The organism is Pedobacter sp. GR22-6 (assembly GCF_037402555.1).
In the GTDB taxonomy this organism is placed as follows: Bacteria; Bacteroidota; Bacteroidia; order Sphingobacteriales; family Sphingobacteriaceae; genus Pedobacter.
Genome location: NZ_JBBEUC010000001.1, coordinates 1,380,338 through 1,435,974, shown reverse-complemented (window position 1 = coordinate 1,435,974; position 55,637 = coordinate 1,380,338). Strand labels below are relative to the sequence as shown.

Genomic DNA, 55,637 nt, shown 5'->3' with positions numbered 1-55,637 from the left:
AATAAAGTCGAATCCACTGAAAACTCATCATAATTGAAAGGGCACAGGATCAGATCAGCAGAGAGAAAGACTGGGATCAGCCCGTCATCATCCATCTTGCCCGGAAGATCGATCAGCACCAGCTCGCCCTTTCTCCGGCGGATCGCCTCCAGCAGCACCGTAAAATGCTTCAGGTCACAAGGGATCACCTCATAAGGTTCCGGGTTTTCCAGCACCTTCGCCTTTTCGTATTTGGTGACAATGCTCTGCTGGTAGTCCATGTCCAGGACGGTGAGTTTCCGCCTGCGCACCAAGCTCAGGTAATTCGCCAGCAGAAGAGTCAGCGTACTTTTCCCGGCACCCCCTTTTTGGTTGCCAATCAGAATGACCATAGCAAAAAATAAAATTGAAAAAATAGTTAACGCGTATTGGTCCTCGCCTTGCGTTTCCGCCTGCGCGTCGGCCCGAGGACCTGCTCATCATCCACATCGTCTGAAATGTCCAGGCGAAAAGCATCCAGCCCCGAAGCAGCGGTGTAGTCCTGCTCAAAAGCCACAGTACCGGCATCAAAAGGGTTTTCAGAATAGCCAGGCAAATACCTTCCCGTCCTTTCCTCATCAGGATCACAATCAGTAAGCAAACCTGACCTTAAAAACTCACCGGGAACAGCAGCCCCGCCCTCAAACCTAACTTCAGCACCGGCTGAATCTACCCCCGAAGACAAATCCAGATCAGGAGCAGCAACAACCAAACCATCATACACACCATAAGCTGGTCTTAAAAACTCCTGCAAATCCATCAGCTCCTTCCCCTTCAGCACCAGTTTTTCTGCATGATCCAAAACCGAAAAGCCGTACGGAGCTTTACCCGGACTGCCATGGTAGAGCACCTCCAAACCCAGTTTCTGCCTGAGCAGGTCCGCCAGATCAGAACCATACCCATAAGCAGGACCCGAAATACCGCCCGGCAAAGGCCTGGACACCGGGTAGACTGCTCCTGAATGCGCAGACTGGTACCGCAAGACAATCGCACGCAACTGAGAGATCCGGCCAGAGTCTTTCTGGTAAGCCGCAATACGCTGCTCCACAGCAGCCAAAGGCACTTTACCCATCAGCTCGCCATACTTAAAAAGCAAATAATCCTCGCCTTGCAGCCGTACCTGGTAACCCCTGGCCTCCAAAACCATCTCAAACTGCGGGCGGGTAGAAAAACGATAAGCCAGCGTCTCAGCAACATCCTTTTCAAATTTCGCGGCCGGAGCCACAGCCATAATCCGGTTCAGCACCTGGTAAGCCCGGCGATGCTCAAACGAATCATTGATCTTCTTTCCCGAGCGGTCTATACGCGTAGACACAATGTGCACATGCGCATTATCCGTATCCTTGTGGTAAACCACAATATAAGGCTGCTCCCCGTAGCCCATCCCTTCCATCCAATCCGCCGCAATCGTTGTCAGCTCTTTTCCGGTATGCGAATGCCCCTTGGCAGAGATCACTACATGCAATTGCGGAAATTTGATCCGGGAGCTCCTGGAGGACATCGCCTCCAGGTAATTGATGTAATCAGAAGGCTTCATGTGATCCAGTCCCTGCAAAGCACCAAAACCGGAAACCAGCATCAGCTCACCTTTATCACTTTCGAACTTATTGGAATTGTAACGCAGGCCGCTAAAGGTTTCCGACTTGCGCAAAAACTTAACAATCATAACTCAGCCTTTCATCAAACGGATCAGGCTGCGCATCAGCTTTTGAATCTCCAGGTGATGGCGAAGGTAGACTGCAAACAAATCGTTAAACTCCAGCACCACCTCCCCGTCCAGCATGCCCCGCTTATTTAAAATGTTTGCATGCCTGGCCAGCTGGTTGATGTTGTTTCCGCTCCTGCCCAGCTCAGCACCCAAGCCATCCAATAGCGAAAGCAGCTCGACGCCGTTGATCAGCACCGGCCGCTGCTCAGCCAGCAGCCTGGACTTCACCAGATCCGAACGCGACACCCCAAGCTGCCTGGCCAAAGCGAGTACCTGTTTATGCTCCTCAGCAGTCAGCTTAGCCTTGAGCAAAAACTCCCTTTTCCCAGATTCCATCAAAGGCCTGCCCGTTTTTTTCCTCCACTTATCCATAAGCAATCTGAGGGGCTAGGCGCCCAAAAGAAAACCCAAGTTGCGCAGGGTTTTCATCCCTTTGCCCAAGCCTCTCCCCCGATCAGGGTGCGGAGGCGGGTAAAGGCAAGTGAGTTTTCGGGTACCCGAAAACACAACTTGCCGAAAACAAAACGCAGCATCGGGTAAAGCAACACTTTGCCAGCCAATTAACCAACCGGCCAACTGCTTAGCCAGCCAATTGCTTAGCAAGCCCAGCTGCCAAATAAACCCCACCAAGAATGCCAATCAGCAAACCTGTGCAACCGCCCATCACTTAGCCAGCCTATCTGCCAACCGATAGGCAAATCAGCCAGATAACCTATAAGCAAGCCAATCAGCCGCACAGCCAAGCAATTAGCCAACCGGCAATTTGGCCAGCCAAATCGCCAAATACTAACCAGAATGGCTAAAAGGCAAGCCAAGCTGCTAACAACCATTTACCGGCTCAAACTTAGATTTCGGTTGAATAGATTCTGGAGGCTCATTAGCAGCATCTGGTTTAGATTGCTGAAGGATTTTCAGCATTTGTTCCGCCAGATCTAGCCTGCCCGAAAGATAGCCATCCTTCCACATCCGACGCAAAGCCGAACAATGGGAAACATACATCAGGGCAGACAAAACAGTCATCAAAAACAGGCAAAAGAAAGAAAGCGCAAAAAGCAAGAGAAAAGGATTGTCCATAAAATTAATGATTATAAAAATGATTCGACAGTAGAATTCAAAAGAGAAAGAGGCAAAGCAAACAGCCAAAAAACCAAAACGCCTAACGCTTAAAGCCCTCAGTGGCATCCCGATAAATGTCCGGGGACTGCCAGGGCAGCTGGGGTTTGGGCTGAGCCATGTGCATCTCATTAAAATCATTGAAACCCAGATAAGCAGCAGCCCCGTCAACAGCCTCAGGATAAACCTTTAGAAACCTAGCCGTGATCTCACGACCTGTATCATCATGATCGAAAAAACAAGACTTAAACTCAAAACCGGCTGCCGCTTTGATGGCCAGCTCTATCAAACCCGCCCCGTTCAGCACCATCGCAGTCGGCTGCTGGTCAGGATGTAAAGCAGACCAGCTCAAATAATCCATGATCCCCTCAAAAACCACCAGATGCGCCGGACTCCCAGGAAAAACACTCAAGCCCTTGTTCGCACCCAGAAAAGACTTCCAGCCAGCCGCCGTCCGCACCTCCCATTCTCTAAACTCATTCAGCCAGCCCACTCCAAAACAATTCCGCGCTGGCCGCTGCTCATCTGCCTTCATCCGGTAATACACCTCCGACAGCCGGCCCTGCGCAGCCTCCCAGACGCATCTTTCCTTCAGGTACTCCTCTAAAATCGGATTGTTGCCCAAAGCCTTCACCGCAATCAGCTCAAAGCTCGGCACCCGCTCCGCCTTTCTTGGCCTGGGTTCCCGCTCACGTGGTTCAGCATACTTCAGCTTGTGCATCGGCAAATCATATACCTCCCGGATCTTCTGCAAGCGCTGGTAAAAGCTCAGTAAAGGCCAGTAAGATTTCGCAAAAGTCAGCAGGTCACCCCCGCCCGGCAGCCCGAAATCATACCATTCCCCCGTTTCAGGGTTCACCAGGAAAGAAGGTGTACTGTCACCGGTCCAAACAGGGCTGTGGTACTTCAATTGCCCTTTGGATTTACCCACCGGCTGGTGGCCGAGCTTACGCAGCAGCTCCACCAGGTCTACTTCCGCCCTGAGGGCATTTGCATCAATAAAATTGTTCATAGGATAAGGTTTAAAGGTTAGCAGTTCGGTCTAGAGCGCCATGCAGCGATGTAATCCGCATAGCCCTCATTTAATACGGCATTATCCACCGAGTAATCAGTATAATGCCCGTAACGCGAATGGATCCGTTTCAGCAGGCGCTCGGAATGGTAAAAAAGTTCCGCCTCGCGGAAGAACCGGCAAAGAAAAACCCCGGCATCCAGGAAATCCGTCGAGTTCAGCACGATCACCGTATGCGTCGGCGAACGGAACAGCATCAACCATTTCAAATAATCCAGATAATGCTCAAAGACCGCCACCCGAACCGGATCCCCCGGGATGACCGTAATCGCCTTTCCACCCAGAAGTCCATACCAGCGCGGATTCTGCAACACCCAGCCACCCGCCTCATTCTGCCAGCCCAGGGCATGAAACCGGACATCCGGATCAGCAGATAAATGGTAATATACTTCCGTTAACCTACCCTTCGCCACCCCCAAAAGCTTCCGCTGTTTCAAAAACCGCGTCAAACCAAACGTGCTGCCTACGGGCAGTAACTGGTCAATTACAAAAGGCTGGACACCAGGGTCCAGCCTCGGCCTCAGCCAGCGGACCGCAAGAGGATCATCCGGATCACCGCCCAGTCGGATAAAAGAATCTAAAGTGATAACAGACATAACAAGCTTTTTTAAATACCAAAAAGCCGCAAAGCAAAAAACCAAAAAACACAAAAGGGGCTTAACGCCCCTTCGTGAACCTCCCGGAAGGCAAACGCAAAGCCCCCGGGAGTTTATAAATTATGGAACTACCTGCCTGGGGATCTACCTCCCCGCCAAAACTGGCTGCCTGCGGATCAGGGCAAAGCCCCTGCACACAATTCACCACCTTTCAGCAGCAAACGCCTCGTTCAATCATGTCAAAGATCCATTGAGTTAACAGGATCAAAAATGCACATGATTAAAAACAGCGTTTCACAAGTTTTAGAAATTGGGAACGATTTATTGTCAATTATCTATCAACGAAACTCCAGGCTATGGGAGGATCTTAGGCTTATAGGAATAGAAATTTAATCCTTATCTACCTCGTCAATAGTATTCAACATTTTAAACTTCCAATCAGAAATACCTTTAACAGTCTTAGCGGCCAGGTAAAATTCCTGTGCCTTTTCGAGATCACCTAGTTTTAGATAATGGCTGCGGAAGCAAAGGGCGGTTAAACATTGGGTAACCGGATCTACCTTTCTATCATTAGCTTGTTCATAGCGCAGCATCTGTTCATACAGCGCATGGGCTTTATCAAGATCCCAGTTTGCCAAATGGAATTCAATACCTCTCTTATAGCTCATCCAGAACAAATTTAACACCTGATCGGAAATGTGAGGTACAGTCAAAACAAGCGACATCCTTTCCAGCATCTTCTGAGCAAGTAAATCATCTCTGTGAAAGACATATTTGATCAAACGCTCACACCCCCTAACCCATTCCTCTACAGCATCTGCGGCACCCTGACCAATAGCAAAATGCCCAAACTCTTCCAGCAATTCGGAAAAAGCATGACCGTGAAACACTGAATAGCCGATTAGACCCTCCATTGCCGAGAATAAAGCGCGCCGGTTTTCCGGAGAAGAATCCTGGCTAAAAATATATCTTAACCGTTCGCAATTGAACTCCGCTTTTTGCAGGTCACTTTCTTGAAAAGCAAGTTTAATCAAGATCAAACGGATGTCTGCCTCATCTGCAAGAATGCCCGGCTGTTGCGGAGAGGTTAGTGGATTAGAAACGTCAAACAATCTGGCCTGATCAATTTGGGCGATGCCATATTCCAGAACTTTGCCACTGCTATTAAGTTTCCAAAGCAATTCAAATGTTGCATCATTGCAGTGTACATTGTCCATCACCTCGAGTTCTGCCTTGTATCTTTCGAAGCTGGCTTTATGATGTGCTTGAGCATAATGTTTGCCCAGCCTAAACAAACAATAGCAACAAGCCAGTGGAATTCTACTTTCAAAAGGTAGATCTGCTGAAAGTTCGCAAAGTTCATCCAAATAAGTGGCTACCAAGGTATCATGATCGTTCTTCGCAGCGGTCTCCAGCATGTTGATCAGTTGACGCGCCCTCAAGGTATCATATGCCGGCAAAGACAACGCGATGCTTTTAGCGCGATCATAGCAGGTTTTGACATCCGGACAATTCAGTCCCTTATCGGCAACCAAGGCCAGGGTCCGAGCTTCGAGTATATCAAATACATATTCTGTCATCTGCAAATCGGACTCGTTATCCGTTCCAGAAAGGAATGGACCTAGATCCTCCTTTGGAAAGGACTGTAAATAGTCAAGGACAAAGGCTTTCATTCGTTCCGGATTAGTTTTCCAGGCCAATGCCGAAATCTTATCGAGCCCGGGTACCCTTTCCAGGGGATTTCCAGGCGAGACAAACTCCTGACGAATAAAATGTAGACCAAGCGCTTTTGGTTGCCTCGGATAGACCTTGCTCAGATCATACATTCCGAGTAGCTGTAAAGTGCTAGAATCAAGTTGATCCGGAAACAGATCAGGGTATCTTTCGATCAGTTCCATTAGCTCCTCCGCGGCTATTGGGCCGGTCATACTCGTAAATGCAACCATTCGCTTGAACGCCTTCATCTCGCCGGGAGTTGAAGCCATGTTCGCCCAAATACGCTCCTTGTCCAGATTCACACTGGTCTGAATAACATCCGTACCACCTGCATTTGCATCCCTGGATAAGTTTACCATCCCCATCAGGGCATATAATGGCAGGCAATGATGATCAATCTGTTTAAGATTTGTCTCAATATCTGCGACGGTCATTGCAGAGGGCAGCTCTCCAGTTTGCTTGAAGTTTCGGATCAGTTCAATCAAAGATGGCTGGGACATGGGACCTAAATTCAAGGGTGCAGCTTCAAATGGGGTTATAATTTTCCCCGCAGAAACCGCATTTTCCACCGTCAAACACCAGGAGGAATGCAGCTCCCTTTCTATCAATAGTACCCTGACCCGCCTTCCATTAAAATCTGCTCTGGTACTGCATTGACGAAGCAACGGATAGATAAGTTTGGAATTTAGGTTTGCATCGTCGAGCAAGATCAAACTATCATGGGTAGGATTCCAGCTTGACCAGTCAAAAGTAGTAGGGCATTCCAGGAAACCCGCATTCCAATTACCCTTTTCGATGAGCTCAATGATCAGCTCCAGCGCCAGCCTGCTCTTTCCCGATCCTCCCGCTCCTGAGAGCGACCACCAATCAAAGTTCTTATCACTGTAAGCGAAGGCGTGCAACCGTTCAAACTCTGATACCCTACCACAGAACCGCCAAGTACGGTTACGGAATGCAAAAGGATCCGGACCGATTCGGATTCCACTATCCAAAACCGGTTGAATCCGTCCCTGTCTATTTAGATTTTGTATGATCGAACGGAGATTTTCCCTACCACCAACCTCCCGAAATCCGGGTAGGCCGCTGCGGTCCCGACGAACAGCATCGATAAATGATGCCGCGCAATCCGGCCAGCTATGCGTTTCCATAAGCAGCTTTCTCAGCTCCAATACTCCGGCCTTGTATTGGACGATATCCTCTCTCACAATATCATATGCAGTCTTTACCGTTGAAACATCTATGGGATTGAGGAGCCTGCCTCCACCACCAGCTATCGAAACGGGGAAAATACCATGTTCTTGCGAGGGCACCTTACCCAACAGGTTTTCTAAAAAAAGATACAATCCCGTGTTTTTTGACAAGATCAACGGAACACCGGCAGCAATAGCCTCGAAACCGACCAGACCAAAGCCCTCATGAACTGACAGCATCAGACAAACACTTTGACTTGCCAATAGTGAAAATAGCTTAGAACGATCAGTTTCATAGGGACGTCCGTTTATATTACTATTAGTAGCTCCAGTCCCCTCGATTGCGCTTTGCTTAAATTGTTCAATTGATTCATTTTCCGAAGTTCCAACAACAGTGAAAGTCGCATCGTCATAGCCAGGACTTGAAGCCAAACTATGTACAACAAACGACCTGGCCGCCAGCAGCATTTGTTTCAGCGCATCGTTACGTTCGTCAAATCTGCCGAAAGTCATAGCCCTGAAATTGCCCGGTAATTCAGCAGTATCCACATCTGATATTCCCGGCAAAAGTTCAAAGAGACCGTTATTATTACCCCTTTTCCTCAGGGCTGAGGCATACAGCTTGGGACCGATGGCAACAACAATATCTGCAATTTTGATACAGCTTTCCTGCTTTTCAAATTTCAAATAGTTCGATTGCTGATCGGGATCGGTCTTCAAATTGGCGTATGACTCATAATCCATGTGGTGAATGAAAATCGACCTTCCCTCGACACCTATCATTCGGTGAAAATCTAATGCATCGGGTCCGGTAAAGGTATCATGGCCGATAGAATAGCAATGTTCCATATCTTCCAGGCCCTCTATGATCTTCTTGACCGCAAGCCATTGGCTGGTCTCGTACTTTATTTCTTCAGCACCTAGGGAATACAACAAAACGTTAAGCTCCTTTGCCTCCTGGACGGCCTCTGCCGGTACTGCCAAAGAACTGATACAGACGACCTTGAATTCAGTGGTTAACGTAAAGTCACCAAGTGCGGACACAAAATCGTGGTTAAAGGAATTGATCCCTCCTTCGATATGTCCCCAAGCGGGAACCAAAAAAATAAGATACGTCATACTATTAGAATAAATGTAGGACCAAGCCTGTAAGCCAGGTCCGATAAATGCTTTTGGTAAAGGTCGTATTTTATGGAGCTACCGGCAAGTATTGTGAAAGCCAGCCGACACTCACCCCCAATCCTATCGAAGGGACTTCTTGTACATCTCAACCATTTCATCAAAGTCAAACCTTTCGTCCCTTTGTACCCGCTTAGACGGCGAAATCGGAACAAGAATGTCGATTTTCCTCGAATCATAATACAAGGCACTTCTCAGCAAATTATCCCCATCGAATCCCATATCCTCCATTTCCAACCCCCGCTCAATCAGGTAGCTAGAAAACCGTCCCAAAGCGCCAACTATAAACGTCCTGCTGGTAAAAACCAGCCTCTCGATGGACGGGAACTGATCTAACAAGCCGAGGATATCCTTAATCGCTACCGGAAAAATGTATTCATCACCAGAGAAACCTTTGTAGCGATAGCAAGTAGAGACCATATCGGTTATACCGATATGATATGTGTCCAACAGCGCCTTTCGTTCCTTCACAGCCGCCTCTCCCTTCAGCTTACGGAACTGATAGCCGAAAACTACCGACAAAAGTTCCCAGAACATGTTGCCCTCGCCCGCATAATAGAAAGCGAATCCCGCATTTTTTACATGCGAAGGAAAAGTACCGATGACCAGCACCTTGGTATCGCTGTTGATATGGTCCGGATAAGGATGGGTCTCATAAACAAAATGCCGCTCTTTAAATTCTACAGCTGTGCTCATGACGGTACCGGATCTGCCAGGTGGACATTCAACATACTCAATAGGCTCTTTGGATTTTCGGCATCGAACAGCTCAAACCCTATGCGCCCGCACAGCTCAACAGCTTCTAGTTCGCTGTGCAAACCAGCATAATTGAAGCTTAGTACCCAATGCCAGTATTCAGCCGCGTTTATGTACTGCAGGGACGCTGGTATCTGAAGGTTCTTGCTTTGGGTCAAACCTGCAAAGAGCGTCTGATACCGGTCAAAATGTACAGTAATGACGAATTCCCCCACTTTCAATTCCAGTTCGAGAACATCGCCCCAAAAATAGCTCGTCTCTGCGCAGCGGTTTTTGGTCACCAGGTTAAAGTCGCTGATCAACCTATCAATCAGAAAATTACGGTAGGTATCCAGCATCACCATATCGTACCATGCGCGGTATTTCTTAACATACAGGTGGTTATCCTTCCAGACCAGCGCCACTGCATTGGCCTTTTGCATCCAGGCATGGAGTCCGATCTGCTGGTAAAGTTGCTCATGGGTAAAACGAAAAACCTGCAAATCCGCATCCCCTTCAGCCCGGGCGATGGCAGAGGGTCTGGAAACAGTGGAGGAGATATCCGAGATAAGCACATTAACGTCCTGCGCATCACAAAATCCGCCAATGATTCTTTTACAGGTAGCATTACGCCTCAACAGCAGCGACCAGTTAGACTGGCTGTCTTCCATTTTCAGTGCCTGCAGTTCCTGAAAATTGTGAATACTCGCTATCAGCGAACGCATTAGCAAATAATTGACCCCAAATCTGCCGTGGGCACCATCAGCATCAAATAATTCAGTAGCTAGAGCAAGTCTTCGCTGGAATTCATGCATTGAAGGACCACCGTCCAGCAAAAAGCCTATACTTCCTAGAAACAGCGGATGTCGTTCACCGGATATCAAGACATCCTCCCATTGTTGGTTCTGCAGGATCAGCACAGCCTTTTCACGCTCCTCGATAAATTCGGTATTCCTATGTTGCTTTTCCAGCGCAAGGGATCTATCACTAGCCAGGAATTCATAGATCTCAGTAGCGTATGCCCCCATTTCGGAAATCAGTTTCATCGCCGAGATCATTGCCTGGATACTTCTGATATCTGGATTGATGATGATGTTCCATACCACCCTGATCCATTGTTGGAAACCCTTCAGCTCAAAAGTGTCCTTTTCCAGATAAGAACACATTCCCATGAAAAGAATGCGCTGGGTTTGACTGATCTCCTCGCCAAAAAAATGCCAGACCAAATCAGGATCCCAAGCGGGTGATAGGCCTTTGGAAATCACATCATAAGAGACTGCAATTCGGTCCAAAATCCGCTCTATCTTCTGCACGATATCAAAACTGCCGATCAGCGAACGGTAGTGTCCAAAATTGGAATACCTGCCATGCTTGCTCCTTTGCTCAGCAGCATAAAAATGGACAAACAGATCACTTCGTTCCAAAGCTTCCTGCCTGAGCGGCGCGGACTGAATGAAATTGTTTAAAGCCAACCTGTCAAAGAAACGAAGGAACAGGTGGTCAACCAGTTTATCTTCATTCCGCCGGGAATCCTTGGAATATGACCAGAAAAAATTCGTCCATTCATTGTCCAGCTTCAAACCGATCGTCATCGCATAGGGCATCATTCGCCCATTATAGCAGACCTGCTGAAGGAACAGGTCCCGCTCAGGGTTGTCCTTATCATTCATCCAATTAATCAGGTCGGCCTTAAAATTCTCAAAATCGGTCAAGGGTTTCCCGCGGGCATTCATCTTGATGTACAATTCGTCAGTAAGTCCAAAACCGTCCAGGGGAAGGATATAAAAACATAGATTGGACAATTGGTCGTAAAGAGGCAGGGATGCGTTACAATAATTATTATGGATGGCATCCAGCATGGTCAGCATCGATTTGACCGTCGGATCCTTTTCATATACCGAAAAGAACCACGTTTGTCTGCCTATAAAAGCAGCTGGTCCTCCGGAAAAATCCAAACGTTTCATCTTGCACAAAGCCCTGCAAAAATCTCTTGCAGTTGTCCTAGTATCATAGCTGAACCTGGAAAGCTCCTGTTGTCTCACCATCAGCTCATCATCCCCCAGCTCCCGTTGGCCGATATACCAGTGCAACAGGAACAAGGTCGTCAGCCGCTGCTGCCCATCCAGTGGAATGAAAAAATGCTGACCGTCACGCGATTTAATCGCGCCATAAACGAAATCAAGCTCCAGAGTTCTCCCGGCGCACATCGCCCCAAAAAGCGATCCCAAAAAGCGGTCACGAATCTCCCCCTCCTCATCCCTTCCCTGGGCATAGTCCCGCTGGATCATCGGAATTTGGATCCCATCAATACTCAATAAAAATTCCTCACTGTTGGTTCGTATCTGCAACCGTTCGGTGAGCAGTTGCCGAAAATTATATCTGTTCATCTGAATGCGGCTTAAAATTACATGGAGGTAAAAACTCCATCAAAGAATCGGCGATCATGGACCGGTATTTCTCCATATCCGACCGAGACCATTGCGTCCTTGATTTTCCCATGGGATCATAGTACTTCAAGAAGACATTTTTCGTATTCATCGGCATAAAGTCCCCCACAACATCAAACTCAATGATTTTACGTCTTTTTGTCGGGAACAAAGCATTCCCGTATGATCTGTTCAGATGGGAATTCAATAAGGTAAGATTGCCGATATTGTTTTTTATAGACTCATCGGCCAAATCATCCGGAGCCTCTCCGGAAGCCTCGGATATCTTACGGGCCAAATATTCGAAACTGTAGCGACTATTGGGATCTATCATGAAATTTACCACCTCATCCAACAATGGCTTGTCCCCCAAGATTTCATTGAGGTCATCCATAGCAAACTCGAGCCATTCCAACTGATCCTTACGACTGTTCATATTCCGGCTTCTGTAGGAATCAATATGTTCGGTATCCCAATGCTGCTGTTTGAAGGCCTGAAACGGAAACTTGTAGATCAACTTGCCCGATTCGCTCTGCCGAATGATCGGAACCAGGTTAAATAACAACAGTACACGCTTGATCAAACCGTCATTTTTGGGATAGGTCAGATCAAGGTAGGCACCTGTCCCGCTGTCCGCCCATTTAACCCCAGCAAGCTGGGCCGCAATTCTGGAAACCAGGAAACCAGTGATCTTATCCTTGAGCGGTTCCTTGCTGGTCAGCTCGTAAATCGAACGAATAGATTCACCACAATAGATCAAAAATCCAATGTAATGAAACCAGACCGGATGCTGAAACCATTCCTCAAAACACTGGAACATTTCCTTTACCCGTTGCCATTCACCCTGAAGGTCAGCAAAGCCCTTGATCTGCTCGAATTTAGCATTATAGAACCTAAAAATCTTATGTTGGTCAGCACCATCCTCCGGCACAAGAGAAGTACCTTCTACGGTGCTCATTTCAAATATCAGCTCAAATATCAGTGATATCCTGGAAGAAACCTTATTTTCAGCTTTATTGAGAAACCACCAGAATTCATTGTTCTGCAAAGCATTCTCTATCTGGTCCCAGTCCCTGGCAATCTCAAGCTGGCGGATATGACCTATCTCCTGTCCATCCCCAAAAAGACGATCCTGAAGAAAAAGTGCCTTGATCAGTTCTGCATCCGTCAACGGGATTTTCCCCATATTGATTCTGATGAAGGTATCGATCGGATTTTGTTCGTTTTCGATCTTATACCAGATCACCTGCAAAATCCCCTCACTCTTCTGATCCGAAAGATTGTGTGTCAGCGTACTTAGGATAGATTGGCGCACATCATTTTTCTTCAGTTGTTTACCGAACCAATCATCTATGGTCAGATATGCATTCCTAATGTGATGGAAGTCAATATTCAGGGACTCCCCGGATAGCGCAATATCATCCAGAAAGGCCTTGGAACCTGGCCGTGTCTCATATGCAATCGAAAACAGATCCTTTCCGAATTCTTCCTTTAAAGACGAACCCCGTAAATGTTTATCGACAAGATAGCTCAACAAAATCCTGATCGTGGTCAGTCGCTGCTGCCCATCTACCACCTCCCATCCCGCCACGGATTCCCCATCCTGCTCCCAGCAGAATGCCTTAACCACCACTGGTTGCAGACAATAGAATTCCTTCTTAGACTTGGGCTTCAATGCAAAAGCATGCACATCCTCCAGCAGCTCCAGAACCTGCTGACTCGTCCAGCGATAACCCCGCTGATAGGATGGAATGTAAAAATTTTCTTCCAGCAGCTCGCTGATAGAAACAAGTTTAATTTGGTTGGCCATGTAAGTGCGTTAAAGATTAAACGAATATAACCGCAGACAGAGCGAAGAACAAAAAAACTTACAAATAATAGGAAAGATGAAGGTACAAACACGTTAGGATTAATAAAACCCTGTCATCTTACTATGAGATCGAGGCTGTTAGAGTTTGAAGTGTCAGCTCAAACAGCTATAATTGTTGAAACCGGGTAGCCGTAAATCCGGTCCAGTAAAAGCAACAAAAGAACTATGCAGACCTGTAAACTTTGCCAAAAAAACGCCGCCGACAAAACCAATACCCACTACCTTACAGATGGGATAATCAGAAGCTGCCTGAACGAAGACGGCTCGAACAAAAGGGAAAAAGGCATGGCTTTCAACATCTCATTGGAAGAAACTTCAATAGAAGCAAGATTTCAAAGAAGTACCTCCCGGGAAGGTATCATGAGAAACTTTGGACGGGAAGCCTCTGAAGAGGAAATCGAGGCAGCAAAGAAACCGCTGTTCGCTGTTGACCATGTCTTTTGCTCGGGATGTGAGAAGAAATTTACAGACATAGAAAACCCTTTTATTCGGGAGGTCCTGCCCATTTTGAGGGGAAAAGACTTCAGCGGAGAGCAAGAAATCGCTATCGATCACCCCTCAGTCCGTCCATTCTTCCTTTTGCAGGTCTACAGAACAGCAATCTGCGACCGCTCTTATAAGCTTTCCAAGGAAAAAATTGAAACGCTCCGCAAATATTTTGACAACGCTGAGGGCAATATCGATGAGGTCAAATCCATACCCTTGCACGTGACTTATTTGAATACACTTGGAGGAGAAAATCAATTTACCACAAATTCTGTAGGTATTGGCAATAATAACAACAACCGATGCGTCTTTTTCAACGACTTCGTCATACAGACTTCCTCAGATGATTCGCCAATTGACATGTTTGATTACCATGGCTTGAACAATGAGGCATCATTAAAGATCTACACCAATCAAAACGAGGATGCGTTTAAAGTTAGACTGTTCAGTAACGATCAAAGGATCGCCATGCACAATGGCTACCATATCGAAAAGGCCAAAAAATTCAAAGAAAACTATAGAAAAAAATTCAGCGTACGTTATTTCCTGAAATACGGATCAAGAATACATCCATCGCAAGTTGAGGAATTCGTAAACGCCGTCATCCACAGTGAGGAGGTAAATGACGAATCCAAATATTCCACCGCACATTTTGAAAAAATATGCGATCTCTATCTGGATAAATTTAAACCATAGTTAAAAAAAGCAGATTGAATTAGGAGCTCGAAAGCCTGAAATATGGTAAAGCAAATAGCAGAATGGAGACAGGTGGAAAGTCGTTCCAATAGATTAAGAGCTCGATAACGCCCACTACTGAGCCAAAATTTCCCGCTCATTTACAGAACCTTAAAAAAAAACAGCTTTAGGAATTAAAGCTGCCAATCCAGTATTATATAATTTAGTCAGCAACTAATTATAAAAACTGGAATGGGCCAAAAAGCCAAAACACAAAAAGGCAAAGCAGCAGGGCAATACACCGAGCAGCAAGTCCTCAACAACAGCCTGAAAACATTTAAAGAAGTCTGCCACAAAATTGCAGGACCTGAAACCTTCAAACAACTCAGCCCGATCAGCGTATCCAGGATCATCAGCAACAGATACCCGGCCCTTCGGATGCGGGCAACCGATCAAATCCAAATCCCCCCAGCTCGCACCAAACACCTCAATGAAATATTCAAGAACATGCTCAATAACGAAACCTGTACCAGTCCAAGAGGAGAAACCATGAGCTTGAGTACATTTCACCGGGAAGGTCTCATGTTGATCCATTACCTCACACTGGTCGAAGGAGAAAACCAAACCCTAGGCAGCGCACTCCGGGAAATACAGCAAAACTACCATCAGCATAGCGAATACTACCTAAAACCAATTCAGGACCTCATCCACATCCTGTGGAAGTTCAGTATCATTATGACTGACTGGAATGAGCGACTATTCACCTACAACATCAATGAAACTTGCGGCATGAGAGGTCTTGACGGCAACAACGAAATCCTCATCAGCGCCGAGAAACCCAAAGCCAAGACCCTCAAACTCGAATCCCATCCACGGGAGCTCGTCCAAGTCGGCTGGACCAACTTCGAAGGAAAAATAACACAGCTTCGCATCAAACCCAAATGGATCGGCTTCAGGGAAGATCCAAAAAGCAACGACTACTGCGAAGTCTACATCCAGAAACATGCCCTGCTACGACTGCAGGAACGCATTGGCCTCGTACCCGGACTCATGCATGAAGCCGTCTACGAAACCCTAAGAAAAAAAGAAAAAACCTGGCACAAACGCAGTGACAAACGAATCGTCGAATACAAAATCATAGATAAAAAAGTAGGTTACCTCGTCTGCTCCTTCGATGAAGGAGTCATCATCATCCGAAGCTTCCTGTTTCTCACCAACACCGGAACCCCAGAAGGAAACAAACTCAGTGAACTCACCAGCCTGGAACCTATGGATAAAAAATACCTGAAGATCGACACCCTGTTAGGCCTTGCTGGTTACAATATTGCCCATGAACCCAGGCTCAAAGAGCTCTTTACAAACGCTGGCTGTCAGGATCTCCTGGATCTCGCAGACCTCACCAAGTTCAGCAAATCCAGCGTTCATGAGCAAGATACGGAATCATTGCTGAAATATTTGTCGCCAAATCTGCGGGACTTTTATGAAAATACTGCGGAGGAAAGGCCATTGGGATTAGCTGAAGATGTTTCAATATCAACAATTCATGCCCCAGTTAAACACATTTTATCCCCTTATAAACAATTGATATAACCTTGAAAACAATCTGTAGCAGAACTCTGCATTTAAAATGCAAGGCAATAATGGGTTATGGAGAATTGTAATACACAGCCATCGAATTGATTTTGTCCCGAATTCTCTCTGCCAGATGTTGCGGTTCAATCACCCGGATGTTGTCGCCAAAAGACAGTAATTTTGAAATCAATTCGTAATTAATGATCACTTTGAAGGATAATATCCCTTCGTTATCAGTGGTTTCAAGGTTGGTTTGAGATCCATGTAAAGGTTTCGTTTGCATATAAGGCATAAATTCCTTCTTCACAGCTATGATAACCGTATTAATTATTCCGTTATCAGGAACTGTAACACCTACGATATCCTCAAAATATTCGTCAAAATCAAACTTATGGTTGGCAACATAGGAAATCTGCGACTCCTCGACATTGATTACCCGGTCAAGTGCCAAATTCGTCAATTGTTGCATAGAGTCAATTACTCCGAAAACAAACCACCTTAAGTTATATTGCTTCAGGTAATAAGGATGAAAAGTATGTTGCCTCTCATCTTTTTCGCCAAACGGTGCATACCTTATCATCAACGCACGCTGATTATGAATTGCATTGAAAAAAGTTGTGATATGTTCAAGTCCTTTTAAATATTGATTTTGCTCAAAATCAATAATCCGCATTTTACCTTGGTGCTTATTGAACCTTAGGTTTTGTAATCTAGCGGAAATTTCCGAAACCCATTCAAACTGGGGCAGGCTGGAGGTTTCGGCAATACTGTCCACCTGATTTCGGAATCCGCTGTCCAGCCATTTCGCTGCAAAATGTCCACTAATTTCAGCCAAAGTATCCACTTGACTGATTTTAAAGGCTTTGAATCATCATTTATATGGGGTCTGCATTCCTGGTCTGCTGAGCAGTTTCAGAAAGCTCAGCGTACTGAAAATAGGGTAAAATCTGGATTCTAAACACAGAGTTATAAAGAATTGAATTGGGGAGGCTACTAACGCTTATCTAAGCGCATTTATCAGGCAGAAATACCTAGCGCCAGGTCCAGGGGATCCAGAAAGCGTTGGGTGAAAATTGACTGGACACTTTGGCCCGAAAAGAGGTGGATACTATCTCCGAAATCTCCATCTTAGTCACCCCAGTTACTTTCCCGGTATGGTCTAGCTGAAAAATTAACCTTGCGTCTAAATCCCAGGCATAGAATCGATGCTTTCCGTAAGGTACCAGCTCCTTCTGATCCTTCCCTACCCTGCCGTACAACTTTCCATTTTCAATCACGACTTCAAAGACCATGTTAGGCTCGAACAAATACTTGCCGGCGTAACTCTGCATCAACTGATCAGAAACTTGGATCTTCTCCAAAACCTCGTTATCCCTCGACCTCAGCCAATTGGAAGCCACCCCGGTACCTTCTAGCTTGTAACCTGCTATTTTTCCTGCCTGATCTCTCTGGAAACTAAGCTTGTTCAGGCTATTCTCCAGCACGAAAACATCCTTTCCGGTTGGGATCAAACAGGTCTTGCCACCACCCCGATAGTAATACATCAGTACGCCCCGTTGGTTGCTGATATACCGTTCTCCATCAAATGCATTCTGGTATACCCCATGGTATTCCTGGAGGACCGCTGACTTTAGCGCAACCGGCTCGTAATGATAAGGGGTATTTATGGCGATAGCCGCCAGCTTGGCAGCCGGAATATCCAGGTCCCCAACATTTTCATAATTGGACAGCACACATACCAAGATCTGCTGGGCTGGCAAGTAAATCACATCGGTAAAAAATCCATTAATAACCCCATTGTGCATCACTGCTCTGTTTCCCTGTATGTTCCCGATCCACCAGCCAAAGCCATAGCCCGAGTCCTTCCCATTGGCCAAGATCCAGGAACTAAACGCTTTCTCCAGACTGGCGGCACTGATGATTTTTCCCGCACTAAGCCACTGATACCATTTCAGTAGATCCCCAGTAGTAGACATCAGGGACCCAGCCGCGTAAGGCAGCGTCATACTCAAAAACTCAGCATTTTCATACCGATCACCTCTTTTCCTATAACCCGAAACCCTGCCAGTAATCACCTCAGTACCCATATCATAGCAAGAATGCGTCATATCCAGCGGCTTAAAAATATGCTCCTGAACATAGTCCCCGTACGACTTCCCGCTCAGTTTCTCAATGATATAACCAAGCAGGATGTAATTGGAATTGCTGTAACGCTGGTCGCTGCCCGGATCAAAATCCAGACCTTCCCCTTTAAATAAAGCTATAATTTCCTCTGGCCTCAGGTCCTTTCTTTTTAGCGCTTCACTAAAAGCCGGAACCCCGGTATAATTTTTAATGCCTGAAGTGTGGGAAAGCAAATTAGCAATTGTGATCTTCTTTCCTTGTGCCGGGTAATCAGGGATAAACTTGGTCAATTCATCCTCCAGAGAAAGCTTACCTTCTTCCGCAAGCTTAAGAATACAAACCGCAGTAAACTGCTTAGTAACCGAGCCCAGTCTAAATACGTGATCCTGGCTCATCGGCACCTGGTGCTCCAAATTTGCGAAACCAAAGTCCCTTTGATAAATGACTCGGCCAGCCTTCGCAACCAGGACTGTTCCGCCAGGCCCATCCTTTGGAAATATGGGCTCGATTACGGAATCGTACTCCGCGTGATTCCCCTGAGTAAAACCGGGGCTATAAGATAGGCTGATAAAAATTAGGCATAGCAATAGCCTCAGTGATGTTTTCATCGCTTTGAAAAATTAGTTTAAAAAATGTGTTGATTAAGGTTTAATCCCTTTGTTTAGCCATTAGGAATCTGATGATAAAATAGCAGATGATCAGACTGATGCCCATAAAAAGAAGTACACTGGCAGACATCAGCCAGAACGGATGAATGAAAACCAGTGTAGCAATTAGAAATACACCGAACATAACGCCAAAGGCTGTGCCGATGCAAACAATCCCAAAACTGAGCAGGAAATACAGCCACTGGTTCTTCCATTTGAAGAGATCCGGCGAGGCGCCGCTTTCCAGGATCGCCATTCGTTCTTTATGACGGGTAGTAAAATAATAATAGGCAATCCCAAAAATAACCAGGGATATAGAGATGAGCAGTGCGGCTGATGTAGTTTGCATATCAAATTTGTTTATTTGCCCATAAGACTACGGATCTTGCAAAGCGGTCACAAAATAATGATAAAATTTTTCAGAAATTTTTGTGACCGGATCATCACTATCTTAGTCTAAGCTACAAATGTTATTCGACCACAAAAAACCTGAGGACCAATACCTGGACAGCGCCATCCGCGGCGAAAGCAAGGGGCTGGAGTATTTGGTAAATAAATACCGCGATATGGCTTATTCTATCGCTATCCGGATCACAGGAAATGTGGAAGATGCAGAAGAAGTGGTACAGGATGGGTTTTTAAAAGCATTTACCAACTTGAATCGATTCCGGAGGGCCTCAAAATTCTCTACCTGGCTGTACAGAATTATTTATACCACAGCCCTCAGCAAAGTGAGCACAAAAAAACCGCGTCCGCTTGAGCTGCAGGATGACCAGCAATACGCGCACTATACCGCAGGAGATGAGGGTTCAGAACGCCTTGCTGAAGCAGACCGGAAAAAATTTCTCGGCATCGCCATGCAAAAGTTAAAGCCAGAGGATCAGCTCATCATCACCCTACATTATAATGCGGAAAAAACCATAGCTGAAATCTCCGAGATCTTGGATCTCAAATCCTCCGCCATCAAAATGCGCCTGCTCAGAAGCCGCCAGTTGCTTCAAATTGAGCTTCAACAACTATTAAAAACAGAATGGAAAGACTTATGAGAAACGACAAGCAAATTATTGACCCCCTTAAAAAACTGCTACAGGATCATGGAACGATAAGCCCTTCTGAAGGTTTCTCCAAAAGATTGCTGAATGCGGTGATCACCGGATACCGGCTGAACTACAGCCGGGCGTACAAGAAACAGGAAAGACTGGGCAAAGGGATCATTGCCATTTTAATCATAACCACCCTGGTCATTTTTGTAGAACTCAGGCCAACCCTGGAGACAATGGAAATGATTGTACCAATCGTGATACTGGCGATTGGACTTTTAAGCCTGATATTGATGTTTAGAAAGCTGTTTAGTGCTCAACAGTAACCATGTTTGCCCCGGGAATGAGTTTTGGATCTGAATGTATAAAGAAAATCGGATTGCTCCGGCTTCCTTCTCCTAGTTGCGGATCTGTATTTTTGGAGATTTCATAAGATATTTTTCAGTCGATTTCACACCAAGCTGCTCAATCAAACTTTGTCAGACAGCTCCCCTAGCGTTTGGAGGTGTGATTACCCGTATTCAGCGAGATCCGAATTGCTTCTGCCCGGCTATTGGTTTTAAGACCCCGTCCTAGCTGATAACCTGTAGCATCGAAGCCAGTCCATACAAATTATCAGGAACTATCCGTACCATTAATTGTTATAATTACCAAAACGAGAAACGATGACAGATCCAAATCAAAATCCGGCAAACGAGCAGGAAGAAAGCAAAGAAGTAAAAGAACCCACCAGAGCAGATGGCACCAACTGGGAAGAAAACCAGCGCATTGATGAAGAAGGCAATGAGCTGGATCCTGAAGACATCAAATAAAAACGCTATTGTGGATCGGAATGCAAAAATAGCAGCAAAGCTGCTGGCTGTTGCTGAGGAGCGGGGGACTGAAAAGACAACCTGCCCTTCAGAAATAGCCCGCATGTTGTTTCCTGAGGACTGGCGAATGCACATGGACGAGGTAGTCGATGTCGCTATAAAACTGCATCATCAGCATCAGGTAGTCATCACACAGAAAGGAAAAACGATAGATGTGGGCCACATCAAAGGGCCGATACGGATCAAAACGGTTTAATAAATGCTGCACGAAAAGAATATATCAGCGCTGCTGAGTATCCATCAAATTTACCATGAACCGGACATCTGGCAATACCCCCGCGCCGCAGAAATCCGCGCTAAATACCCAAATGCGGAACTCATTGAGGTTCCTGCCCACAACCAGATCCCTGAACTGTTTGGCTTTGAAGGCTCGGTGAAAGACTGGCTCTGGAACAAGAAAAATGTACTGATCCTGGGCGTCAAAAAAGCACTGAGTGCGAGACGAAATGAACGCAGCTCACATTGGGTAGCACCTTCCCATTCCAACGGCTGCACCATGTCCTGCTCGTATTGCTACGTACCCAGGCGGAAAGGTTATGCCAACCCGATCACCACCTTTGTCAACATCGAAAAGATCATGGGATACCTGAGCCGCCACGCGACCAGGCAAGGACCGAAACTAACTGAAGACCTGATCGATCCCAGCCACTGGGTTTACGAGATCGGCGAAAATGGGGATTGCAGCGTAGACGCCGCCATATGCAATAACGTCAAAGACCTGATTGGCCTCTATGCGGAGCTGCCCAATGCGAAACTGAGTTTTGCCACCAAATTCATCAACAGGGAAATGTTGGATTACAACCCAAAAGAAAAAACCAGGATCAGGTTCAGCCTGATGCCGCATGGCATTTCCAAATTGGTTGACGTGAGGACCACCCCTATCTCCGACCGGATTGCCGCCATGAACGATTTTCGCCGGGCAGGTTATGAGGTGAACGTCAGCTTTGCACCGGTCATTTACTACCCGGGCTGGCTGGACGACTGGCGTAAGTTATTTGACGAAATGAACCAGGTGCTGGATGAAGAAACTAAGGCTGGGCTTTGGACCGAGATCATCTTTTTAACCCACAATGAGCCGCTTCACGAAGTCAACCTTCTATGGCATCCTAAGGCCGAAGAAATACTCTGGACACCGGAAGTACAGCAGGTCAAATACAGTCAGACCGGACAAAGAAACGTCCGCTATAAAAATAACCTGAAGCGGGAAATCGTGAACGAACTGGTCGCCCTGTGTCATAAAATGATTCCTTATTGTAAAATCCGATACGCATTTTAAAAATAATTGATTCTCAGTAAACTAAGTAAAGATTTAATGCGTTGATTAGGATACAGATGGGGTTATGGGGAAGGAAATATTCATCCTGGAGGATGACAGGGATATCGGATTTATTTTAACAGCAATTTTAGCAGAAGAAGGATACCGGCTGCGCTTGTTTGAAACCCTTGCTGGGATCAAATCGGCATTGGTATCGGGTACACCGGATTTGCTCATTATGGATGTGCGCCTGCCGGATGGAAACGGCATGGACCTCTGCCGCGAGCTAAAGTCACGAGAGCGTTTCAGCGTGCCGATCCTGATGATGTCCGCCGACTGGCATGTACACAACCGGGACTGCCCGGCAGAAGGATACCTGGCCAAACCATTCAACCTTGATGCGCTAATCGACAAAATTGCCGGCATTTTAGAACGGGCATGCTGACCTTGGTGTAACTATCCCCTTAATCCGGGACCATCAAAGCTGCGTCTGTAAACCTTGCTTTTTCTGACTGGTACAGCGGTTGACCAGACCGATCATGTAGCTGATGTCAAAAGGCTTTTTCAGGTAAGCATCGAAGCCGATCGAGCGGTAAGTTTTGTCAATGTCATTATTGCAACTGAAAGCGACAATACAAATGCCGGCAACTACCGACCTGATGGCTTTACACCAGGCAGCGGAATCGCTCAAGTCCCGGTAACAATCCATAAGGATCAGCTCCGGCCGCGATTTAGTCAGCTCAGTGATGAATTTAGGATGGTCCGGTTTTAAAAGTGGCCTGATCTGGTAACCCTCTTCCTGCAAGGTCAGGGTTACAATGTCAAATATCGAGGCCTCAGGCTCATGTAAGAGAATGCTTTTCATGGCATAACTCCGAAAAAGGTATATTCACCAACCGGTGAAAATTTTAGGGATACCTAAAGATAAGAAATATTCTAACGCCAGTCAATAGCTGATAGACCATTGGTTAAAAGGCATTTGAACATTTTTTGAAAACCACAACCCAGCCAGGTTGTTATCCAAATACATTCACCTAAATCGAAAAATTATGCCCCGAGGATCAAAAGTGGAAAGGAATTCGGTATCGAATCAGCCACACGAAATGAACTATGAAGCGGATAAAATGAACGTGAAACCTTCCGCAGTTAAAGAAGCCAAGAAAAGCGGTGGATCAAACCAGCGCAAGGACATCGAAAAGAAAATGAAAAGTTAAGGGCTGATAAGATAAAGCCTTTTGCTCAGCGTCTCTATACATGAGCGCGTTAATTTAGATGACGGGGAAGTATCAGGGTGATGCTTCCCCGTCTTTTGTACAGGGCTCAATGTAGAAATTTAATGAGCCCATCTCCTGGTTTCCCTACTTATCCCCCGCCTCTCCGGTCGGGTGGATCGCCCCGGTCCATTCCTTATGTAAACCAGACCAGGTACGGCGAATTCAAACCTCTCAAATTAGACGAACTGAAAGTTTGGCAATTGCCAATCCCCTTGATGGCATGCGATTTTATGTCATCAAGAGACATGAGCTAACAACAACATTAAACTGCAAGGTATAGGGCAAATGCGGCATCGCTTCAGCGCTGAATTATCTACGGTGCGTTGCGTTGTTTATTACGGCCTCTTTTCCAGAGCTCGAGGGTCAGAGGCAAGTCTATACCTATTTTGTATTTCGGTTTTCATTTGCAGCATCACTGAACATTTTTTTGCGATGGTTAATTCCCCAGTCTTTCATCGCATAAATTATTGGTGTCAACGTAGCCGCATATGGCTCATGAGTGTAGGTGATTTTTACGGGATAGTCCCCCACAACAGTTCGTTTGATGAGTTGGTGCTGTTCAAGGTCTTTAAGTTCTTTAGCAAGGACCTTTGGCGTAATGCCTGGAATGCTCTCCTGGATATCAACAAACCGGTCATTCCCTACACCGATAGATACAATGATCGGAAATTTCCATTTGCCACTCATCACGTCCAGGAAGTCGCGTACCGGCTTGATGGTGCTGATACAATCGTTGTAACCTCTTTTTACCGCCATAAGTCTTTTGAATATAATAATGCACTTTCCTTTAGGAAAGGACTATACAAAGTAAAGCATTTCTTTTGGAAATTTGCTTTCTGATTTTAGATCAGATTCGATTTTATGGAAACACCAGCATTAGAACAAATACAGCCCGATACAGATGCATTTAAGGAAGTCTTACGTTTGAGGAAATCTTGTCGTGGCTTTCTGGAAAGGCCGGTGGCAGATCACCTGATTACTTCTGTTTTAGAAGATGCGCAACTGGCACCCTCAAACTGCAATACCCAGCCCTGGGAAACACATATTGTTTCGGGAGAAAAACTCAAAGAACTTTCAGCCGCGCTTTTAAAACAAAATGAAGCAGGAAGGTTTTCACCCGATTTTACTTTCGATGTCGAGGAGTATCATGGTCGTTACCAGGAACGCTACTTTAACCTGGGGAAGACTATGTATGAGGCATTTGACGTGAAACGTGAGGATAAAGCAGGGCGGAAAGAAGTATCAGATCTCAATTATAAATTCTTTAATGCCCCACATGTAGTTATTCCATTCATGCCATCGTTTGGTGACAATGTACGTGCGGGCGGCGATATCGGTATGTATGGGCAAACATTTCTTTTATCACTCACAGCCCATGGCCTTGCGGGTATCCCGCAAACGGCTTTAGGATTTTTCGCAGGCACCATAAAGGAAATATTAAACGTGCCAAATGAACTAAAAATGATGTTTGGAATTTCCTTTGGTTACGCAGATCCAAATGCGCCGGGTAATTCGTTTAAGTTGGGACGGGATCCAATTTCGCGTACAGTCACCTTCCACCCATAGTATATATTCGAAATGAAAGCTGACAACAATAGAAAAATGCTTCTTGGATTAACTTCTGGCAACGGGTACGGCTTTCAGCCGGGAGCCTGGCGCAGCCCGGGCATTGATCCCAGGGATTATATCAGTTACGATGCGCGCGTGAGACATGCGCAGGCGGCAGAACGGGGCAAATTCCAGTTTATGTTTCTGCCGGACGGCCCGTTTACTGACGACACCTCCCTTCTTGAAACCGAAGCGCCCAACTTCAACCTCGATGTGATGATGACACTGGCCGCCATTGCAAGGGAAACTGAGCACATTGGCCTGGTAGCTACGGGTTCCACTACTTTTAATGCACCTTACACACTGGCCAAACAGTTTAAGGCTTTGGATATCATGAGCCACGGTAGAGCAGGATGGAACGCCATCACCTCGACTAGTAATGATGTGGCAGCAATCTTTGGCCAAACCATTCCTTCGAGCAAGGATCGCTATGGACGTGCACACGAAGTGATTCCACTTGTCCAGGCATTTTGGGGAAGCTGGGGTAAAGAGGCCTGGGTACATAACCAGCAAAGCGGACAGTTTGCAAAACATGAGGAGATTGCTACCGTCGATTTTAAAGGTGATTATATACGTGCCAGAGGCACGCTCTATATTCCGCCATCTGAACAGGGGCAGCCCATTGTCTTTCATGCTGGAGGAAGTCCCAACGCCCATGAGCTGGCAGGCCGGTTTGCCAATGTGGTTATCGGTGCTGCTTTCACCATCGAGGACGGCATACAACAACGCAATGCCTTTCGTGAAGCTGCTAAAAAATATGGACGTGATCCCGATGAGATCAAATTTATCGCAGGAATGATGACCACCATCGTTAAGGACAGGCGTACAGCACTTGACCGCAGGCTTCAGTTAATGGGGCATCTGCTGCCACATCGGGTCGCTTACCTTCAGCAAATGCTTGGCATCAGGCTGGACCGGAATAGGCTGGACGAACCGCTTTCCAAAGCGCAATTAGACGCCGCTTATCCCTCCCCATATGACCCAAGATCTGCACACGCGCTCCAAATCGCGAAAGAAGGATGGAGCTTGCAGGACATTATAGCGCATGGCATCATTGATTACCATCCGGTCATCGTAGGGCCCGGAGTTGAAGCGGCCGATCATATGCAGGCCTGGTTTGAAGCGGGAGCCTGTGATGGGTTCTGGATCTCCCCGGATATTTTGGACGATGGTATAGATGCCTTTGTGGATGAGGTTGTACCCATTTTACAGGAGCGCGGACTTTTTCATCAGGATTATGAAGGCACGACGCTCAGGGAGCATATCGGTGCACCGGAGCAATATGGAATTGACCCTCGGGTTTAAAAAGAATTATAAATAAATAATATGAAAAACATGAAGATAGGAATTGTTGGAACAGGTGCCATAGGCAGCTTGTTAGCAGAAAAATTATCCGGTGCCGGACATCAGGTAAAAGTGACCAATACCAGGGCAATGCCTGAACTGGAAAAAATAGCGGCCAGTCTGGGCGCATCAGCAGCATCCATACAAGGCGTGGTGAAGGATGTGGATGCCATCATCTTTTCTATGCCTTTCAATGCTTATACGGACCTGCCCGCAGACTTGTTGAAAGAGGTACCTCAGGATGTGGTTGTAATGGATACTTCAAACTATTATCCGTTCAGGGATGGTGAGATTCCTGAATTGGAGCAGATAACTGAAAGCGAATATATTTCCGGAATACTAAAGCGCCCGATTGTGAAGGTGTTTAATAACATGCTTGAAGGCACCTTGAAATACAAAGGCAAAACAGCAGGAGCAGAAGCCAGGGTTGCAATTTCTATAGCCGGAGATCACCCCGAACATAAAAAGATAGTCGCTCATCTGGTTGATGTTACCGGTTTCGATGCCGTTGATGCCGGAAGCCTGGCCGAATCCTGGAGACAACAGCCCGGCACACCGGCCTATTGTACGGAATTGAATGAAGCCGAATTAATCCAGGCACTTGCTGACGCTGAAAAAGGGAAAGCACCTGCGATCCGCGATTTCATCATGGATAACCTGAGCAAGCAGGGCACCTGGCCTTCGTATGAAGAAATTTTAGCAGGTAACCGTTTACACGAGATGGGAAAGAAATAAGTGGATAACATTAAAAGCCAATAACAATGAAAATTATGTATACAGCAGCAGCGACTGCTAATGGTGGTAGAAATGGTCAGGTGAAAAGTGATAATGGAGTTTTAGACCTACAGGTAAGAGCCCCCAAAGCAATGGGCGGTGCAAATGATGATTACACGAATCCGGAACAATTATTTGCAGCTGGTTACGCTGCTTGTTTTGATAGTGCGCTGAACCATACCATTCGTTTAGAGAAAATTAAAACTGGAGAAACCTCAGTTACTGCAAAAGTATCGATCGGTCCCCTGGAGGGTGGTGCCTTCGGACTGGCAGTCGAACTTGCGGTAAACATTTCGGATGTATCAATGGAAGAAGCTCAGCGGCTCACTGAGCGTGCCCATCAGGTATGTCCCTATTCCAATGCCACTAGAAATAATATTCCGGTAAGCCTGGTGACCACAAATAATTAAGATCAAGACTGTCAGGTTATACTGAAATTGTAAGATAGAACTTTAATAAACTAAATGGAAAATAATCAAAATCCGACCGTACTGGTATTAGGTGCCAGTGGAACGATCGGAAAGCAGGTAGTGAAAGAACTCGAGGGTAAATCTGTTCATCTTAAGATTACTTCCCGAAAGCAGGACGTGGTCGAGCGACTTCGCAACGAAGGGAAAGATTGCGTGTATTTAGACCTGGATGACCCAAGAACGTTTGCGCTTGCGCTTGCAGGTGTAGATCGTGTCTTTCTATTGACTGGTTATACGGTAGGTATGCTCACCCAGAGTAAAACCCTGGTAGATGCCGCGAAAAAAGCTGGCGTCAGTCATATTGTACATGTAGGGGTATTTGCGGAATGGGATACGACCGATGCGCACTTTGCCTGGCACCAGATGATTGAAAAATACATTGAAGCCAGCGGCATTGCGTGGACACACCTTCATCCAAACATGTTCATGGAGGCACTTACAAGCGCTTACTTGCCTAAAAATCTGACCTACACCACTTATTGGGAAGACCGCAGGGTCGGGTATATTGCTTCGAGCGACATTGCTGCTGTGGCGGCAGAAGTTCTGGTCGGCGGACCGGAACGGCATGCCGGTGAACATTACTGGTTGAGCGTGGAGAGCTTTAATGGAAAAGAGATCGCTCAGTTGATGAGTGAGGTTACCGGACTTGAAATCAAGTGCGAAGAAAAAGGTGTTGAAGAATTTAAACAGCTGATTGAAGCTTGGATCGCTAAGGGTGCGGACAGCTGGTATGCAAGTGCAAACATCGACTTTGTGAAGCAGATGCTGGACGGAAGGATGTCGTATATGTCGATGGTTCAAAACGATATTCCCTATATCCTTGGTAGACAAGCAAAAACCGTTAGGGAATTTTTAGCCGAAAATAAAGATGTGCTTATAAGCGCTGCAAATTCCGAAGAATAGAAGTCTACCTGCTCTCAAACTGTTGTGAGCAGGTTCACAATTTAAAGATGGTTCGATTTGATGATTTGCTCTATCACGATTGCCTCAAGCTTAAGTGGCATTATTTTTATGAGGCAGGAACTCGCTCGCTTCCCAATTGGAGCTAGTTGATCCGTTAACTTCAAGAATTTTTCCTAGTCGTTTTTGGCTAAGATCATTCGTGAATCTATAAGCTTTTATTTTTTTCGTCAGGTATATCTCTATCAATCTAAAATCGTAAATATCCAAGAAATCTAATTATATCCGGATAATTTTGACTTGAGGGGAAGTTCTCCCATTTGCAATGCAGTCTTCAGTCTGCCCACAAATTAGTCCCACATCCTTTTGAAGAAGCTCTGATTCCGTTTGATTTCTCTGAAATGGCCTTCTATTGAAATCGGATTGACAGGATAACAATATCCCCGCTCATGCCTGTGCAAAAATACAAAGGGACCCGGGCTGAGTCCGGGTCTTTTTACAATGTGCGCAACGCTGGGCAGCGCTTATGAACATAGAAAGGCTGCCGGAGGGCAGCCTTTCTATTCAAATCCTCATCTATTTCTTTTTACCCCGCTCCGAGATATACTCCTCGATTACTTTTCGGTCATTAGAGCCAGTCGCGCGTTTTGCGCCGACGACCTGCTGTATACTCACTTTCATTTTTTCTGCAACGTGCGAAAGTTCATAGTCTTCTGAGGAATTGACTTTTTTCCGGTCACTTGGTCCTTTCTTAGCCATAGCAATTGTAGTTAATATTAATGATCGGGTTATCTATTTTAGTTGAGCCTGTATGGTATTGATCATCTCCAGGTGATGCTTTACTACCGGCGCCGTTTTAGCCGCGAAACCTTTCAGTTCAGCGTCCTGAACGTTTTTACTGCCATCCTCCATCAAGGCCAATGTTTTCTCATGCCCCTCCACCATTGCAGCGGTATAGGCTTTATCAAACTCAGCGCCCGATTTGGATTTCAGTTCCTCATATTTGGCCTGATGCATGGCATCCAGTGCAGTCGGCAATAGGATACTTTTAGCAGCAGCGATAGACTTCAATTCTTCATTCGCTTTGCTGTGGTCTTTTACCATCATCGAGGCGAATTCTTTTACCTTCGCATGGCTACCTTTTTCGAAAGCCAGTTTGCCAAATTCAACTTCCGCCATTCCGCTAACGGCTGCTTTGTTGCTGAAGGCCGTATCTGGCATCCCGGTACTCACCATGGCAGGATCATCAGAAAGCATCGTGTCAGTAGCCGTGGCGGAGGTATCAGTTGTTTCCTCAGCATTTTTTGAACTGTTGCCACAACTCTGAAAGCCGATTACGGCTCCCGAAATGGCGATTGCATAGATTAATTTTTTCATAGGTTTTTATCTTTGTTTGCTTCCATCAACCGATTACTCAGAGATTTGTTTTCAACAGCTGAAATTTCGATAAAACATTGGTACTGCGGTAAATACGCATCACACTGGTAAAATACCCGAATACCTGAAATATTGTCCTGAAGTGTACCTTGGGATAAACCCTTTCTCTCTTCAGCTGTTCTATCAGGCAGTTCATGTTGCTTTCATTAATCATCTACCTATGGAAAATTTAAAAGAATATTTACCGGAAAGTGTCAAAGGTAAAAATGCGCTCATTACTGGCGGCACCACCGGTATCGGAAGGGCGATTGCGATCTTGCTGGCTGCACAGGGGGCAAGGGTAGCTATCTTCGGTCGCCATGAAATGGAATTAGCGGATGCCATCGAAGCGATCAACGCGGTCAGTCCCGAACAGCGACCTGTGGGATTTATAGCCGATGTCGCTACGGAAGAAGGTATCAAAAGCATCTTTGAACAAATTGATGCCTACCTTGACCGGCTTGACATTCTGGTCAACAACGCCGCTCTCGCCTTCGACAGCATTACTTCAGGTTCTTATAGAGACTGGAAATACGTAACAGACACCAACCTATTGGGTTATATGGCCTGTGTGCATGAAGCAGTGAAACGCATGGAGCCCAATCACAGTGGCCACATCGTTAACATTGGCTCCATCAGCGCAGACGAACGCGGTAAGGACAGCTCAGTTTACGTGGCGACTAAAGCCGGTGTCCAGGGCTTTTCGGAGGCTTTGCGCAAGGAAGTGAATGAGCTGGGAATCAAAGTTAGCCTGATTGAGCCCGGACTGGTCGGCTCAGACATGATCGAAGTTCCGGCTGAAGAGCAACCTGCAGAAATCGAGGCCTTAAAAATGCTCAAAGCGGAAGACATTGCCATGAGCGTGCTCTATTGCCTTTGCCAGCCGAAACGGAGTGATGTGATTTACCTTCAAATCCGCCCCCATCTCCAGATACTCTAAGTCCCCGACAGTACAGACCCGTTCCGTCATTTACCTTAAATTTAATTATCATGTCACGTAAAAAATCATCCTCGAAAAAACAGCAGGCAAAAAAGGCCGATACCGGTGCCCTTGTTGCCGCACGCAGTTCCAGCGTATCCTTTCCAGCCATATCCAATAGCATCGAAAGCAGTTCTATCCAAAAGTCGGAAAGCATATGACCACTGATCGTCAGTCGAGATCCTTCCTTTATCGGAATGGCTTGAGTCTGGTTTTTTTAACTTTGTTCCTGCTGACGCTGGCCGCCCAGGCCATAACTGGCTGGAACAAACATAACCAGGATTTGAAAGAGGATCAGCAGGCGCAAATAGGAATAGGGACTTACCTGCAAAGCGGGCATTTCATATCGGCCACCTTCGAGAACTTTGAAAGTGAATTCCTGCAAATGGCCTTGTATGTCCTGCTTACGGTCTCCCTGAGACAAATAGGGTCTGCGGAATCCAAGAGTCTGGATAAACCGGAAGAGGTGGACCGTGAACCTGTACCCGGTCCGGATGCGCCCTGGGCAGTACGCAAGGGAGGCTGGATTCTGAAGGTGTATCAACATTCCCTCTCCATCGCCTTCGGCATCCTGTTCTTGACGAGCTGGGGACTGCACCTTTATGGCAGCTGGCAGAACCATAATGTAGCCCAGAGTGCGAAAGATTTGCCGAAAGATACAGTACTTCAATACCTGGGACAATCAGAATTCTGGTTTGAGACTTTCCAAAACTGGCAGAGTGAATTTCTCTCGGTTTTTGCCATCGTATTTCTCACGATCTACCTTCGGCAGAAAGGTTCGCCGGAGTCCAAACCGGTCGATGCTCCGGATATGGAAACAGGTAAATGATAGCCGGAGCTGCGGCTTTTACTGAAAACTTAAATTTTTAAAACCTGCAGACTTTGCTACTGTTAATTTTTCAATCAAAAAATAAAATCATACCTATGAAAAAACTAATGATGATCATGCTGGTTGCAGGCTTTAGCCTGACAGTTGCCGCGAGTCCTTTCCAGGAAAGGCAAGACACCACAAAAACACGTCAGGACACAACAAAAAAGCAGTCCAAACAGAAGTCCGATAAGAAAAAAGACAAAAACAAGGACAGTAAAAGGGACACCACCAGACGGGATGCCACAACTCGTCCTCCAATGAAGTAAAACTTATTCATTGTAAAGCATCCAGTCGGGTGCTTTAGTTTTATTACCTAAACATAGCTTATGGCCCTAACAAAAATTGTCATCGTAGGTGGCGGCTTCGCCGGACTGAATCTCGCTAAAACGCTGGAAGATAAACCCGGACACGAAATTACGCTGGTGGATCAGAATAATTACCATTTCTTCCCGCCCCTGCTCTACCAGGTTTCCACGGCCTTCATTGAAGCTTCCAACATCAGCTATCCTTTTCGCCGTATGTTCCAGTCCAAATCCCATTTTAATTTCCATATGGGTACGCTCAAACAGATCCATCCGGAAAAGAATACCATAGAAACGGATAAAGCGGAACTATATTACGACTTCCTCGTATTGGCCATGGGCACCGAGACGAATTACTTCGGAATGGAAAATGTGAAACGCGCTGCCTTACCCATGAAATCCATTGACGATGCACTGGAACTGCGCAACCATGTTTTGTTGAGGCTGGAAGAGGCTGCTGAAAGCAGTGATCCAGCTGAGCGCGAGCGGCTCGGAAATATCGTAATCGCCGGCGGCGGACCTACAGGTGTTGAAATTGCAGGCATGCTGGCCGAGATGGGCGGCAATATTGTAAAAAAGGACTATCCTACCGCGGCAAGTAGAGGCCTGGGTAAGATTTATCTCGTCGATGCACTGGACCGTCTGCTGGCTCCAATGAGCGCGAAATCCCAGCAGGAGGCCGCGAAAGTGTTAAAGGGGCTAGGGGTAAATATCCTGCTGAATACAGCAGTCAAGGATTATGTAGACCAACGGGTGATTTTCAGCAATGGCGAAAGCATCCCGAGTGCCACACTGATCTGGACCTCCGGCGTGATCGCCAGGGAAGCGCCAGGATTGCCTGAAGGGAGTACAGCGAGGGGTCGGCGGATCAAAGTTGATGAATTTAACAGGGTCTCCGGTTTGGCCAATGTATTTGCTATCGGAGATCTTTGTATTCAGGAAAGCGATCCTAAATTCCCCCAGGGCCATCCACAATTGGCACAGGTGGCCATTCAGCAAGGCACACTCCTGGCGAAAAACCTGATGCGGATCGGGGATGGTACAGCGATGAAGCCGTTCTTGTACAATGATAAAGGGTCCATGGCAATCATTGCCAAATACAAAGCAGTCGTGGATTTGCCTAAAGGGTTCTTTAAAGGTTTTTTTGCCTGGCTGGTCTGGCTGTTCATCCACATCATACCGATCGCCGGTTTTAGAAATAAATTAAAACTCGCCTTCAACTGGTTTTGGAGTTTCGCAACCAATGACCCGACGCTAAGGCTCATCATCCGGCCGGAAAAAAAACAGGAGCATTTATAGCTGGTTTTTGATCTGGCGTAGCTTAGGCAACACCCGCATTCCAAAGTCCTGGATGAATTTCTCCTGTGTGCGGTTTACGTTGTGCAGAATGATCCGCTCAAAGCCCAGTTCCATATCCGCTCTAAGCCAGCTGACGTGTTCCTCCAAATCCGCCGAGATCCGCACCATTGCCCTTAGGTCTTCCGGTTTTACAAACTCAGCGGCGGCATCAAAATGTGCGGTAGTGGGCAAATCCCCCAGAACTGTGCCCTGGAAAATGTTGGTCCGCCACTGGTCATGAGCACCTTGCAAAGCAGCCTCATCATCTGTGTCGTACGATAGCTGCACTTTCAGATGGACAGGTCTACCTGCACCACCGGAATCGCGGAAAGCCTGCACCACTGCCTTTAGCTCCTCATGCGGCCGATGTACCGTGACCAGTCCCTCTGCCCATCCGCCTGCCCAAGCTGCTGTCTCTTTGCTTACTGCCGCGCAGAACAACCTCGGCCGCTGTTCAGGCAAGGTATAGAGTTTGGCATTTTCTATGTTGATCAGTCCTTTGTGGGTAACGGTCTTCCCATCCAGCAGGTTCCGGATGATGTCGGCCGATTCCAGTAGTCGTTGGTTGCGGCTGGCTTTATCGGGCCATTTCTCTCCGGTGATGTTTTCATTTAAAGCTTCGCCACTGCCCAGAGCAACGTCAAATCTGCGCGGAAACATTTCCGCCAGGGTAGCCAGTGCCTGGGCAACGATCGCCGGATGATAGCGTTGACCCGGGGCGCAAACCATACTATAGGGAATGGTGGTCGCCTGCATGGCTGCACCCAGCCAGGCAAATGAAAAGCCACTTTGCCCCTGCCGCTCGCTCCAGGGATGAAAGTGATCTGAAGAACCGATGGCATCGAAACCTGAAGCTTCGGCAAGTTTGGCAAATCTGATCAGGTCGCTCGGTCTGAACTGCTCATGGGATACCTGGTAAGCAAACTGGGTCATCATATAATTTTTATAGTTTTGTTTTTAGATTTTACTGATGCGGATGCTGGTGATCAGGATGTCATCCTGCCGGAATTGTTTCAGGAGTGAGGCCTTTAGGTTTTTCCAGTAGGCTTCATCGATTGTTCCCACCAACACTTCGTGAACCAGCATGGCTTCTTTTACTGTCTCCGACCTGCCCTCTTTCCAAAAGCCTTCAGCCGGATTACGCTGGTATACGGTTAAGCCACCAAATTTCTCAGTCAGTTGATGCTGGAACTTTTCGTAGAAAGCGTCGGGAAAGCCCTTACCGTCTCTGTCCTGAAGCGGGAGCAATAACTGGACCAGCAAACTCGGTTCATCCAGTACTTTAGCCTTTTCAATCAAGGCTAACGCAGCATTTATCCCCAGCCTGCCCAGCACTTCAAATTTCTTACCTGCCTGTTGGTTATAGGCAATAAAGAAACTTTCAATCTGTGACAGTAATTCTTTAGGCAATGCTTTGATGCTGTCTATTTCTGCATATTGACTTGAGACCAGCGGGACAGCGATCAGGCGATCATTTCGCATCCGCTCCCCGTTACGCTCCTGCTGTGATACTTTCAGCGCGCCAATGATCCGGCAATCGATCGCGCAGCCACTGAAGGTCTCCATTTCAGAGATCACCAGCACGTCCAGGGGATCTCCGTCACCTCCCCTGGTTCCGGGAATAAATCCGAAGTCGAAGGGAAACACCAGTCCTGCCGGCATGACCTTTTTCAATTTGAATAAGCCTAAGGCGGCGTCAAAGTCAAACTTCGCCCCTTTGCCTTTTGGCGTTTCGATGATAACAGTGTAGTGCCTAATTGCAGCCATTAATGATTGCCCTCCTGACGGGTTGCATTTTGTCGCTTGGTATCTGTCGTATCCGTACCGGTTCCATTACTGCCAGACATGCTGCCCGTATTGGTCAGGGTGTCTGTTCCAGCAGCCTCTGCGGTACTGCTGGTTGTCGTATCTATGGTCTTTTCGGCCCGCGATTCGGGAGAAGCACAACCTGCGACCAGTAGTAGGGCTAGCAAAGCCTGGCCGATTAGGATCGTAAAAGCATTTCTTGTTTTATAGACTCGGATATACATAATTTAGGTTTTAATGAAGTTGAATAATGTTACCTTTTACGCGCTGTTTGCTATAGCAACCGAAGTAAATAATTGGGTCTTTTGACAGGTTTGGGCCGCTGTGGAGTCTTGCTGTCATCTTGTTTTTTTTCCTGGCCAGCTTGGTTTGTTTCCTCAGGTAGCGGGTTGGTTTTTTCTTGTTGAGTTTTCATAGGAATGATTTTTAAGGATAACATGTGCAGGCTTAACTGGTTTAGCCGAAAGATAAAAGGGGTAGAAAACCATGGATATAGGTATTTAACGTATTGATTTCCGTTACGGGTAATGTTTCCGGTGCTCATCGGCTTCTCTGCCCGGCTAATGTGCCAGTTTGAAATTTAAGATATCATGTTTTTCCCCGACCCTGCTGATGACCCCTTCTGCCCAAATATCAATGTGTGATTTGAATTTCCTGCCATGAGTTCGGGTACTTGATCCCAAATTACCAGCTAGCCTTGTCCGGACCAGAATCAGGCCGGTTGCTGATTTGAAGTTTTTCATGACCGGACATGCAGCAGTTTGTGGTTGACCCTTTCACCGCACTGATGAAAGCAGATCTCGCGGTGCTTTGGAGTTCCTAGGGGCAAATTCTCACAGCCAGCTTCAAAGCGTCACACCCAGCCTCTTAAATAATAAGTCAGCGGTCCAGCAGACGGACTGAAGAATGATTTGCGTATGCTCGCCCTGGAAAAGCCGACGCTCAGCAAAAAGCTGGCTTTCACCTTTCATGGCACATACGAACATCGTACCCACTGGCTTTTCCTCACTTTCACTTCCACCCGGGCAAGGCAGTCCGGTGATACCCACATGAATGTCTGCTGAGATCAGCCGTGTTAATCCCCGGGCAATGGCTTCCGTCACTTCCATCGATTCTGGCGTGTACTTTTCAATCAGCGACTCAGGAACCCCCAGCAAGGTTGTTTTCAGACGCGCATCATAGCAAACCAGGCCTCCAGTTAAAAATTTACCTGCATTGCAGGGCAAAGAGAACTCCGCTGCCACGCGACCAGCTGTAGCACTCTCCGCGAAAGCGATGCTTAGGCCCTGCGCTAGCAGCAGTCCTGCGGCCCGGTCGATAGCTACTCGTAAATCTTTTTCAGTCATAAGTCATCAATCATTTAATGTCAGGAACTCATTGATCAGGTAACAATTGAAAAGCGGAATGGTTATGGATGATCACCTCGCAGCAAAGACAGGTATTAATCCTCCAAACACGTGTTAATATCGATCCAAAGGTACCGACAATGTATTTACCTAGGATTCACCCACTGGAGGAGCGGCAGCAAATAACACCTTCAAAGCGGCAGTTGAGGCCGACCACGCCGCTCTCGGGGCCCGTACACGCATTATCCAGCGATCGTCCGAAAAGCTCAAGTCAATGTTTTTGTATTTTACTTTCATTTCTATTTATTTGGTTTTCAAGACCATCACCGTTCTTCCTTCTACCACCATTTCCGCTTCAGGCTGATAGCTTTCCTGCAATTCATTCAGGCCTGTGTCCAGCACGAGCTCCCAGTCAGCACCGAACTGCGCTGGCGGCATCCGGAACATCACGCCCTCATGATGGGCATTGAAAAGGATGTAGAAGGCAGTACCCTCAGCCTGCAGGAAAACAGCCAGCGATTTAGCGAAGTCCTCCTCCCAGTTGTGTGCTTCCATTTCGGAACCCTCTGGCAAAAACCAGGCGATATCAGGTACACCCTTATCTTTCAGCGGCTCCCCCTTAAACCATTTGCGGCGGCGTAACACGGGATGATCTGCCCTTAGTTTGATGAGACGGCGGGTGAATGTCAGCAACTCCTGGTCCGCCTGGTCCCAGTGCAGCCAGGAGAGTTCATTGTCCTGGCAATAAGCATTGTTATTTCCTTTCTGTGTCCTGCCTAGTTCATCTCCCGCAACCAGCATCGGTACGCCCTGAGAAAGAAATAATGTTGTCAGGAAGTTCCGTTTCTGACGGCTCCTTAGCGCATTGATCCCGGCATCCTCGGTATCTCCTTCCGCTCCGTAATTGCTGGAACGGTTATGTTCTTCCCCATCCTGGTTGTCTTCCCCGTTGGCCTCATTGTTCTTCTGGTTATAGCTCACCAGGTCATGCATGGTAAAGCCATCGTGGGCAGTAATGAAATTGATACTTGCCGTAGGGCTGCGGTCATTGTCCTGGTACAGGTCCGGACTGCCTGTGAGCCTGGAAGCAAATTCACCGAGCATGCGCTCCTCCCCGCGCCAGTAATCCCGGATGCAATCACGGTACTTGCCGTTCCATTCTGCCCAGCCCGAGGGAAAGTTGCCCACCTGGTAACCGCCTTCCCCGATATCCCAGGGCTCGGCAATCAGCTTCACCTGTGAGATCACCGGGTCCTGGTGGATGATGCTGAAAAAAGCACCCAGCATATTGACTTCATTAAGTCCGCGGGCCAAGGTAGAGGCCAGGTCGAAGCGGAATCCGTCTACATGCATCTCTAATATCCAATAACGCAAACTGTCCATGATCATCCGCAACACATTCGGCGAATTGGCATTAAGGGTATTCCCGGTTCCCGTATAATCCATATAAAAACGCTTATCCTCGGTAAGGCGGTAATAGCTTTCATTGTCCACTCCTTTGAATGATAGTGTCGGTCCCTGATGATTGCCTTCCGCGGTATGGTTGTAGACCACATCGAGAATGACTTCTATTCCCTCACGGTGCAGCGCTTTGACCATATCCTTAAATTCACGCACCTGCTGGCCATGTATCCCGGATGAGCTGTACCGGCTGTTAGGCGCGAAAAAACCGATGGTATTGTATCCCCAATAATTGCTCAGACCACGCTCTTCAAGGTGACGATCGTTGATAAACTGGTGCACTGGCATTAATTCAATGGCAGTCACGCCCAATTGCTTTAAATGCCCAGTGATTGCAGGATGAGCAATAGCGGCATAAGTTCCCCTGATCTGCTCCGGAATTTCAGGATGCAGCTTGGTCAGACCTTTAACATGGGCCTCGTAAATCACTGATTCGTTATAATGAGACCGCGGCGGCTGTACGCCCTCCCAGTCATAGCTGGAATCTATCACCACGGATTTGGGCATAAAAGGGGCACTGTCAACCTCGCTCATGACCAGATCATCTTTAGTCAGCTCATAGCCGAATAGACTGTCATGCCAGTTAACCTTTCCAGATATCGCTTTAGCATACGGATCTATCAGCAATTTATTGGAATTGTAGCGCTGACCTTCTCCCGGCTTGTAAGCACCATAAATACGGTACCCATAACATTGCCCCGGCCCGATCTCTGAAACGTACGCATGCCATACATGCCGTGTTCTTTCCGTCAAGCGTATGCGTGCGGTTTCGGCATCGTCATCCTGACTAAAAAAACAGAGTTCTACTGCTTCTGCGTTGGCTGCATAGATGGCAAAATTTACACCTTTTCCGTCCCAGCTTGCACCCAGAGGAAAGGGATTCCCTGAAGAATGTTCCATTTTTGTAGGTGATTCGTTAACTTATAGAATGAATTTGAGTGTAACCTATCGCTACAGCAGCCTTAATAAAATAACTCCGGCGAATGTATTTTGGCTTATCCGCAAGGACGTTAAGTTGAATGCGATGCTGCTGAGATCTGTTCTCTAAATTGGACGCAGCTTTACTCCTTAATAGTTTTGCCTGAGCAGGCTGCTGAAGCAACTGCTTTTGATCAATTTGTGCCATGTTCATAGGAATTTTAAGCTAAAACCACCATACCTGTATCCTTGTTTTTGCAGACTTAAATCCCCGTATTTATTGCGGATCGCCAGTACTTACCGAATAGCTTTAAGCAAAATACGTCAGCAGTTAAAATCAATCATCGGGGGAGTTTGCTTTTTCCTGAGGATGCTGGTCGAAATATTCGCGGGCTTTACGAAGTCCTGTAGCAATTGCCAGGCCTTCATCACCGCTCTCTTTCAAAATTTCATTAGCGATCTCTACTGCCTTTTCCCGGATCTGTTTGGGCTGGTTTTTATAAGATGGTGGGTAGTCTCCTTTAGTCCATGGCATAATCCTCCTTTTTTATAATCTCAACACCCAACGTAAAAGAATGTTTTGTACGGGCCATTCGTCGTTTCATTCCCCGGAAATATTCCTTCTCAAAGCCTTGAAAAACCAAATCCTATTTAAAGTGGTTATGGATCCTAAGAAATGTCAACTACAAACTTCGAGCGATGGATAACACTGATATACACGGACTGGACCGCTTCGTCCTAGCCAGCAAAGAGATTTCGAAACAGCTTTGACAGAGATTAGTTATGGCAAAAAGCAAACACACTGGATGTGGTACATCTTTCCGCAAATCCAGGGCCTGGGTTTCTCTGAGTCCGCTAAATATTATGCCGTCCGGGATATAAGGGAGGCCGCCGCTTACCTCGCTCATCCGATCCTGGGTGCACGCCTTGAGACCATAGCGCGGGAGTTACTCAAACACAAAGACAAAACTGCGCAGCAAATCTTTGGCAGTCCAGATGACCTCAAACTGCGTTCCAGCATGACCCTTTTTGCCGCCCTGCCAGCTGCAGACCCGGTATTTAGTCAGGTCATAGATCAGTTCTTCAAAGGAGAAAGCGACCTGAAAACGCAGCATATTTTAGGCATGCAAGCTTAGGGCAACTGAACTCATTTCAGGTAGAAATCGTCGGGCTGACGCGGCTGTGGCACCTGCTCTAAGTCCAGCAATTGCTTGATATTGATCTCGATATTTGTAGCGATCGCGCTCATGGCGGTATCGGTTGGCCTGTCGCTGAAAGGATCCTGCAAATGGGTAGCGGTCCTTTCCAACAGAAAGAAAAATGCAGCAACAACCATCAGTAAGGGAATTTCAATATAGCTTTCCAGGTCCCTCAGCGAAATGGACAAGGTCACAATGAACACATAAATGATCAGGTGTAAAAAAAGCCTATAAGTAGCCGGAAACACGGTTGATTTGATACGCTCAGCCATGCCCATCCAGTTGGTCAGCGCAGTCACCGTCCGGTTCAGTTGAACATGTTCATACTGACCCATTGACCCTTGATGGTGCAATGTTTTCAGATCTTCAGTATGGTGACGCAGTAATGCGAGCGGCTTATTCACATGCGGTGCCACTCTGCTGATTTCCTCATCGGTCATAAATTGCCAGCTCGCAGAGAGCGGGTCGTGTCCCCGAAGACTCTCTGCGAGACTATAACACCAGGCAATTTGCCGGAGCGCAATTCTTTTGATCGTTTCCTGATTTCCGAGAGCTACAAAGGCAATCAGTTGAAGCACCAAATTCCTGGAATCATTCACAATGCTGCCCCATATTTTTCTGGCCTCCCACCAGCGGTCGTAGGACTGGCTGAGCTTAAAGGAGAGTACAACTGAAATCGCAGTACCCAGGAAGGTTGGGATTACAATCGGGATAGCGGGGATTACATGCACAAATAGCCGGGTAACGGTGTTGACCATAACGCCAATCACTAAGATGTAAAACAGTTCAACTTTAATTTTTCCAACAATGTATCTAAAAGGAATTTTCTTATCTAATAACATAACGTTCGGACATTTTTTCAACCAATTTATTAAAAGCACTGCGACTGTGTCGTGTCTATGGCATTCCCTGTATACGCACAAGTTAAATGCCATCGCAAGACGAGCGCTTCTGGGCTGAAAATTTTGCAGAACATCTTAAGATTCCCTCAGCGCTAGATGTCAAAATTTCCTAAAACGTACAATACTTAATGCTGGCAGACCGCTTGAGAAGGGTCAATCACCTCATCGCCAATCTAATAATATCGAGGAACTTTCCGAAAACCATATCCGCGGCTACTTGTTCTCCTGACGATCATTAACCTTAAATACTTGACATATGGCAAATTCAAAAAACAGTCCTGCTGCAATGCCGAACGGACACCTACACGAATTATTTGTTGATGAGCTGAGAGATATCCTCGGCGCAGAAAGACAGTTACTGAAAGGGTTGAAAAAACTGGCTGCAGCTACTGAAAGTGAAACACTTAAAAAAGCCTTCGAAACGCATTACACGCAAACTGAAGGACAGATTGAACGCTTAAAACAAGCTTTTGCCTCCATCGGTCTTTCAGCCAGAGGTAAAAAATGTAAAGCCATGGAGGGCTTGCTGGAAGAAGCAGATGAGATCACTGAGAGCTTCCAGGACCAGCCAGAAGTCATTGATGCAGCATTGATTTCTGCGGCCCAAAAAGTGGAGCATTATGAAATTGCAAGCTATGGCTGCCTGGTAACCTATGCTAAATTGATGGGACACACTGAAGCGGAAGAATTACTCGCTGCTACGCTGGCGGAAGAAAAAGAAACGGACACCCTTTTAACGGAAATCGCCCTTTCAGAAGCAAATGTGCCATCTTAAATGCTAGCAAAAACAGGCTGAGCTTTACGTGTCAGCCTGTTTTAAATTCATACATCGCGACGTTTCTCGGACTGTTCCCTAGTCATTTTGAGGAACATTTCTGCATTTACAGTAGCAAATCCCTGTACGTCATTATTAAAATAGATATAAGCCCGCTTCAGTCCAGCTACGCGTTCTACCTTACTTACCAGGTCAGAAAGTTCCTGCTCAGCATATCCCGAAGAGTACAGCGCTTCTCTTCCATGCATGCGGTAATACAATCGCCTAGTATTACCTACCACATTTGTAGGGAAATCAGGGTGCGACATTCCACAGAACGCTACCTGGTGTGCGCCCAATCTGGAGATGACCTGCGCATCCCACCAACTGGGATGCCGGAACTCCGCAACATTCTCAAAACAGGGATTTACCGCACTGATGATCCGCTCCACATGGGCATCTGAAGCCGAAAAGTTGGGTGGAAATTGGAACAATACGTTACCCAGCTTATCTTGCAGTCCTTCCTGCACCAAGCCGTAAAAATCGGCCATCATATTAGAAGTATCATTCAGTTTCTTAAAATGCGTAATAGATCTCGGCACCTTGACAGAAAAAAGGAAATCATCAGGCGCACGTTCATACCATTGCCGGAGCGTAGCCAATTTAGGGAAGCGGTAGAAGGTCACATTGAGTTCCAGTGTAGAGAAACGCTGGCAGTAAAAATCAAACCAGTTTTTAACCGCCAGCTTTTCAGGATAGAATTTGCCCCGCCAATGCCTATAGTGAAATCCGGAACAGCCAATTAGGTATTGTATCATGAGATAGTTTCTAGACTCCCGGTTCTGTTGTCAGATTGATTTGCTTCAGGTCTTTTTGTGGTGGCCCGCAAATGACTTTGCCCGAGGTATCAAACCTGCCGCCATGACAGGGACAGTCCCAGCTCTGCTCAGCCGCATTAAAATTCACAATACAGCCTGCATGCGTACAAACCGGGCTAACTGCAGTCACTTTGCCCTGAACATCTTTGTAGATGGCCAGTTTTTCACCCTGAAACTCAGCAATCTTACCTTCTCCCCTTTTGAGTTCAGAAAGCTTTTCAATGTCCTCCGCACCAAATCTATCTGCTAAAAAATACCAGGCAACATCCGCATTCTCCTTCACAAACTCGGAAAATCCGGCTACTGGTTTCAATCTCGAGGGCGAATATAAACTACTGTAGGGGTTTTCAATGCCGAGAATCTGGTCAGAAATGATCTTGCCAGACAACGTGCCGAACATCATGCCATTTCCGTTGAAACCGGTCGCGATATAGGTGTTATTGCCAGTTGCTGACAAAGGTCCTATGTATGGCAATCCATCCACAGGAATATAGTATTGTGAAGACCAGCGGTAAGCCACGGAGTCAACCTCGTAATGCTCCCTGGCATATTGCTCCAGGTTCGCAAAGGCCTGCTCGGGATCGGCATGACCAGTTTTATGGTCTTCTCCCCCTACAATCAGGTAAGGTTGCCCATCGATATGGTGTGTACGGAAATAATGATATGGCTCCTGCATGTCGTAAGACAAGCCTGTTGGGTACTGATTATTTTTGAGTATGATTCCCAACACATAACTCCGATAGGGCGCACAGCGAAGACTATAGGCAGTAATACCTGGTGGCATATGGGTCGCATAGACCAGGTTTAGGCCTTTCAATTTTTTTTCACCTGCAACAATGGTGATCATGCCTTCGGATTTTTCTCTATCGCTCACAAAACTGTCCTCCAATATCACTCCACCCAAATCCAAAAAGGCAGCTGTCAGACCCTTAAGGTATTTTAAAGGATGAAATTGTCCCTGACGGGCAAACCGGATCGCTTTATCGAAAGTAACGGGGACATCATTGCCATCTGATTCAGTCACTGCAATTCCCGCACGACGGGAGGCCTCCAAAATTTCCTGCAGTTGCTTACTCTCCTTTTCATTTTCGGAAAAAAGGTACCCTTCTTTATATTCCAGGTCACACTCAATCTGATACTCTTCCGCTAATGTGGCAATAATTGACATCGCTTCTTTACCCGAGTCGGCTACCTGTTTGGCCTGCGCTTGTCCGAAATCACTTTCGATCTCCGGATTGGTCGCATCAAAGAATGTGTTCAGATGCGCACTGGTTCCCCCGGTCGTTCCAAATCCAACTTTGCCGGCTTCAACGATGAGGCATCTTTTTCCAGCCTTTTGTAACAGCAATCCAGTAGTAAGGCCAGTGATACCGGCACCAACAATGAGCACATCATAAATGATTTCAGCAACATCAGATTTCTGCTGTGTAATTTCTCCTGGAGAAGTATTTTGCCAGGGGCTCAAGCTTTGAGCATCTCTGGGATTTAGGGTAAGATTATTTTCCATAGCTTCGATTATTAACTTCATTTGAGCTGGTCCTCAAGTGCGGCATTAGGGTCGCACCATTGCAGGAACACGACCGTGTAACACCTTCGACAGAAAAAAGTTTAACTGATCGATTGAGGGAATTAATTGAAATCGCAATTGATAACATAAAATTTCCAATCCGCTTAAGTCCATGCCATCCTGGTGACCTAATAGACATCACAGGAATGAATAGCGAACGATGAATGATGCAGCCGGACTATACTAAAGTACTCCTGCCGCGCTTTGACCGGGCCGGCGGTGATCTTGCAAGTAACGAGCGATGTGCAAAATACGATTGCTGCAACAGGCGCGGACCGCTGTTTTCAGTGCCATCGGACTTACCCGAAATTTACTCGCCCAATAACAGATCTCATGCTGTTGAGCGCAGTCCAGAATAAGCTCCGGATCGAATTGTTGATTATTTTGCCCTTCCATGAATAGGTAAATTTGGTTAGATCAGGACAACATTTACCAGCGAAAAAGGTTTTGAACAGCCATTAAAAAGCCGCAAAATTTCGGCTTCAGCACAACCTTAGGATTGATTATTTCCAATCTTTCTTTGTCCATTGCGTAAGCATTACTGTGGCCAGTCCGGCGACCACCATTGACAGGTTAAAGCTGATTGCTCTGGGTTTTCGCCGAATGCCGGGATAAGCTGTAAGTAAACTCAAACCAGACAAATTTGCGATGTCAACCACTTTATGCAACTTCATCGGGATTCTCGGGAAAATCGCCACAGGGTGACGGCTAAGAGCGGAATATAAAAAAATTTCCAGGGCCAGCCCCCGATACAGCTGAACCGTCTTCTTGTTGCAACCGATCAGACGAGGCACCGCAAACAAGGCGATTGCAAAGGCGTAATCTACCAAGCCATGCGCAGCTGGTGTAATGGGTTTTAGTTTCATAATTAATGGTTAAAGTCCAGGGTTATAGATCAGGCAAACACTTTCCTCCAAGACCTATTTTTTGAGATAACAGCGACTGAAATCAAAGGTTTTGATAGATTTATATTCAAGTAGCTTTCGTCGCCCAGCCACCGGACAGGTAGGACAAATCCAGCCGTAGCGAGCGGGCAGTTTCCCGGGGGGCCGATCGGCCTTCGGAACATCCTTAAGAGGATCTGGACAGTGATTGAAGAAAAAAAGCCGGCTCCTCTACCTGCAAGAATCGCTTAGACATTCGGCTCCGGACTGGAAAAATTTGACGGTAGATAGGTATGAAATGAATTACAGCCCTTGATAATGCGGCAAATACGCTGCCAACCTGATTATTACGTGTTCTAATTAAATCAAAAACAAATATTCCTGAAAGGAGTAATACTACCAAATCCCTACGTTATGAAAAACGGTGAAAAATCAAGTTCAAATTCCAATCCTGGTTTAGAGGAAAACGACGAGCTGAGGTCAAAGACGAGTTCATCATCCACTCCGCGAGATGAGGTTACAAAAAATGAGGAACATCCAGACTCCAGCTCGGAGAATAATGAGACCCGGGAGTCAGGCAAGGTTTCCGGGGAATGGCCAACAGTCTCCTGGCCTTAGCTAAATAACTGGACAAAAAATTGATATCCTCTCTAATTTCTGAATTATTACCTAGATACCTATTGTCATGAATGGAATGTCACCATGGGCGGCAGCGGCCGCCAGCGAACTGGCTGGGACGGAAGACGCTTTATTTTCAGCATCCCTCGCCTCCTATAATTTTAAAATTATCAATACCAGCGATGCGATTTGGATCTGCGCAACACCACCGGGCGGCGGGCAAATGGCCTTTCGCTGCGTTTTCGCCGCTGGTTCAGCCCTGGTAGTTACTCGCATTAAAAAGCACGATAAAGGCCTTGATCTTTCGCTCAGCAGCGGGGCTGGAATATTCGAGACCAGGATTACTTTTGAAGATGCTGAAGTTCCTGTGCTCAGGTATACCACCTCCCTTAAACCGGAACGGGACCTTTACATACCCTTTTGGCCCCGGGACATCCTGCTCACCACAAAAAAAGGAAATGCTGAAAATACAGCAGGGCAGATCCATGCCAGCCAGTGGGGCACCCGCTCGGGTTTTATCTACATGAGCATGACCCGCCCGAAGTCATCATCAATATTCTACTTGCAGAACCTGACTGCCCTCAATGACTATTGCCAACAGACGGAAACTTCGCTAGGGGACAGTGTCGGCGGCAACTGGCCGGAGCTTGGATTTGCCCTGCCCGTGGCAAACAAGAAACCGCTACGCGCAGGTAAAAAGGTAGTCATCAGTGACGCCTTTGTAGCCTTTGAAAACAATGTACCGGAATCAGAACCAGAAATGATCAGGGGCTACCTCAATCTGCTGGAGAGAGTGTACATGTGTTTACCGCTACCTGCAACAAACTATCAGCACTGGCCCGAAGTATTAGATAAGGGTTTGAAAGACCTTATCGACAGTCCTGGTTGCTGGACACAAGTGGCAGGACACCAATATTTCAACGCGTATGTGAGCGACTACAACACGCCGCCGGAAATCATGGTACAGCTTGCTGTACTCCTACCACTGCTCGACTACGTGGAATGGAGTAAAACTGATCTGGAAGTGATGAAAACCATCAAGGAGGGTCTGCCAGCGTTCTTTGATGAAAAGCTCGGCACCATCACCCGCTGGCTGCCTGCCTCTGAAGATAAACTGGAAGGGGAAGAAGAACAGAAACAGGCCGGCGTGATGGACAGCTGGTACCTGCACCATCCGCTGCTGAATTTATCAAGACTAGCCCTAAAGGGAGATAAGGTCTGCGAAAAGCTATTTCTGGACTCTTTGCCTTATGCCATGAAAGTAGCCCGGCACTTCAAATACCAGTGGCCGGTATTTTACAAAATGGATACGCTGGAAATACTCAAGGCGGAAACCGCCGAAGGAATGGGCGGAGAGAAGGATGTTGCAGGTATTTACGCGCACGTGATGCTCCAGGCCTGGGAACTCACCAATGACAAACGCTACCTGAATGAAGCTGAAAAAGCTGCCCAATCCCTTCAGGGTATGGGCTTCCAAATCTTTTATCAAGCCAACAGCACCGCTTTTTCTTCCGGCGCGCTGCTTAGGCTTTATAAGATCACTAAAAAAGAAGTATACCTGGACCTGAGCTACATGTGCTTGGCAGGTATTTTCCGCAATACTCAGCTTTGGGACTGCAATTATGGTTATGGCAAGAACTTCCCGACTTTCTTTGCCTTGTTCCCCTTAAACGATGCCACCTATACAGCCGTATACGAAGAGCAGGAAGTATTTTGTGCTCTACATGACTACCTCAGGCATGCTGAAGGCCTGAACATCCTCCCTTCCGTGAGATTATTGATCGCGGAGTACATCCGCTACCTGGTAGACCGTGCCGTATACTATTACCCAACTATGCTGCCTAAAGATATGCTGGAGGAGAAGCCCAAAATAGGTGAAGTTGACACCAAGCTCTGGATAGCCCTCGAAGACCTGCAGGACGGCTGGCTTAAATCCGGGACGGTGGGCCAGGAAGTATATGGTGCGGGGAACGCCTTCGGCATCCTTCCCAGACATTACCTTCAGGTGCCCGGAGAAGAATTCCTGATTTATGTAGATTACCCGACAGCTGGATTCAACGCGAGAAAGGGACAAGATATACATTTTTCCATACTGGGAGATCAAAGGATGCACTGTAGGATGATGATCGTCAGGACGGGAACTGCCAAGCTTCCGGAATTCGAAGTGATTGGGAGTGGTTTGAGTCAACGGCTGGAAGGAAACGAAGTCAACGATGGAAATCTCGAATACCTGGTCAATGGAAATCAACAGATTTCCATCAGCTGGGGGAAATCCTAAAGCCAATCAGTTCGGGTGATGTTTAGCAAGGCTATTAGCTCGGATTCCTGAGGAAGTTCTATCCTTGTAAATCACAAAATTTAAGCGGTCAGCTGGGCGGTATTTATTCGCTTATAATTATATTTGAGTCCAATTATTAATTTTTGATCCAGGATATGAGCCTTATTTAGTTATTCATTATGAGCCAACCACTACGCATAACTTATGAAGGTAAAGACTACAGTTATATCATTCTTAACCGACCACTCAGCAAAAAGACATTCCACTTGCGAGTTCTGCTAGAGGGGGAGGAATTTGAACTGCAGCTGGATGAGCACAATCAATGGAAGTATTCCGGCACCGGCAACACCGATAATCCTGGTCTGCTGAACGCGATCGCCCGAACCATTTCCCTCCGTTGGAGACTTTAGCTTCTATTCGCTGATCAGCCCGGCCTGAGCCGCCAGTTTGAACAGAGTTCAGTGATCCCCCCAATTGCAAAAGCCCAAAATGTTAAAGCTTTGGACAGGAGGCAGTTTTGTGAATCTTCAGCGCTTTAACCTGAATTCCAGCAGACACCCACGAAAGTTAGTCGCCTTTGGGTTATCCTCGGTAGGACCCGAAGTAATCGCAGAGCTGTCTGTAACCAGATAAATCCTGCTGCCATCCCTGGAAACCGCAACATCCCTGTACCTTGCCCTTGATGCGAAGTATTCAGATACCCGATGATCGACAGAGCCATCGGCATTGAGTTTCAGCCGAAGTAATTTACCTTGCTTGAGGGAGGTGATCAATATGGATTGGTTCCAGGCGGGTATCGTTGTTGACCGGTAAACCGTGATTCCAGATGGTGCGTACGCATTCCAGTCTGCTTTTTCCTCCCGCTGGATGGTGCCAAATAGCTTGCTCAGCGATGATTGAGCAGTCGGGTAAAAACTATATACCGGTTCCCGGAAACTTTTTCCGATGGAATCTGCATTACTGCGCTCTGACCGAATCACCGGATAGCTGGTATGCCATTTTCCCGGATAGCTTTTCTCGGTTGAAACGGAGGCGGCAAGTCCGTCATAATTTCCCTCTGCGTAGCCGATCACCAGGGGATGCCCATAATTCCCCTCCTTAATCACTTCATTCATTTCATCATCAGAATAAGGCCCATGTTCGGATGAATAAAGCTTATCCTTGCCAGAAAGTTCGGTATAAGCCAGGCCCTGCGGGTTTCTGTGACCTAATGACCAGACCGCACTCTGTTGATTTATCGGGTTATCAACGGGTATCCAGCTTTCTTTTGACGAGGGCTTGAGGTTAAAACGCAGTATTTTCCCTTCATAGCTGAGTGGATCCTGAGCTTTATTCGGACGTCCGCCATTTGAAAATTGCCCAGCGCCCTGATCTCCTACGGCATAAAAAAGATAGGGTGTTCCCTTTATCGGTGCAATAACCATTCTCCCACCGTTATGGTCATTACTTGCTGGCACCGTATCGCAGATGACCTGCGCTGAGCTAAGCTCCCTCCTGGCGGTATCGTATCGATACCGCGCCAGCCTCAATAGGAAGCGATTGGCATCTAAATGCCGGTACACATAGGCGAGATAAACGTAGGGCTGCCCCTTACTGAATTCCGGATGCAATGCCAGGCCCATTAATCCACCCTGCGGCGTAGCCTGTTTTGCCTCTTTCAGTAAATCAAATGCGAGAAACTCCCTTTCGGCATTTAAATCCAGCACAATGATCTTCCGACCGGTCCTGGGATCAATTTTCAGTACGCGGTACCCCTTGGATTCGTTGATCCAAAGATCACCATCAGGGCCAACCGCGACAGACCAGGGATCACTCAGGCCGGAGGCGATGATCCGGCTTTCGAACTGGGGCCCGGGCGCTATAGCAGATGGAAAGAAGACGCAAATAACGGAGCTTAACAAAACTGGAAAAAAATAACCTTTCATCGATGTTTCGGTTCTGAATTAATTAGTTTCCTATGGTATCCACTGTCGCCGCGGGTGTGCCGGTATTTGCTCCCCTGCCGATGGCTGTATCGATGGGCGTAGCCAGGGAATCCGTTGAGCTTGTCGAGTCCAACCTGCTGGATTTCGTGGCGTCCTCGGAACTTTGATCGGCTTTGTCGGAGCCGCAGGCTGCAAAAAATAAAGTAAGCGCAGTGATGGTCATTAAGAATTTTCTCATAAGGGATAATTTTGTAAGCTGAAGAATTGAACAGTTGTTAGCAAGGACACTTGTAACATCAGATTGTTTCAGAAAAAATAGATTGCTCCTTTCAGCGCTACTTGTGATCTCCAGAAATCTCTTTATCCGCAGATCTGTAAAAAAACCTAAATGAGGATCAAGTACGAAAGGCTGGGGCTTTTAGGTCAGCCCCCCCCCTGCCGGGGTTCACATGATAAAAATTTGTATAGGCCTTTCAGGTATTTACCCCCTTGTAACCGAACATATACCTGTTCTTCAAAAAAGCTAAACACTTTGATCGTGTGCCAGTTAGTGTAAGCAAGGGCATAGACCTGAGATGTATAACTTAAATAGAAAAACATGTTTTATCACGTTCAAAGTTTGATCAATCCAATAGTGGATGACCAGCCGGATCCATCGGCGGCAAATGCCTTGCAGGAAGGCCTTGGCGGACAGTTTGGTGAAATGCGCACCATGATGCAATACCTCTTTCAGAGTTTCAACTTCCGGGGCGACGGAATTCCCTATCTTGATTTGATTCAGGGTATAGGTCTGGAAGAGATCAGCCATGTGGAGCTGATCAGCAAAACCATTTCCCGCCTTTTAGATGGTGCACCTGAGTATCACGGAGGAAAGTTTGATGTCCCGGGTGCGGGCGGTGACCCGGTCATGAATATGGCAAAGGAGCAACAGAACCCACATCACTTTATCCATGGCGCTCAGGGCGCGCTACCAGTTGATGCCGCTGGAAATCCATGGAGCGGTTCTTATGTGCACAACCATGGTAATCTTGTACTGGACCTGATGGATAACCTGGTGCTGGAATCGACTGGACGGTTGCAGAAATGCAGAATTTATCAAATGTCATCCAATAAAACCTTAAGAGCGACTGTGGCTTTCCTCATCGCCCGTGACGAGGCGCATGAGATGGCGTTTGCAAAGGCCCTGGAAACACTGGGTGTGAATTGGGGCAAAATCCTGCCTGTGCCTAAATTTGATGCCTCCCAATATCCTGAAGTGAAAAAGCTGATTGACGCAGGTATCAACCGTGAGCAATATACTTTCCGACTGGACGGTTCATTGATGGGACAGATTTTCCAGGGATCCTCTCCTGCCAATGATGGAACTGAGCTGGTGACCATGAAAGAACCGAAAGAATCTTATCCGATTCCACAAGCACCGGAGAGACCGGAAGAATTCGCACCGGGATTAGATCCAGAACTTCAGAAGTTGGCAGATGCCTTCAGTGAATTTAAAGAGAAAACCCTTAAAGACATGGAAAAAAAGGCAGGTCCAAATCCAAGAAATAAAAAAACGAAGTAATTGAAGTAATTGATGACGGCGGGTCTAAGATCGGCCGTCATCCTTTACATTGCTTTGGCGCTGTTGCTAAACGTCCATAAAAATTCATTCCCATGAGAAGTACTTTACTTTACCTATTGCTCGCTAGTTTCCTGGCCCTCAGCGCGCAGACCCGGGCCCAGCGCGGTCTGCCGCCCAAACAAAAAACAAGGGCCATTCACATTACTAAATATCCGCAACACCTGGATTTTCTTCCACAAATGGCGAGTCTGCTGAAGTCCCCGAAGGTTGCGAGTAGCAGGTAATTGCAATGCAGCATCGCTAAACGTACTTGATCGTTGAACTATCAACACTCGCTGATTGTGAGGTCATTCAATAACAGACAATCTTTAATCGATGATTTTATACCAGAGTGCATTCAAAAACCTCGAAGAATAGAGGACTTTGCTGTTTGAAAACCGGATACCTCCGGCTTTTTTTGTAGGCAAAATTTATACGCTCAAGCGGAAACCATTCCTAACACAATTGGTTATTTACAATATATTAATCAGGTTATGGAACCATTTGAAATCAGTGTCAGTATCGAAGGCTTGCCAGAAGAATTAAAAGTCATCCCTGTGGAGGATCCAGAAGAGGAACCAAAGTATCAGGTCTATAACGCTGGAGATTACCTGGGAACGGTATGGTCGGAATGTATGGAAAAAGGTATGTGCTGGTTTTCCAGCGACGAACTTGCTGAGGACACAACTTTAAAAATTGGAGAAGCCATAGAACGAGTTAACCCATAATTGCTGGAAAGATGAGCGAACTAAAAGATCCGATCCTGAAAATACTGAATAAATTTTATGAGCCGGACAGTATGCTTGAGTTGAGATTCAAGCGCTACGACCTGGCCATTCAGACTGACGCAAAAGGAAGGGCAATTCTGCTTTTTATGGGGGAGAAAGATCCTGTAACAGGAAAAATCAAAGGGGTTCGGTATGCTCGCAGGTTGGTCGAAGATCCGGATGGCAAGCTCGTCAAAGATCATTGGGACAATAAGGGCAAAGCCAGCGCTCAATTATAAATCATCACGATCAACCTCTTTCACAATCACCCCCATCACATACCACTTTTAAATAGTTGAGGCAATAACTAGTTCAAGTTATTGCCTCATTTGCCGGAATCCCTGGCATTACAGATTGCTACCGTTTCCTATAGTTAGTAGGCACCATTAAGAATTTCCAGAGCGGTATATGATTTTTTACGTTGCATGACAGACCACATGGACTCACCCCCGAGGGTTCTCCGATCTTCTACGTTCCCACCCCTGTCATTCGTCCAGCGCATACCACCTTGGATAGTTCTCATCTGTTCTTCAGGCAGCGCTACTAATTTTTCTTTCAAATTTTCCATAATTCATAGTGTTTATGCAGTCAATTTACGAACCGGGCTCAGATTTCTAAAGCACCATTCGACATTTGCATAATTTCACTACTTATTCGTATGGTACCAGAGGGTATTCGTAAAGCACAATATCTTAACTGTTGCTGTTAATGAGTCGACAAGCAATGAACCTAATCCTTTGGGAATGGACGATGGGCAGGTATCGAAGCAGAAGGCGTGGCCTACTCCCTCCAAAGATTATTAATCCCCTGGCTAGCAAGTTTTGCTGTAATCTTTGGGCCGTAATCTGACATTTGCGAGGGACGACAGCATGATGCCAAAACCGCGAATAGCATACCATTCGCCGAGGTTCCTGCTTTGATAACTGCGCCCTCAGTGCCTTCGGCTGTCTTTACGCCATTTATAGCTTAAGGTCACTACTACCTGGCGCAGGGGCTTGACGTCAAACAGATTAAATTGCCAGGGATTGAGATAGCTGATCTGATTAGTCAGGTTCATGACGTTTAACTGGATGCCAATTTGCTTTCCCTGGTAGGCCGCTGAAGCATCCCAGGAATAGGTGGGTGTCATCAGCAGTTGGGGGTTATTATCAATCCCCGGATAAAATTTCCCTTTGTAGAACATTCCCGTTCCGACTGATAATCCCTTCAGGTATCTGGGATGTTCATAATTGATCCAGTAATTAAAACTGAATTTCGGCGCGTTTGGTAGAAGGTTGCCGGCTGGATAGCCTGGATCATGTATTACCTTAGTGGAGGTGAATGCCATGCCCCCATTTAAAGTAAGAAACGCAAAAATTTTACCGTCCATTTCCAGCTCCATTCCCTGGCTCCGGTGGTGCCCCTGATAGTAAACGGTATATTCGTCAAAGTTGGGATGCTCAGAATCCAGGTAAACATAACCATAAGGTCGCTTCTTATTGATGGCAAATACCGCCAGGGTCATACCTAAACGGTTACTTATCAGGCTACTTTTTAGGCCCAGCTCCAACTGATCACTGACTGTGGCAGGAGGATTGGCGAATTCCAGGTAGTTTCTGGCAAAAATATCAGGTGAATTTACCTCGACACCCTGAGCATAGGAAATATAAATAGAATGATTTAAGCGAGGTTTATAAATCAACCCAAGGCGGGGAATTAACATAAACTTTTCCACGATATCATCCGGAAGACCCTCATACGGGCTTCCCATAATCTGATCCTGCAAATACCGGTTTCCCTGAACTGTACTGCTCGCTCGGATTCCACCATATACAAACATACGGCCGTCGAAAAATCCGACCTGATCGTGAATATGAAGGCCTTTTCGCCGGATAATCATGCTATACGGCAAAAGTGGAGATTCTTCGGGTGCCTGCGTTTCGTCCAGGCCCTGGACCGGCGCAAAGATATTGCTCGTGTCTAAAGAATCCAGCTCCCCGCCATTGGTGTGACGCGAGGTGCTGGTTTGATAGTCCGCCCCAATGGAGATACTATGCTTAACACGACCTGTGAATATCGTTCCTGAAGCCTCCGCGGAAATTGTGCGATTCAGCGCGCGACGGTAAAAACCATATCCGCGCCTGGTAAAGTCCCCCTGCAAATCCGGCTGGTCAAACCAGATCCCAAATGGCCGGTTCCGGGTTATGCCTGAGAAGGCAGTGGCTTTTACCCTCCAGGAGGGGCTTAGCTCATAGGTTAATGTAGCGAAATAGCTCTGGTCCTTGACCTGGTATTCTCGTGAAGCTTCGCCGAGGTAAAGAGAAGGATTTAATGAGGCAAGCCCCTTAGAGGTACCGTCGGGCGAAACCAGGCCTGCATCGTCGGTTGCTTTTGCACCTTTAAATACCGCTTCAAGGTTGATTGTAATTTTTCTGGATATATTCCATGCGATTGCAGGTGCGGCAAAAGAACTAGCAGAACGAACATAGTTTCTAAAGCTATCCTTGCGTTCGCTGGAGGCATTTAGCCGATAACGCAGGTTTCCCTTTTTGGTGATTGGACCTGTAATATCCAGCGCAGGTCGAACCAGGCCCCAGCTGCCGGTTTTGAAATTCAGGTCTGCCGCAAACTCAGCGAGCGGCTTCTTAGTAACGAAATTCATCACACCCCCCGGGGCCACGTCACCGAACAATATAGAAGCGGGACCTTTTAGGAATTCAACCTGCTCAATATTATCCGCGTAATGATTGGCCCAATTCAACACCATCATCCCATTCCAACGGTAGTTCTGACTTTCATTTAAATCAAAGCCACGGGCGCTGAAAAATTGTGAGGTGCCTGCCCCGCTATAGTTGCCGGTAAAAATAACCCCGGGCACATTGCGAATGATTGTGGCCAGATCAAATGCCGCCTGCTGCCGGATGGTGCGCTGTCCCACGACAGAAATTGATTGCGGAACGTCCAGGGCCTGTACCCGCGTAGGACTTACTGTACTGGTCTGCATCTTTACCCCAGTGATCACTACTTCATTCATTTGTGTATGATTCGGGTATAAACAAATATTTGCTTCGACCGCTTGATCACCGACAATTTGCACTTTCATTACGCCATCGCCATAACCAAGATGAGAACAAATGATCTCGTAAACGCCTGGCAGTACCTTTAGCAGATAACTTCCCATTTCG

General features: G+C 46.7%; 61 protein-coding genes (2 of these 61 running past the window's edge). 27 read left to right on the top strand and 34 right to left on the bottom strand.

What is annotated here, in order from left to right; genetic code table 11:
- The 10 genes from WAE59_RS06750 to WAE59_RS06705 all read right to left on the bottom strand — a co-directional run.
- Window positions 1-371 carry the 5' portion of a ParA family protein gene (locus WAE59_RS06750; RefSeq protein WP_337855178.1) on the bottom strand. 265 nt of this gene lie to the left of the window's left edge, so only the first 371 of its 636 coding nucleotides appear in the window; its start codon is at window positions 369-371; its stop codon lies beyond the left edge, outside the window.
- Between the two features lie 26 nt (window positions 372-397).
- A complete protein-coding gene (locus WAE59_RS06745; protein ID WP_337855177.1) occupies window positions 398-1,684 on the bottom strand; it encodes a relaxase/mobilization nuclease domain-containing protein in 1,287 nt (428 codons plus the stop codon).
- Between the two features lie 3 nt (window positions 1,685-1,687).
- Complete coding sequence (locus WAE59_RS06740) at window positions 1,688-2,062, bottom strand: plasmid mobilization protein (RefSeq protein WP_337855176.1); 375 nt, start codon at window positions 2,060-2,062, stop codon at window positions 1,688-1,690.
- A 483-nt stretch (window positions 2,063-2,545) separates the two neighbouring features.
- Window positions 2,546-2,800, bottom strand: coding sequence for a hypothetical protein (locus WAE59_RS06735; protein ID WP_337855175.1), 255 nt, complete (start codon window positions 2,798-2,800; stop codon window positions 2,546-2,548).
- A gap of 82 nt (window positions 2,801-2,882) precedes the next feature.
- Window positions 2,883-3,851, bottom strand: coding sequence for a toprim domain-containing protein (locus WAE59_RS06730; RefSeq protein WP_337855174.1), 969 nt, complete (start codon window positions 3,849-3,851; stop codon window positions 2,883-2,885).
- A gap of 17 nt (window positions 3,852-3,868) precedes the next feature.
- Entirely contained in the window at window positions 3,869-4,507 is a 639-nt protein-coding gene (locus WAE59_RS06725; protein ID WP_337855173.1) for a hypothetical protein, read from the bottom strand.
- 389 nt (window positions 4,508-4,896) lie between these two features.
- Complete coding sequence (locus WAE59_RS06720; protein WP_337855172.1) at window positions 4,897-8,532, bottom strand: glycosyltransferase; 3,636 nt, start codon at window positions 8,530-8,532, stop codon at window positions 4,897-4,899.
- A 123-nt stretch (window positions 8,533-8,655) separates the two neighbouring features.
- Window positions 8,656-9,288, bottom strand: coding sequence for a uracil-DNA glycosylase family protein (locus tag WAE59_RS06715; protein ID WP_337855171.1), 633 nt, complete (start codon window positions 9,286-9,288; stop codon window positions 8,656-8,658).
- The gene (locus WAE59_RS06710; protein WP_337855170.1) at window positions 9,285-11,714 is read right to left on the bottom strand and encodes a DUF262 domain-containing protein; all 2,430 of its coding nucleotides are present in this window, start codon (window positions 11,712-11,714) and stop codon (window positions 9,285-9,287) included. The genes WAE59_RS06715 and WAE59_RS06710 overlap by 4 nt, the downstream gene beginning before the upstream one ends.
- On the bottom strand, window positions 11,701-13,563 hold the full coding sequence (locus WAE59_RS06705; RefSeq protein ID WP_337855169.1) for a DUF262 domain-containing protein: 1,863 nt from the start codon (window positions 13,561-13,563) through the stop codon (window positions 11,701-11,703). The genes WAE59_RS06710 and WAE59_RS06705 overlap by 14 nt, the downstream gene beginning before the upstream one ends.
- A gap of 225 nt (window positions 13,564-13,788) precedes the next feature.
- On the opposite strand from WAE59_RS06705, the gene WAE59_RS06700 reads away from it, so the two are divergent.
- Together WAE59_RS06700 and WAE59_RS06695 are read left to right on the top strand one after the other, a co-directional pair.
- A complete protein-coding gene (locus WAE59_RS06700; protein ID WP_337855168.1) occupies window positions 13,789-14,805 on the top strand; it encodes a hypothetical protein in 1,017 nt (338 codons plus the stop codon).
- A gap of 231 nt (window positions 14,806-15,036) precedes the next feature.
- Window positions 15,037-16,374: a hypothetical protein gene (locus tag WAE59_RS06695; protein WP_337855167.1), complete on the top strand. Its 1,338-nt coding sequence runs from the start codon at window positions 15,037-15,039 to the stop codon at window positions 16,372-16,374.
- 55 nt (window positions 16,375-16,429) lie between these two features.
- Here the strand turns inward: WAE59_RS06695 and WAE59_RS06690 are convergent, their stop codons facing one another.
- The 3 genes from WAE59_RS06690 to WAE59_RS06680 form a co-directional block, all read right to left on the bottom strand.
- On the bottom strand, window positions 16,430-17,200 hold the full coding sequence (locus WAE59_RS06690) for a helix-turn-helix transcriptional regulator (RefSeq protein WP_337855166.1): 771 nt from the start codon (window positions 17,198-17,200) through the stop codon (window positions 16,430-16,432).
- A gap of 187 nt (window positions 17,201-17,387) precedes the next feature.
- Window positions 17,388-19,088, bottom strand: coding sequence for a serine hydrolase (locus WAE59_RS06685; protein WP_337855165.1), 1,701 nt, complete (start codon window positions 19,086-19,088; stop codon window positions 17,388-17,390).
- A gap of 40 nt (window positions 19,089-19,128) precedes the next feature.
- Window positions 19,129-19,476, bottom strand: a complete 348-nt coding sequence (locus tag WAE59_RS06680; protein WP_337855164.1) for a DUF6249 domain-containing protein — start codon at window positions 19,474-19,476, stop codon at window positions 19,129-19,131.
- 118 nt (window positions 19,477-19,594) lie between these two features.
- On the opposite strand from WAE59_RS06680, the gene WAE59_RS06675 reads away from it, so the two are divergent.
- The 6 genes from WAE59_RS06675 to WAE59_RS06650 all read left to right on the top strand — a co-directional run bounded on the left by WAE59_RS06675 (window position 19,595) and on the right by WAE59_RS06650 (window position 22,739).
- A complete protein-coding gene (locus WAE59_RS06675) occupies window positions 19,595-20,173 on the top strand; it encodes an RNA polymerase sigma factor (protein ID WP_337855163.1) in 579 nt (192 codons plus the stop codon).
- Window positions 20,158-20,493: a hypothetical protein gene (locus tag WAE59_RS06670; RefSeq protein ID WP_337855162.1), complete on the top strand. Its 336-nt coding sequence runs from the start codon at window positions 20,158-20,160 to the stop codon at window positions 20,491-20,493. The genes WAE59_RS06675 and WAE59_RS06670 overlap by 16 nt, the downstream gene beginning before the upstream one ends.
- A gap of 339 nt (window positions 20,494-20,832) precedes the next feature.
- Window positions 20,833-20,979 (top strand): hypothetical protein, encoded by a 147-nt coding sequence (locus tag WAE59_RS06665; RefSeq protein WP_337855161.1) that lies wholly within the window; start codon window positions 20,833-20,835, stop codon window positions 20,977-20,979.
- Window positions 20,939-21,235 (top strand): DUF3253 domain-containing protein, encoded by a 297-nt coding sequence (locus tag WAE59_RS06660; RefSeq protein WP_337855160.1) that lies wholly within the window; start codon window positions 20,939-20,941, stop codon window positions 21,233-21,235. Before WAE59_RS06665 ends, WAE59_RS06660 begins: the two co-directional genes overlap by 41 nt.
- A 3-nt stretch (window positions 21,236-21,238) precedes the next feature.
- The gene (locus WAE59_RS06655; protein WP_337855159.1) at window positions 21,239-22,315 is read left to right on the top strand and encodes a spore photoproduct lyase family protein; all 1,077 of its coding nucleotides are present in this window, start codon (window positions 21,239-21,241) and stop codon (window positions 22,313-22,315) included.
- A 64-nt stretch (window positions 22,316-22,379) separates the two neighbouring features.
- The gene (locus tag WAE59_RS06650) at window positions 22,380-22,739 is read left to right on the top strand and encodes a response regulator transcription factor (RefSeq protein WP_337855158.1); all 360 of its coding nucleotides are present in this window, start codon (window positions 22,380-22,382) and stop codon (window positions 22,737-22,739) included.
- 33 nt (window positions 22,740-22,772) lie between these two features.
- Here the strand turns inward: WAE59_RS06650 and WAE59_RS06645 are convergent, their stop codons facing one another.
- Window positions 22,773-23,159, bottom strand: coding sequence for a hypothetical protein (locus WAE59_RS06645; protein WP_337855157.1), 387 nt, complete (start codon window positions 23,157-23,159; stop codon window positions 22,773-22,775).
- A gap of 184 nt (window positions 23,160-23,343) precedes the next feature.
- On the opposite strand from WAE59_RS06645, the gene WAE59_RS06640 reads away from it, so the two are divergent.
- On the top strand, window positions 23,344-23,508 hold the full coding sequence (locus WAE59_RS06640; protein WP_337855156.1) for a hypothetical protein: 165 nt from the start codon (window positions 23,344-23,346) through the stop codon (window positions 23,506-23,508).
- A gap of 441 nt (window positions 23,509-23,949) precedes the next feature.
- On the opposite strand, the gene WAE59_RS06635 is transcribed toward WAE59_RS06640, so the two are convergent.
- Window positions 23,950-24,324, bottom strand: a complete 375-nt coding sequence (locus WAE59_RS06635; protein WP_337855155.1) for a winged helix-turn-helix transcriptional regulator — start codon at window positions 24,322-24,324, stop codon at window positions 23,950-23,952.
- Window positions 24,325-24,429: 105 nt separating this feature from the next.
- Between WAE59_RS06635 and WAE59_RS06630 the strand changes: the two genes are divergently transcribed.
- Genes WAE59_RS06630 through WAE59_RS06610 form a run of 5 tightly spaced genes read left to right on the top strand, consistent with a single transcriptional unit; the run spans window position 24,430 to window position 28,667 of the window.
- The gene (locus WAE59_RS06630) at window positions 24,430-25,134 is read left to right on the top strand and encodes a nitroreductase (RefSeq protein ID WP_337855154.1); all 705 of its coding nucleotides are present in this window, start codon (window positions 24,430-24,432) and stop codon (window positions 25,132-25,134) included.
- 36 nt (window positions 25,135-25,170) lie between these two features.
- Entirely contained in the window at window positions 25,171-26,481 is a 1,311-nt protein-coding gene (locus tag WAE59_RS06625; RefSeq protein WP_337855153.1) for an NtaA/DmoA family FMN-dependent monooxygenase, read from the top strand.
- Window positions 26,482-26,511: 30 nt separating this feature from the next.
- Window positions 26,512-27,255 carry an NADPH-dependent F420 reductase gene (locus tag WAE59_RS06620; RefSeq protein ID WP_337855152.1) on the top strand — a complete coding sequence of 248 codons (744 nt, stop codon included), beginning with the start codon at window positions 26,512-26,514 and terminating at the stop codon, window positions 27,253-27,255.
- Between the two features lie 26 nt (window positions 27,256-27,281).
- On the top strand, window positions 27,282-27,704 hold the full coding sequence (locus WAE59_RS06615; RefSeq protein WP_337855151.1) for an organic hydroperoxide resistance protein: 423 nt from the start codon (window positions 27,282-27,284) through the stop codon (window positions 27,702-27,704).
- 54 nt (window positions 27,705-27,758) lie between these two features.
- Window positions 27,759-28,667, top strand: a complete 909-nt coding sequence (locus tag WAE59_RS06610) for an NmrA family NAD(P)-binding protein (RefSeq protein WP_337855150.1) — start codon at window positions 27,759-27,761, stop codon at window positions 28,665-28,667.
- 573 nt (window positions 28,668-29,240) lie between these two features.
- On the opposite strand, the gene WAE59_RS06605 is transcribed toward WAE59_RS06610, so the two are convergent.
- Window positions 29,241-29,423: a DUF3606 domain-containing protein gene (locus WAE59_RS06605; protein ID WP_337855149.1), complete on the bottom strand. Its 183-nt coding sequence runs from the start codon at window positions 29,421-29,423 to the stop codon at window positions 29,241-29,243.
- A gap of 33 nt (window positions 29,424-29,456) precedes the next feature.
- Complete coding sequence (locus WAE59_RS06600; protein ID WP_337855148.1) at window positions 29,457-30,041, bottom strand: DUF4142 domain-containing protein; 585 nt, start codon at window positions 30,039-30,041, stop codon at window positions 29,457-29,459.
- A gap of 220 nt (window positions 30,042-30,261) precedes the next feature.
- Here WAE59_RS06600 and WAE59_RS06595 point away from each other — a divergent pair, with 220 nt between their 5' ends.
- From WAE59_RS06595 to WAE59_RS06575, 5 genes are all read left to right on the top strand, one after another.
- Window positions 30,262-31,020 (top strand): SDR family oxidoreductase, encoded by a 759-nt coding sequence (locus WAE59_RS06595; RefSeq protein ID WP_337855147.1) that lies wholly within the window; start codon window positions 30,262-30,264, stop codon window positions 31,018-31,020.
- 50 nt (window positions 31,021-31,070) lie between these two features.
- Window positions 31,071-31,220: a hypothetical protein gene (locus WAE59_RS06590; RefSeq protein ID WP_337855146.1), complete on the top strand. Its 150-nt coding sequence runs from the start codon at window positions 31,071-31,073 to the stop codon at window positions 31,218-31,220.
- On the top strand, window positions 31,217-31,888 hold the full coding sequence (locus tag WAE59_RS06585) for a DUF6766 family protein (RefSeq protein ID WP_337855145.1): 672 nt from the start codon (window positions 31,217-31,219) through the stop codon (window positions 31,886-31,888). The genes WAE59_RS06590 and WAE59_RS06585 overlap by 4 nt, the downstream gene beginning before the upstream one ends.
- 95 nt (window positions 31,889-31,983) lie before the next feature.
- Window positions 31,984-32,196 carry a hypothetical protein gene (locus WAE59_RS06580; protein ID WP_337855144.1) on the top strand — a complete coding sequence of 71 codons (213 nt, stop codon included), beginning with the start codon at window positions 31,984-31,986 and terminating at the stop codon, window positions 32,194-32,196.
- Window positions 32,197-32,256: 60 nt separating this feature from the next.
- Entirely contained in the window at window positions 32,257-33,531 is a 1,275-nt protein-coding gene (locus WAE59_RS06575) for an NAD(P)/FAD-dependent oxidoreductase (protein WP_337855143.1), read from the top strand.
- On the opposite strand, the gene WAE59_RS06570 is transcribed toward WAE59_RS06575, so the two are convergent.
- From WAE59_RS06570 to WAE59_RS06535, 8 genes are all read right to left on the bottom strand, one after another.
- Entirely contained in the window at window positions 33,526-34,506 is a 981-nt protein-coding gene (locus tag WAE59_RS06570) for a TIGR03885 family FMN-dependent LLM class oxidoreductase (RefSeq protein ID WP_337855142.1), read from the bottom strand. The genes WAE59_RS06575 and WAE59_RS06570 overlap by 6 nt on opposite strands.
- A gap of 21 nt (window positions 34,507-34,527) precedes the next feature.
- On the bottom strand, window positions 34,528-35,337 hold the full coding sequence (locus WAE59_RS06565; protein WP_337855141.1) for an inorganic diphosphatase: 810 nt from the start codon (window positions 35,335-35,337) through the stop codon (window positions 34,528-34,530).
- Window positions 35,337-35,600 (bottom strand): hypothetical protein, encoded by a 264-nt coding sequence (locus WAE59_RS06560; RefSeq protein WP_337855140.1) that lies wholly within the window; start codon window positions 35,598-35,600, stop codon window positions 35,337-35,339. Before WAE59_RS06560 ends, WAE59_RS06565 begins: the two co-directional genes overlap by 1 nt.
- Before the next feature lie 50 nt (window positions 35,601-35,650).
- Entirely contained in the window at window positions 35,651-35,791 is a 141-nt protein-coding gene (locus WAE59_RS06555; RefSeq protein WP_337855139.1) for a hypothetical protein, read from the bottom strand.
- Between the two features lie 430 nt (window positions 35,792-36,221).
- Window positions 36,222-36,722 carry a CinA family protein gene (locus WAE59_RS06550; protein WP_337855138.1) on the bottom strand — a complete coding sequence of 167 codons (501 nt, stop codon included), beginning with the start codon at window positions 36,720-36,722 and terminating at the stop codon, window positions 36,222-36,224.
- 303 nt (window positions 36,723-37,025) lie between these two features.
- Window positions 37,026-39,083 (bottom strand): glycogen debranching protein GlgX, encoded by a 2,058-nt coding sequence (glgX, locus tag WAE59_RS06545; protein ID WP_337855137.1) that lies wholly within the window; start codon window positions 39,081-39,083, stop codon window positions 37,026-37,028.
- 16 nt (window positions 39,084-39,099) lie between these two features.
- Window positions 39,100-39,309, bottom strand: a complete 210-nt coding sequence (locus tag WAE59_RS06540; RefSeq protein ID WP_337855136.1) for a hypothetical protein — start codon at window positions 39,307-39,309, stop codon at window positions 39,100-39,102.
- 129 nt (window positions 39,310-39,438) lie between these two features.
- Window positions 39,439-39,636, bottom strand: a complete 198-nt coding sequence (locus WAE59_RS06535) for a hypothetical protein (RefSeq protein ID WP_337855135.1) — start codon at window positions 39,634-39,636, stop codon at window positions 39,439-39,441.
- 232 nt (window positions 39,637-39,868) lie between these two features.
- Here WAE59_RS06535 and WAE59_RS06530 point away from each other — a divergent pair, with 232 nt between their 5' ends.
- Window positions 39,869-40,237 carry a DUF1810 domain-containing protein gene (locus WAE59_RS06530; RefSeq protein ID WP_337855134.1) on the top strand — a complete coding sequence of 123 codons (369 nt, stop codon included), beginning with the start codon at window positions 39,869-39,871 and terminating at the stop codon, window positions 40,235-40,237.
- Window positions 40,238-40,248: 11 nt separating this feature from the next.
- Here WAE59_RS06530 and WAE59_RS06525 read toward each other — a convergent pair whose 3' ends face one another.
- On the bottom strand, window positions 40,249-41,142 hold the full coding sequence (locus WAE59_RS06525) for a bestrophin family protein (protein ID WP_337855133.1): 894 nt from the start codon (window positions 41,140-41,142) through the stop codon (window positions 40,249-40,251).
- A gap of 316 nt (window positions 41,143-41,458) precedes the next feature.
- Between WAE59_RS06525 and WAE59_RS06520 the strand changes: the two genes are divergently transcribed.
- Window positions 41,459-41,977, top strand: a complete 519-nt coding sequence (locus WAE59_RS06520) for a YciE/YciF ferroxidase family protein (protein WP_337855132.1) — start codon at window positions 41,459-41,461, stop codon at window positions 41,975-41,977.
- Window positions 41,978-42,024: 47 nt separating this feature from the next.
- Here the strand turns inward: WAE59_RS06520 and WAE59_RS06515 are convergent, their stop codons facing one another.
- The 4 genes from WAE59_RS06515 to WAE59_RS06505 all read right to left on the bottom strand — a co-directional run bounded on the left by WAE59_RS06515 (window position 42,025) and on the right by WAE59_RS06505 (window position 45,267).
- Window positions 42,025-42,774, bottom strand: a complete 750-nt coding sequence (locus tag WAE59_RS06515) for a DUF72 domain-containing protein (protein ID WP_337855131.1) — start codon at window positions 42,772-42,774, stop codon at window positions 42,025-42,027.
- 10 nt (window positions 42,775-42,784) lie between these two features.
- A complete protein-coding gene (locus WAE59_RS06510; protein ID WP_337855130.1) occupies window positions 42,785-44,341 on the bottom strand; it encodes an FAD-dependent oxidoreductase in 1,557 nt (518 codons plus the stop codon).
- 243 nt (window positions 44,342-44,584) lie between these two features.
- Complete coding sequence (locus tag WAE59_RS25840) at window positions 44,585-44,797, bottom strand: DUF3606 domain-containing protein (RefSeq protein WP_443147250.1); 213 nt, start codon at window positions 44,795-44,797, stop codon at window positions 44,585-44,587.
- A gap of 107 nt (window positions 44,798-44,904) precedes the next feature.
- A complete protein-coding gene (locus WAE59_RS06505) occupies window positions 44,905-45,267 on the bottom strand; it encodes a hypothetical protein (RefSeq protein ID WP_337855129.1) in 363 nt (120 codons plus the stop codon).
- Between the two features lie 703 nt (window positions 45,268-45,970).
- Here WAE59_RS06505 and WAE59_RS06500 point away from each other — a divergent pair.
- Both WAE59_RS06500 and WAE59_RS06495 read left to right on the top strand, forming a co-directional pair.
- Entirely contained in the window at window positions 45,971-48,181 is a 2,211-nt protein-coding gene (locus tag WAE59_RS06500; RefSeq protein ID WP_337855128.1) for a hypothetical protein, read from the top strand.
- A gap of 179 nt (window positions 48,182-48,360) precedes the next feature.
- Window positions 48,361-48,591 (top strand): hypothetical protein, encoded by a 231-nt coding sequence (locus tag WAE59_RS06495; protein WP_337855127.1) that lies wholly within the window; start codon window positions 48,361-48,363, stop codon window positions 48,589-48,591.
- Between the two features lie 117 nt (window positions 48,592-48,708).
- Here the strand turns inward: WAE59_RS06495 and WAE59_RS06490 are convergent, their stop codons facing one another.
- Entirely contained in the window at window positions 48,709-50,106 is a 1,398-nt protein-coding gene (locus WAE59_RS06490; RefSeq protein WP_337855126.1) for a PQQ-dependent sugar dehydrogenase, read from the bottom strand.
- Between the two features lie 22 nt (window positions 50,107-50,128).
- Window positions 50,129-50,344, bottom strand: coding sequence for a hypothetical protein (locus WAE59_RS06485; protein ID WP_337855125.1), 216 nt, complete (start codon window positions 50,342-50,344; stop codon window positions 50,129-50,131).
- A 360-nt stretch (window positions 50,345-50,704) separates the two neighbouring features.
- On the opposite strand from WAE59_RS06485, the gene WAE59_RS06480 reads away from it, so the two are divergent.
- The 4 genes from WAE59_RS06480 (at window position 50,705) to WAE59_RS06465 (ending at window position 52,712) form a co-directional block, all read left to right on the top strand.
- Window positions 50,705-51,667 carry a manganese catalase family protein gene (locus WAE59_RS06480; protein ID WP_337855124.1) on the top strand — a complete coding sequence of 321 codons (963 nt, stop codon included), beginning with the start codon at window positions 50,705-50,707 and terminating at the stop codon, window positions 51,665-51,667.
- 92 nt (window positions 51,668-51,759) lie between these two features.
- Window positions 51,760-51,951, top strand: coding sequence for a hypothetical protein (locus tag WAE59_RS06475; RefSeq protein ID WP_337855123.1), 192 nt, complete (start codon window positions 51,760-51,762; stop codon window positions 51,949-51,951).
- A 249-nt stretch (window positions 51,952-52,200) separates the two neighbouring features.
- On the top strand, window positions 52,201-52,434 hold the full coding sequence (locus WAE59_RS06470) for a hypothetical protein (protein WP_337855122.1): 234 nt from the start codon (window positions 52,201-52,203) through the stop codon (window positions 52,432-52,434).
- An 11-nt stretch (window positions 52,435-52,445) separates the two neighbouring features.
- Window positions 52,446-52,712, top strand: a complete 267-nt coding sequence (locus tag WAE59_RS06465) for a hypothetical protein (RefSeq protein ID WP_337855121.1) — start codon at window positions 52,446-52,448, stop codon at window positions 52,710-52,712.
- Window positions 52,713-52,846: 134 nt separating this feature from the next.
- Here the strand turns inward: WAE59_RS06465 and WAE59_RS06460 are convergent, their stop codons facing one another.
- Window positions 52,847-52,996 carry a hypothetical protein gene (locus WAE59_RS06460; RefSeq protein WP_337855120.1) on the bottom strand — a complete coding sequence of 50 codons (150 nt, stop codon included), beginning with the start codon at window positions 52,994-52,996 and terminating at the stop codon, window positions 52,847-52,849.
- Window positions 52,997-53,404: 408 nt separating this feature from the next.
- On the bottom strand, window positions 53,405-55,637 hold the 3' portion of the coding sequence (locus tag WAE59_RS06455; RefSeq protein ID WP_337855119.1) for a TonB-dependent receptor. It continues 161 nt past the right edge of the window; the window shows 2,233 of its 2,394 coding nt (coding positions 162-2,394); its start codon lies off the right edge, out of view — the gene reads right to left on this strand; it ends in the stop codon at window positions 53,405-53,407.

Bases quoted from the DNA above. Each gene is read 5' to 3' on its own strand.
- WAE59_RS06745 (WP_337855177.1), bottom strand. From the start codon at position 1,684: ATGATTGTTAAGTTTTTGCGCAAGTCGGAAACCTTTAGCGGCCTGCGT.
- WAE59_RS06740 (WP_337855176.1), bottom strand. From the start codon at position 2,062: ATGGAATCTGGGAAAAGGGAGTTTTTGCTCAAGGCTAAGCTGACTGCT.
- WAE59_RS06735 (WP_337855175.1), bottom strand. From the start codon at position 2,800: ATGGACAATCCTTTTCTCTTGCTTTTTGCGCTTTCTTTCTTTTGCCTG.
- WAE59_RS06730 (WP_337855174.1), bottom strand. From the start codon at position 3,851: ATGAACAATTTTATTGATGCAAATGCCCTCAGGGCGGAAGTAGACCTG.
- WAE59_RS06725 (WP_337855173.1), bottom strand. From the start codon at position 4,507: ATGTCTGTTATCACTTTAGATTCTTTTATCCGACTGGGCGGTGATCCG.
- WAE59_RS06720 (WP_337855172.1), bottom strand. From the start codon at position 8,532: ATGACGTATCTTATTTTTTTGGTTCCCGCTTGGGGACATATCGAAGGA.
- WAE59_RS06715 (WP_337855171.1), bottom strand. From the start codon at position 9,288: ATGAGCACAGCTGTAGAATTTAAAGAGCGGCATTTTGTTTATGAGACC.
- WAE59_RS06710 (WP_337855170.1), bottom strand. From the start codon at position 11,714: ATGAACAGATATAATTTTCGGCAACTGCTCACCGAACGGTTGCAGATA.
- WAE59_RS06705 (WP_337855169.1), bottom strand. From the start codon at position 13,563: ATGGCCAACCAAATTAAACTTGTTTCTATCAGCGAGCTGCTGGAAGAA.
- WAE59_RS06700 (WP_337855168.1), top strand. From the start codon at position 13,789: ATGCAGACCTGTAAACTTTGCCAAAAAAACGCCGCCGACAAAACCAAT.
- WAE59_RS06695 (WP_337855167.1), top strand. From the start codon at position 15,037: ATGGGCCAAAAAGCCAAAACACAAAAAGGCAAAGCAGCAGGGCAATAC.
- WAE59_RS06685 (WP_337855165.1), bottom strand. From the start codon at position 19,088: ATGAAAACATCACTGAGGCTATTGCTATGCCTAATTTTTATCAGCCTA.
- WAE59_RS06680 (WP_337855164.1), bottom strand. From the start codon at position 19,476: ATGCAAACTACATCAGCCGCACTGCTCATCTCTATATCCCTGGTTATT.
- WAE59_RS06675 (WP_337855163.1), top strand. From the start codon at position 19,595: ATGTTATTCGACCACAAAAAACCTGAGGACCAATACCTGGACAGCGCC.
- WAE59_RS06670 (WP_337855162.1), top strand. From the start codon at position 20,158: ATGGAAAGACTTATGAGAAACGACAAGCAAATTATTGACCCCCTTAAA.
- WAE59_RS06665 (WP_337855161.1), top strand. From the start codon at position 20,833: ATGACAGATCCAAATCAAAATCCGGCAAACGAGCAGGAAGAAAGCAAA.
- WAE59_RS06660 (WP_337855160.1), top strand. From the start codon at position 20,939: ATGAAGAAGGCAATGAGCTGGATCCTGAAGACATCAAATAAAAACGCT.
- WAE59_RS06655 (WP_337855159.1), top strand. From the start codon at position 21,239: ATGCTGCACGAAAAGAATATATCAGCGCTGCTGAGTATCCATCAAATT.
- WAE59_RS06650 (WP_337855158.1), top strand. From the start codon at position 22,380: ATGGGGAAGGAAATATTCATCCTGGAGGATGACAGGGATATCGGATTT.
- WAE59_RS06645 (WP_337855157.1), bottom strand. From the start codon at position 23,159: ATGAAAAGCATTCTCTTACATGAGCCTGAGGCCTCGATATTTGACATT.
- WAE59_RS06640 (WP_337855156.1), top strand. From the start codon at position 23,344: ATGCCCCGAGGATCAAAAGTGGAAAGGAATTCGGTATCGAATCAGCCA.
- WAE59_RS06635 (WP_337855155.1), bottom strand. From the start codon at position 24,324: ATGGCGGTAAAAAGAGGTTACAACGATTGTATCAGCACCATCAAGCCG.
- WAE59_RS06630 (WP_337855154.1), top strand. From the start codon at position 24,430: ATGGAAACACCAGCATTAGAACAAATACAGCCCGATACAGATGCATTT.
- WAE59_RS06625 (WP_337855153.1), top strand. From the start codon at position 25,171: ATGCTTCTTGGATTAACTTCTGGCAACGGGTACGGCTTTCAGCCGGGA.
- WAE59_RS06620 (WP_337855152.1), top strand. From the start codon at position 26,512: ATGAAGATAGGAATTGTTGGAACAGGTGCCATAGGCAGCTTGTTAGCA.
- WAE59_RS06615 (WP_337855151.1), top strand. From the start codon at position 27,282: ATGAAAATTATGTATACAGCAGCAGCGACTGCTAATGGTGGTAGAAAT.
- WAE59_RS06610 (WP_337855150.1), top strand. From the start codon at position 27,759: ATGGAAAATAATCAAAATCCGACCGTACTGGTATTAGGTGCCAGTGGA.
- WAE59_RS06605 (WP_337855149.1), bottom strand. From the start codon at position 29,423: ATGGCTAAGAAAGGACCAAGTGACCGGAAAAAAGTCAATTCCTCAGAA.
- WAE59_RS06600 (WP_337855148.1), bottom strand. From the start codon at position 30,041: ATGAAAAAATTAATCTATGCAATCGCCATTTCGGGAGCCGTAATCGGC.
- WAE59_RS06595 (WP_337855147.1), top strand. From the start codon at position 30,262: ATGGAAAATTTAAAAGAATATTTACCGGAAAGTGTCAAAGGTAAAAAT.
- WAE59_RS06590 (WP_337855146.1), top strand. From the start codon at position 31,071: ATGTCACGTAAAAAATCATCCTCGAAAAAACAGCAGGCAAAAAAGGCC.
- WAE59_RS06585 (WP_337855145.1), top strand. From the start codon at position 31,217: ATGACCACTGATCGTCAGTCGAGATCCTTCCTTTATCGGAATGGCTTG.
- WAE59_RS06580 (WP_337855144.1), top strand. From the start codon at position 31,984: ATGAAAAAACTAATGATGATCATGCTGGTTGCAGGCTTTAGCCTGACA.
- WAE59_RS06575 (WP_337855143.1), top strand. From the start codon at position 32,257: ATGGCCCTAACAAAAATTGTCATCGTAGGTGGCGGCTTCGCCGGACTG.
- WAE59_RS06570 (WP_337855142.1), bottom strand. From the start codon at position 34,506: ATGATGACCCAGTTTGCTTACCAGGTATCCCATGAGCAGTTCAGACCG.
- WAE59_RS06565 (WP_337855141.1), bottom strand. From the start codon at position 35,337: ATGGCTGCAATTAGGCACTACACTGTTATCATCGAAACGCCAAAAGGC.
- WAE59_RS06560 (WP_337855140.1), bottom strand. From the start codon at position 35,600: ATGTATATCCGAGTCTATAAAACAAGAAATGCTTTTACGATCCTAATC.
- WAE59_RS06555 (WP_337855139.1), bottom strand. From the start codon at position 35,791: ATGAAAACTCAACAAGAAAAAACCAACCCGCTACCTGAGGAAACAAAC.
- WAE59_RS06550 (WP_337855138.1), bottom strand. From the start codon at position 36,722: ATGACTGAAAAAGATTTACGAGTAGCTATCGACCGGGCCGCAGGACTG.
- glgX (WP_337855137.1), bottom strand. From the start codon at position 39,083: ATGGAACATTCTTCAGGGAATCCCTTTCCTCTGGGTGCAAGCTGGGAC.
- WAE59_RS06540 (WP_337855136.1), bottom strand. From the start codon at position 39,309: ATGGCACAAATTGATCAAAAGCAGTTGCTTCAGCAGCCTGCTCAGGCA.
- WAE59_RS06535 (WP_337855135.1), bottom strand. From the start codon at position 39,636: ATGCCATGGACTAAAGGAGACTACCCACCATCTTATAAAAACCAGCCC.
- WAE59_RS06525 (WP_337855133.1), bottom strand. From the start codon at position 41,142: ATGTTATTAGATAAGAAAATTCCTTTTAGATACATTGTTGGAAAAATT.
- WAE59_RS06520 (WP_337855132.1), top strand. From the start codon at position 41,459: ATGGCAAATTCAAAAAACAGTCCTGCTGCAATGCCGAACGGACACCTA.
- WAE59_RS06515 (WP_337855131.1), bottom strand. From the start codon at position 42,774: ATGATACAATACCTAATTGGCTGTTCCGGATTTCACTATAGGCATTGG.
- WAE59_RS06510 (WP_337855130.1), bottom strand. From the start codon at position 44,341: ATGGAAAATAATCTTACCCTAAATCCCAGAGATGCTCAAAGCTTGAGC.
- WAE59_RS25840 (WP_443147250.1), bottom strand. From the start codon at position 44,797: ATGGAAGGGCAAAATAATCAACAATTCGATCCGGAGCTTATTCTGGAC.
- WAE59_RS06505 (WP_337855129.1), bottom strand. From the start codon at position 45,267: ATGAAACTAAAACCCATTACACCAGCTGCGCATGGCTTGGTAGATTAC.
- WAE59_RS06500 (WP_337855128.1), top strand. From the start codon at position 45,971: ATGAATGGAATGTCACCATGGGCGGCAGCGGCCGCCAGCGAACTGGCT.
- WAE59_RS06495 (WP_337855127.1), top strand. From the start codon at position 48,361: ATGAGCCAACCACTACGCATAACTTATGAAGGTAAAGACTACAGTTAT.
- WAE59_RS06490 (WP_337855126.1), bottom strand. From the start codon at position 50,106: ATGAAAGGTTATTTTTTTCCAGTTTTGTTAAGCTCCGTTATTTGCGTC.
- WAE59_RS06485 (WP_337855125.1), bottom strand. From the start codon at position 50,344: ATGAGAAAATTCTTAATGACCATCACTGCGCTTACTTTATTTTTTGCA.
- WAE59_RS06480 (WP_337855124.1), top strand. From the start codon at position 50,705: ATGTTTTATCACGTTCAAAGTTTGATCAATCCAATAGTGGATGACCAG.
- WAE59_RS06475 (WP_337855123.1), top strand. From the start codon at position 51,760: ATGAGAAGTACTTTACTTTACCTATTGCTCGCTAGTTTCCTGGCCCTC.
- WAE59_RS06470 (WP_337855122.1), top strand. From the start codon at position 52,201: ATGGAACCATTTGAAATCAGTGTCAGTATCGAAGGCTTGCCAGAAGAA.
- WAE59_RS06465 (WP_337855121.1), top strand. From the start codon at position 52,446: ATGAGCGAACTAAAAGATCCGATCCTGAAAATACTGAATAAATTTTAT.
- WAE59_RS06460 (WP_337855120.1), bottom strand. From the start codon at position 52,996: ATGAGAACTATCCAAGGTGGTATGCGCTGGACGAATGACAGGGGTGGG.